The sequence below is a fragment of the Paenibacillus tianjinensis genome, assembly GCF_017086365.1.
GTDB lineage: Bacteria > Bacillota > Bacilli > Paenibacillales > Paenibacillaceae > Paenibacillus_AQ > Paenibacillus_AQ tianjinensis.
This window is the reverse complement of sequence record NZ_CP070969.1, coordinates 692,059-749,729: the sequence shown is the minus strand read 5'-3', so window position 1 is coordinate 749,729 and position 57,671 is coordinate 692,059. Positions and strand designations below refer to the sequence as shown.

Sequence of the window (57,671 nt, the reverse complement as noted above, 5' to 3'; positions counted from 1 at the left end):
GAGCTTGAAGCCGGGTGGAGCGATCTGGAGAGCCTGATGGACGGACAGCCGGATTCCCGTCCGGCCCTGGCCACCAGCCGTGACGATATCGCCATCCTGGCGTATACCTCCGGCACAACCGGCAATCCGAAAGCTGTAGTACACACCCATGGCTGGGGTTATGCCCACCTGCGGATCGTTTCACCTCAATGGCTGGACATCCGCAAATCGGATATCGTATGGGCTACAGCGGCTCCGGGCTGGCAAAAATGGATCTGGAGCCCGTTCCTGACGGTTCTCGGCAACGGTGCCACAGGATTTGTGTATAATGGTTCTTTTCATCCTGACCGTTATCTGCAGCTGCTACAGGATCAAGGCATCCAGGTATTATGCTGTACGCCTACAGAATACCGCCTGATGGCCAAGACAGAAGGACTGTCCCGGTATGACCTGTCCAAGCTGCGCTGCGCCGTATCCGCCGGTGAACCGCTCAACCTGGAAGTCATCAACACCTTCCAGCATCATTTCGATATTACGATCCGCGACGGCTACGGGCAAACAGAAAGCACGCTGATCATTGCTGCGCTGAAAGACGATCCGATCCGGATCGGCTCTATGGGCAAATCGATTGCCCCCGGCATCGCGGAGATCATTGATGATCAGGGGAATCCGGTTCCGCCGGGTGTAGTAGGCGATATCGCCGTGCACCTAAGCATGCCTGCCCTGTTCCAGAATTATTACAAAGACCCGGAACGTAAGGCCAATGCCTCGCACGGGGAGTATTTCGTTACCGGGGACCGGGCGCGCAAGGATGAGGACGGTTATTTCTGGTTCGAAGGCCGGGGTGACGATATCATCATCAGCTCAGGCTACACCATCGGCCCGTTTGAAGTGGAAGAAGCGCTGATGAAGCATGATCTCGTCAAGGAATGTGCCGTTGTAGCCAGTCCAGATGAGATCCGCGGGTCTATCGTCAAAGCCTTTGTCGTGCTGAAGGACGGCAAGGAAGGTTCTTCCGAGCTGATTAAGGAGCTGCAAAGTCATGTCAAAGAGATGACTGCTCCTTACAAATACCCGCGCAAGATCGAATTCATCCATGATCTGCCGAAGACTGCATCCGGTAAAATACGCCGTGTAGAGCTGCGTGAGCAGGAAAAACGCGCTTCGCAGGAATAGTTTCGGCAGCAAAAAGCCCCCATTCTCCGCTTCGCCGTGGAGAATGGGGGCTTTGACGTATCTCGTGCTTTTTCCGATAGACTCCGCTTGTTATCAACGGAACGGACGGCTGTTCCCGCTTCCGGTAATCCGCATACCCGCACCGCGCCAGGCCAAGGGCAGCCGCAGCAGCAGGAACACAAAGACAAGGCCAAGAATAAACGTCACAGCCAAACTCCCTTCCATCCCGAACGTACCGCCGGTCAGCCATGCAGCACCGGTTAACTGCACCGTGTATAGACCATGCGGGATGTTACCGCTGACCGCCACTCCAAATATGTAACCCTGGAACAGATTCCAGGAGATATGCAGGGCCATCGCCGAATAAAGCTTGCCTGTACGGATAGTCATTACAGAAAAAATCAGGGCAATAAGTATGATGTTCAAGGCGCTAATCCAGGTGTAGCCGGGATTACCCATATGGGCCAGCGAGAATAACACAGACGTAATGCCTACCGCCAAGAACACGCCGATACGCCTGGATAGCAGATGCTGGATGTAGCCTCTGAACAGGATCTCTTCACCGATTCCTGCCAGAAATGAGGTAATGATCAGATCAACGACATCCACTTGTCCCCAGTTAGGATGAAGCCATCCTCTCTGAAGGTCCGCGATTCCAAGCGCCCATAGCAGCAGTAAAGTACAGGAGATCAGCAGTGCTCCGCCGGCAAAGCCGGCAAAGAAGTCCTTTCTGTCAGGATTTGGAAGCCCGATAGAGCCTAAAGGCCGCCTATGCAGGACTCGCACTGTGAAGCATACTACAATCAGCATATAGAGCCCGTTCGCTTTGAGCAGCCGCACCCAGCCGCCTTGATCAAACAACTGCCTGGAATCGATCCGCAAGGAAAGACCGAAGGAAACCACTAGCGTAACTGCCAGGATAGCCGCAGCCACAAGCAGGATCTCCCATCCCGCTCTCAGCTCGCGGTTACTGTTTTTAAATATGAATCGCAATTCAACCTCACCCTTCCCGGTTTATCTGTCTGTTAGACTGCTAAACCGGGAACACCCCTGCAAGGATTTTACAATTTATTCCGACCAATACTTCGCACCCGGATTCAGCTCCGCACCGATCTCGCCTTCTTTGACCAGGTCGCAATCCAAGTAACCTTCCTCATCGAGGAAATAGGCTTCCTGCCTATAGAATTCACACAGTGTTTCCAGGAACTTCTCAGGCGAATCGTACATCACAACCAAATCGCCATAGTCATGCAGCAGATCACAGATTACTTCATTTCCCTCGTCTGACCGGTAGAGGCAAATGAAATCACTGCCATAGTTCGTCAGGAGCGGAAAAATCTGTCCTCCGCCGGAATAGCCCTTCTCTTCCAGAATGCCCGCCAGAACCTGCACTTCCTGCTCAACCTCAGCGATATGAATGAGGCGGTATCCCGGGATGAACTCAATCAGGCTCGGCTCCTCCTCCTCACTGCTGGTTCCTGCAACATGGCTGTAGATCACTTTCAGAAGATCCGGGGCATCCGGTATTAAATCGGTAATTGCCACGCTTCCCGTAGTGCTGTTCCCCAGGCTGGCTGTATAGTTAGGACGTAATCCGGCGGAAAGCTCAAGATACGTCTGAAATTGCGCAGAAAGCGGGTGTACATATGAATGGGTATACATGTTGTCATCCTTTGCTTGATTAAATTAGGAAAGCGGACCCATCAGAACTTGTCCAGTCCCTGTCGATCCGCTTCTCTTGGAAAAACTATTTAGTCGCTGAAATCCACTGCTTCTCCAGCCATTTGTCGAAATCTTCGCCCTTCTCGCCTTCGTAAGCATCGTAGACATCAATCCGCATCTTCTTCAGCTTCTCCTTGAACTCTTCATAGGAATGATCACGCGGAAGGCTCTTCTTGATACGAAGCACGATCTTGGAGATCCCTCTGAACAGCTCGGCCTTGTTCTTGGACGGAACTTTTACATCTTGGCCGAATGCACTCAGCTTCTTGTACGCGGCTTCTTGTACGGTATATACAGGATCACTGATCATCAGACGGTTCAGGATATCAATGACTTGTTTGTGGTTCCAGTTACCCAGCTCTTCGACAGCCGCAAGACGCGCTCTCCAGTCCGCAGATCGGCCTGCAGCCTTCTTCAGCTCCTCATAATTCTCTGGCAGCTCTTGATTCAGTTCTTCATTATTCAAACGATACAATCCCCTTCTTGGTTAAATCTGCTGGTAGTGCAATTCTACCGTTTGCGCTCCCTGATTTCAATCTTTTGTCCAAATTTAATACACCTTGAAAAAACATCCGAGCTTCTTGAAGTATCACTGTAATCTCCTTTCGCTCTTTGGAATTTCATAAAATTGAGCCGTCCTGCTCAAACAAAAAACTGCAAGTTCTCAGCAACAAAATCCCGGAACGAACGTGGTGCCCGGCCTGTCAGCTGCTGAAATTCGGTAGTCACTGCTTCAGCCGTCCCCATGCGGGTCATCAGGTAAAGCGCCACCGTTACGTTGACATATGCCTTGTCCAGCCCGCGCTCCCTGATATAATACCTGCGGTATTTCAACAATCCCGGTCTGGCGTAGGTGATCCTGCGGCCGGTAAACTCGCTTAGTATCTCAGCCGCCTGATAATAGTTCAAAGACTCCGCTCCCGTTAGGGTGTGAGCCGTGTTTGCGTACCTTTCGGGCTCGCGGAGCAGTACCGCTGCGGCAAATCCAATATCCGCTGCATCAATAAAGCTTGTCCGGCTCTTCCCGGCTGGAATAAAGATTTGGTTCTGCCTCCTGATCTCCTCGGCGTGAATACCGGATAGATTCTGCATGAAAAACCCTGGCCGGATGTGGGCAAATGGTATTCCTGCAGCCTCCAGATATTTTTCAATCTTGTGGTGAGGAGGAATCGGATTCTTCTCAATCCCCATCAGTGAGAGGAAAGCAGCCAGCCGGATCCCGCGGGCCTTCAACGCATCAATAAACGGATACAAATCCTCCGGCTTGCCCAAATGGGGCGGACGCATCAAGAACACTCTGTCCACCTCTTCAAGGACCTGTTCAAAGGAGCTGCTATCGGTAAAATCCAAATACACACACTTCGCCCGAGTACTAAATTTCTCGCGCAGCCTGTGGACATCTGTCCCTGCTGCCACAATCTGTTCACCCATTCTGCTTAATTCTTCTATTACATGAGCTCCTACATTTCCTGAAGCGCCGGTAACCAAAATGCTCATGAACGGCCGCCCTCCACACTTAATATTTCAGTAGCCTGCTGCATTAACTGTATAAACTGTCCGAAATCCTCACTGCCCATCTTCTCTTCAAGCCGTTCCAGATTGCGGAAATACTCGGCTGAGGTAGACTTCACCAGTTCTGCGCCAAGGACGGTAAGTGAAATGGTGTAGCTTCTGCCGTCTGTAGCCGACGAGGTTTTGCAGAGATACCCTTGACGAACCAGGGAGTTAATCATAGCCGTGACAGATGGCTTAGATACTCTAAAAAAATTACTTACCATCAGCGGGGTCACAAGACCTTCCTGCTTCTCCGTATATATAAGGACCCCCATCTCACTGGATCTTACAGGTATATCCTTCTTGGTATTCATCTGCAGCCGGCAAAATAAGCCTACGATATCTGCGCTTCTGCTAATATGTTCCTTCATGGTCTCCCCCCTCAATATAGTTAGTCTGATTAACTATATTCTCACATGCCTGTCCGCTTCTGTCAATCCATGCCAAACACCCCCAGACCGGAGTCCGGGGGCAATCCTTAAACGCAATGTTCTCTATTCGGTATACCAGCGCGGAATGTACCTATGAAAAGCATCATAGTCCTGAAACGCCTGCCTGCCCCGGGCCAGCATCCCCTGAATCTCGTCCATGCCAAAGGGGATTGCCCATTTAATCGAAAAAAGCGAGCTGTATGCCACATACAATGCCTGTCTCCGCCAGAAGGCCTCCGGTGGTGATCCTGCAAAATAACCGTCCAGCTTGCCCTTGGCAAAGGGGATACTCAGCTCCCGGTCAAAGAACTGGACTTTGTAGAACTCCTCTGCATAATCACCGGTGTCCCAGCGGTTGAAATCAATAACGCCGATCCCGCCCTCGGGGGTATAAATAAGATTACCAACGTGGAAATCACCATGGTGCCAGACTTTCTCCACATTATGAATAAGGCTGATATTCTCTTTCACATAATGAATGGCCTGTTCATCACCGTCCAGATGATATGGACAATCCTCATATTCCTTGATCCGCCTCAGCATCTTGGTCTGCATGCTCATTTCCCAGCCGGACAAGTCGTTGCTGCATGGGATACTATGTATCTTCTTAAGAATTCGGCCAGCCTCTATCCCGAGCTTATACTGTTCCTCCGGCGCAAGTACGGTTAGACGGTCCTCCAGCGGAACTCCCTCCACCCAAGTCAACAGCATATACACTTGCTCTTCCCGGCCTGCCGCACTGCAAGTCCCGAAACCAAGAGCCTGCGACATCGGAAAATCCAGTTCATTAAACCGCTTGATGAGCGCAAATTCATCCTGCTTACGGGCAAAGCTTTTCCCGGCCGACAACCGGAGCAGTAACTTGTTATCTTCCTTATCCTCTATGTAATACTTTTGGTCATCCGACCAGCCCTTGAGTACAGGCTCAATCATCCGCCATGTTTCTGCTCCCGGTATTCCTTCGATGCGGGTATCTGTCATGATTTTCACCCTCCATATCCAACTCAATGATTAAGTCCTTATGCGATAAGCGGCGGAAAACCGGCCCGGCTCCATAACCACAGCGGGGTATGTACATCAATCGGCGCCAGACCCGAACCTCTAAGCGCTGTCTCCCATGCTTCAGCTACATAATGTCTGTCTTCGGCGGTACCGTTCAGCACGCCTTCAGAGCAAATTCCCAGCTTCACACTGGCCTGCAAAATATGCGTATCTGGAGCAATCGTAATCAGCTCACGCGACTTCCAGACAATCCCCGCATAGCTCTCCATCACATACAGCCAGTAATTGAAAATTTTCGGACCGGACAGATAGGGAAATTCAGATTTGCGTGTATGCTGCATTATATTTTTCAGGATTGCAATGTCGGACTGTGCTGCTTTGATCATCCCGGCTACATCGCCATTCGCGGAGGAGTGGACAATTCCCCCGGCGACCCGCTGCCAAATCTGCGGATGCCGGTTAGGCTGTAGGGCTACACGATGCAGCAGCAGCGCTGTCTGCAGGGCAACCGGATCACTTAGAGAAGCGGCGTGCGGATCAAAAACCCACCGGGTATTCTCATCTATATAAGCTTTGGCCACCGACTGCCAGAGAGCATAGGCATTCCTCTGATAATTAAGCGACATCGCCATTGTCAGCACATTCGGCAGCTCAGCAGCCGGAACAACCCCAAGCAGCGCATCCTCCGGCATAACTTCCCCGCCCAGAAGCCCGTCAGCATACATGTGCAGCAATATCCGGATTTGTTCAAGAAATAGTTCAGTTCGCATATTCCCTCCGGGTAAAAAAAATGAAGTTCCAGTTTGGACCATTATATCCCATCGTCTATCATTTTTTCTAACTATTACTATATTGAAATTGACAACATTCTGCTGCCGATGTTACGCTCTGTGTGCATTCGTTCTTTGAATAGAACATACCTGCTCCATTCGCATCTAAATTCAAGTAAGGAGAGTCCCTATGACTGACCGGTATACCCTTGATAAAGGGAGCTTATCTAAGGAAATATTGCTTCTTCTTGCCTTTTTAACAACCGATTCTATTGATGAGCTGGCACAGCGCAGCCCGGAGCGGTTCGCGGAGATCAACTGGGAGCAGTTTGTCCTGCTTACCCTGCATCACCGGGTGTATCCTTTCATATATCCCAAGCTTAGCCGGATGCAAAATGAACTTGTTCCTGCGCGGGTCAGCGAACGTTTACAGCGGGAATACCGCAGAAATACGGTCCAGATGCTTCAGCTCAGCGGAGAAATGGGGCGTATCGGCGGAGAGCTTGCCAAGTCGGGGATACGGTCCCTTTTTCTAAAAGGCCCCGTGCTGGCGGAGGATCTGTATGGCGACATATCGCTGCGCACCTCGCGTGATCTTGATTTCCTGGTACCGATGAAGCAGCTTCACGAGGCAGAAGCACTGCTGCTCCGCCTGGGGTATGTGAAGGAGGAAGACTTCGAAAGTATCCTGGGCGACTGGAAGTGGCGGGAGCATCATACAACCTTCAATCATGAAGACAGCAAAATCAAAGTTGAGGTACACTGGAGATTAAGTCCCGGTCCATCCACAGAGCCGAATTTCGAGGAGCTATGGCAGCATGCGCGGACAAGCAAGCTAATGGGCCCGGATGTGCATTATTTGGGCAGGGAGGATTTGTTCCTGTTCCTGGCGGCGCACGGTTCGCGGCATGGCTGGTCACGGCTGAGATGGCTGCTTGATATCAGACAGCTGCTGCTTCAGCAGCCAGACTGCGCGGTGCTGGCCAAGCTGCTTAAACGGTACAACTATGAAGCTGCCGCCGGGCAGACGCTGATCCTTGCCAGCGATTTGCTGGACACGCCGGTTGACTCCAGGCTGTCTGCTCTGGCGGACAAACCGAAGGCCCGCCGTCTGGCACAGCTTGCGTTATTCTATGTATCCCGGATGGTCAATCTGCACAATCCGCCGCTTGCGCCGGAAGTGAAGCGGCATTTCAGGTATTATCAGCCGGCGATCCTGACGCCGTGGCATCAGTTCCTGTACGTAGCTGGCTTCTTATATCCGTATGCGGCGGATGCCAAAACGCTTCCGCTCCCGAAGCCGCTGCATGTACTCTACTTCCCGCTTCGCCCTTTCCTGTGGGCTTGGCGGAAGGTAACCGGCCGGGGGGAATCCTGATAGTTACTGCCGTAGAATCGATTAGGCGCATTCAATAATAGCAGATCTCTGAGAGATGAAACAATAGATATATAAATGATAGATTCGTGCTTCGTTCCAGCGCTTAATTAGCGTACGATCGGCGGAATAACTGTATTTCGTACAACTACAATTCAAGATTTCCGGGCAAAACAGGATTTAGCTGCACTTCGTACATCTAATCTGTAAGCATTCGGCAGAATATCAGCAATCCGGCATTTCCAATTGTACAATGTGCAACTAAACTCAAAAAGAGTTACAAAAGCAAGAAAATAACTGCACGAAATACACTTAGCGCGGATGCAGGCAGGGAAGCCTGTGCATGTCCAGCTTGAATAGCACGTTTAGCGAAGTACTTACGCATCACGCTTGAGCAGCCGACAAGCAGAGAATTTGAGTAGCACGATATAACTAAACAAACGCACCCGATCCCCACTGCTCGTGGAGACCGGGTGCGTTTTAAGTTGTGTTAGTGTTACATCGCCTCTTCCTGGCTGCTGAGCAGCCGGCTGAACATGCCGCCTTTGTCGGAGGCCAGTCCGCCGAAAACCCCCTGCTGAATTACGCGGCCCTGGTCGATAACCAGAATCTGATCCGCACCACGGATCGTGGACAAGCGGTGGGCGATGACGATCAGCGTGACGGAGTGCTTCAGCCGGTCGAGCGCCTCCTGAATCCGCTTCTCGTTCTCGGTATCGAGTGCACTTGTCGCCTCATCCAGTACCAGGATGGACGGCTTGCGGATAATCGCCCGCGCCAGCACCAGCCGCTGCCGCTCGCCGCCGGATAAGCGGATGCCCCGGTCGCCGATCAGCGTGTCCAGCCCCTGCGGCAGCCTGCGGACAAAGTCGACCGAAGAGGCAAACTCCAGCGCTTCCCACAGCTCTTCCTCGCTGGCATCCGGTTTGATCATCGTCAGATTATCCCGGATTGTGGCATTATACAGGAACGGGTCCTGCGCCACATAACCGATCGAGCGGCGGTAAGACAGCCGCCGTTCTCCCGTAATCGGCTTGCCGTCGGCCAGAATGTCGCCCGACTCAGACTGCATCAGTCCCATGAGCAGATCAACGAGCGTGCTTTTTCCTGCGCCTGAGCGTCCGACAATGGCCGTCATCCGGTTAGCCGGAATCGTGACATTGACCCCCTGCAGCGAATAGTGCGGCTCCTGCGGCTGATAACGGAAATAGACATCTCTCGCTTCCAGGCTCTGCTTCAAGGTAATAGCCTTAACCGGCACTCCGGTTCCATCTGGAGTACCTTGTTCGGCAGCCTGCAGACATTCCTCCTCCAGCTGCTTCAATTGCTTGAAGGAAGGCAGCACGGAGGCGAGCTGTTCCATCAGCGACTGCAGCGTGGCAAAGGTCGGCCACAGCCGGGCAAATACAAGAATGACCAGCAGCAGATTCGGCCCTTCCGCGTGCAGAAAGCGGAAAGAAACGAAAATGAACACTGCAATCAGCAGTGTGGAGGACATTTTGTAGAGCAATTGGGAGTTTGAACGCAGACGTGTATAATCCAGCTGTTCGTTCTTCACCTCACCGGTAAATTCATGCAGCCAGTCCAGCCGGGACTGCTCCAGATTGTTGCTCTTGATATCCTTGATTCCGTTCAGCTGGTCGGAAATTCCGGCCAGATACATTTGGCCGAGCAGGGAACTGCGGCTGCCCAGCTTCTTGGCCTTGCGGATAAATCTGCGGGAGAATAAGGAAAGCAGCACCGCACAGACCAGTACAGCGAGGGTCATCTTCGGAGACAGCCAGAAGGCAAAAGCGATCTGTACCATAGTGAACAGCAGCGAGGTAAGAAACTGCAGGAAGCAGCTGATACCGGCAAGCACCCGCGCCATCTCCGTAGTCATGATATTGATCAGGTCTGAGGTGCGTTTCTTCAGGAAAAAGGACCACTCTGCCCGCAGCAGAGCACTATAAACTTCATATCGCAGCTGCCGGCTGTAGCTCTGCTGAATCTCCACGTTGCGGACTGCAACAAACCGTGAAATTAAATTCTGGCAGAGTACGATAAGGACGTATGCGCCGAGCACCAGCCCAAGTGCTGATGTCTGCGGCAGCTCCGATATGAACCCGAGCACAGGAAGATTGTACACAGCTCCTGTTCCGCCCAGCTGCAGCCCCGCCATGCCCAGCATCGGCACAAGCAGCAGAATTGCCGAGCTCTCCAGCAGGCCGCTGATCACCATGCCCAGCAGATTCAGATACAGCTTCACTCCGGACAAGCGCTGAAGCTGCCGGATATAATAGATTATTGCTTGCATGAGCACACCTCGATTACTCGGCTTGTATCACCTTCGCGAACTTCTCCACCACAACAAAACCCTTCATCACATCGTCACCGGAGACGTAATAAGACCCGCTGCGCAGCCAGGCATGAGCAATCATCCGGCCCTGCTTGTCTTTGGCGACACCCATGTACAGTGTGCTGTCAATTCCGCGTTTTTCAAGCATTTTGAGGCCTGCAACCGCCCTGACCATGCAGGTGCTTTTCCAGGGAGTCACTTTGCTCCCTACCCGGATGGCCCGGGTAATCTGGCGGATCTTCGGCGCATCGGCGGCCTTGGACACCTCAGCAGTTTCCTGCGACTGAGCCCCGAGCTGAGGCGCCGTTTTATCGAACGGGAACAGCAGCCGGATTCTCGCCAGGAACAGACGCCATAAGGCTTCCGGAAGCAGCGCTACAACGGCCCGGTCATTAAGCAACAGACGAAACCGCCGCATTGCTGTCATGACCCGCTGTCAATGGCAACCAGATCCTCAGCCAGCAGGCTTTGCACGAATTCGAATACGTCCTGTTCTGCTGTCTCTGCCGGAACATCGAACGTTTCCTGAATAACCTGCACAATCCGGTTAATGGAGACCGGCTCATCCAGAGCAGACCAGATTTCTCCGCCGACCTCACCCAGATTGTAATATTTGCCGTTCTTCACATTCAGCATGACCTTCTCGCCGTCCATATCGCTGGCGATATTGCCCGGACGCTTAACGAGCACTGTTTGAAGCGACAACACATCTGCTGTATTCATCGTTTATCTCTCCTCCATTTGTGGCTTAATCGTTTCAAAAATCAGCGAGGTCTGCTGAGGAGCACTAAAGCCCTGTTTCGGCCGGGTCAGCCGGTACATCGGCAGCCGGTTCACGAAGGATGCCAGCATGCCGAAATGCCATTCCCGGATCCCGATCCGGTCGACAATCGCCTTCTGGTAGGTATGATTGAATAATGTATGGAAACGCTCCATCCCATTGATGGGCTGCACGGTTACGGGGCCTTCCTCTTCAGACACCGCCAGTTCAAACACACCGGCAAGCGGCAGCGGCTCTGTCTGGAAGCGGTCATGCACCGGAACAGCAAACTTGGTTTCTCTTTCAAAAAGCGGACGGTAGAGGGACGAATTCATTCCCATATAGTCCAGGCTTTGCTGCCACAGCTTCTGCTGCGGATAACCTGGAACTGCAAGCGGCTGCCCTTCTTGCACCATAACGGGAATAACGTCGTCGCTGACCAGCAGATGTCCCTGATCCATCAAATACGAGGCGAGTGTCGATTTGCCCGCTCCTGAACGTCCAACAAGCGCATAAGCTTTGTTATCGAGTACTAACGCGCTGCCATGCAGCGGGAGAATCTTTTTCTGCATCAGCAGGACACCCATGCAGCTCCCCAGGATATACAGCCGGACACAGTCCATATCTGCTCCAGCCGCAGGCGATACCGTAATCCTAATCCCGTCCTGAATTGAAAAAATAGCCGTATCCTTCGCTTCGAACATCACCTCGCTGCCCAGCACACCAAGACTTGGAGTCACCTTGGGAATCGCCTGCCAGCGCTCCGCAAGATCGCCGCGAATCACAACCACGCTGCCGATCAATCCCGGCTCATCTGTAAGGGGAAGCTCCGGCAAGGGGAATTCACTGAATATTTGCAGGCCGAAGGCTTTATAAGCCAGGCCTTGAACGGTACTCGCCATCAGATTCCCTCCCTAAGCCAATTTGTCACCCGGAATAGTCCGGATGATGGAAATAGCCCTGATCCCCCTCCAGCAAGCACAGGGGGATGAGGGCCGCGCGAACCACAAAATTTTAGGAATAATGTACGATCTCATCCGGATCATCTTGGAAGGAGTCGGCAATAGCTATTCCGGGTCCAGCCATAGTCATCTTCACGTCGAGCACTTCCAAAGCAGGCTTGCTGTATTCCTTTTTCATGTTTGTCACCCCCTTTCAGGCGATCTTCATTAAGACAGACGCTTCAAGAAACGGTAAAAGACAAGTCCGCGTGTCAAAAGGCGAAAATCCGCATTAAAGATCAAGCTTGGTGCGGGCTCACTACCCAGCCGGTCCAAACATCCGGCGAGCCCGGCACTATTCAAATAGGCAGCTGCGCGGGCATCCTGAGTCATTTCCCGGAGCTCGCTCAGAAAGGCGCCCCACTGCGGAATCATCCGGTGGATACCATCCGCCCCCTGCACTCCGCGCCGCTTCCGGTTCAGCCTGACGTTATCCGGCAACCGGCCCGCCATCGCACGGCGGATCAGCGAGCGGTCTACCCCGTTCTGAACGTACTGTTCTTCCGGAACAGACAGGCAGAAACGGATGACTCGCAGATCATTCGTTGGATCCCGGTCCCATATCCGGTATTTCAGCGACAGCTTAGTGGCGACGGTTCCGTTAACATTCCAGATATGCGGCTGTTCGAAATGTTTCCTTCGGATATCATAGACAGTCGGCGAAGAAGCGCCCACGGGCCCATTGAACTCCCGGAGCCGTTCATGCACTTCCGTCCGCTTGGCGAAGCCGGGATCAATCAGCTCAGGCACCGTCTCCTGCTGGCGGGGCAGCAGTCTGCCTAGTGAAGGGAAAGCTTTTTTGCCGACAATCTGCAGCACCTTCCGGCGGTTCGCCTCCATGGACTGGGTATAGCCCTTGTTCTCACGATAAAAGGTAAGCCACCGGAATTCACGGATCAGCTTGGCCTGGTAATCCAGAGCGGGTCCCCAGGAAATACTCCAGTTCCCTCTTTGTCCGCTGAGCAGCACGCCAATGTCCTTCTGCTGTGCCTGCTCATAGATTCCCTTCAGCCAGTAGGAATTTTCGATAAATTTATACGGCATCTCCATGATATCCAGCCACTCATCAATCTCACTGTACGGGCTGCGTTCGGGAAAGTTCAGCAGACTGGGCTGAATGTTTCCTACATAATCGATCGTCTCCTGAATGTAGGGACGTTCATCAGCAACCCTTTTCCCGAGATTGAATCCGGCAAAGCCGTCTACAGGATAAGAACTGAACGTATAGAGCGGCTGGCCGCGGTGCCGGAGTTCTTCAGCTGCGAAGCTGACGACAGAGCCGGAATCCAGTCCGCCGCTTAAGTTAGCCCCTGCTGCCAGGTGGGTGCGAAGCCGGTCCTTCACTGCCCGTCCGAAGACTTCACGGAAAGCCTCTTCATATTCCCCATTGGAGCTAAGACGCAATTCCGGAGGCGCTAGCAGTGTGCAATAACGGGAGAAGGTAATGTTCCCTCCGGTTATGGAGATAGAATGTGAAGGAGGGAGCTGTTCGATCGACCGGTACACTGTCGAGAAGCAGTCCGTAGCATCTACTCTATTCGGAATCGCCAAAAATTCAGAAACCCATTGTTCGCTTAGTTCATTCCCCACACCCGCCAGCGACAGCAGCGGATGAATAACTGTGCAGAAAGTAAAGCTGCTCTGGGATCTGTGGAAATAAAGCGTCCGGTTGCCGGAGAAATCCCTTGCCCCAAACAGTTTATGCTGCCGCTCATCCCAGATCATAAATGCAAAATCACCCACCAGATATACCGGTGCCTGCTCCCCCCACTTCTCATAAGCCAGCAGGATCAGCAGACTATCGGGTATAGATTCCCTGTCTGGGGCGGGTACGCGCAGTGTATTTAATAATTCACTTCTATTATCAATGATCGCATCAGCTGTAATGGCCAGTTTCCGCTCGGGATCATAGTAAGGCAGTTGCTCATTTATAGATTGTGGTGTAATCCACTGTGACCGGCATCCGAGAAAAACACTCTTACTCTGCCAGCCCCTGGCATCGTCAGCCGGGTAACGGTTAAGCTGCTTCATCAAATCCGGTCCCTGCTCAGGGTCCAAATTATGCTGCTGTAGATGGTAGATACCGGCGATTGCACTCATAGGAAGGCCTCCACCTGTTGGTTCTTTATAAAGAACATTTCTTACTATATAAGATAACGCGCTTGCTGCTGAATGTGAATTACACCAAGGAGTAAATTTCGTTATCCTTTAGCGTATTGACCTGAGTGCACTTATGTGGTATACAGACAGGCCGAAATAGTCGTACAGATTTTTCTTCATGTACAGTCGTGTATTTTACATGATATGTTATTGTTAATATTTTTTAGGAGGCTGATTCTATGGAAAATGCTGTTGCCCATCCTATTCTGTTATCTTTTCCGGAAAGCTTCGAAAGTGAACGGCTCCTGATAAGGGCGCCCTTATGGGGAGACGGGGCTGCTGTGAATACAGCGGTACTGGAAAGCCTTGATGAACTGCGTCCCTGGATGCCTTGGGCCAGGCTGCTCCCTACGCCTGAACAAGCCGAAGCCATTATTAGAAAATCCCGACTGGAGTTCCTGGAGCGTAAAGACCTTAGACTCCTCCTGTTACACAAAACCTCCGGGGAACTCATAGGCAGCAGCGGCCTGCACCGGATTGACTGGCAGACACGGAAATTCGAAATCGGCTATTGGGTGCGTACCTCTTACAGCAGACAGGGCTATATCACGGAGGCGGTCCATGCGATTACGAACTACGCCGTTCAAGAGCTGCGGGCGAACCGGATTGAAATCCGTTGCGACACACGCAATACGCCTAGCGCACGGGTTGCCGAACGTTCCGGCTTTACACTGGAAGGTATTCTGCGAAATGACAAATGTGATGTGGATGGCAAGCTGCGGGATACCATGATTTTTGCCAAGGTGCGGGGCGTGGAGTATTAATGCAGTACTTATGATGTGGCGTATTAATGCAGCACTTATAATAGAAGGAAAAATTCAGACAGAATCCCCGGGAGGTTAATTATGAGCTATAAAGGGCTATGATTTTACGGCCCATATCCTATTTATTGCTTCGATGATCGGGGTCCAATATGCTTATGACATAATATTTTCGTAAATTTACTTCAAAAGTAAATTTTACAAAAATTTTACTTTTAATAGTTTTAAAAAAATGTTATTATCACGTTTGTTATTTGCATTACATGGTAATTAAAAATCTGGTAAAGAATTCATTATTTCCCATCCGTAGGATTAAAATAAAAAGTATGATCTGAACAAGATATCCTCTTCTCGCCCCTTGCTTTAGCCATACATCGAATTATTCACACGTTTCCTCAGGAGGAAGACTCTTAATCACACAGTTGAGATGTATATAATGTCTTATTTTTCATTTGTTAGTGGATATATTAACTCCTTGCCAATTGTTCCCTTCGAATTGAATATAAGTCAACTAAACCAGGCATTTGGTATTTTGGGGCTGGATTGGATTAGTAAAAGTTTCAGGGGAGTACGATACTCCCCGTAAGAAGAGGGAGATTTATGCGAGAAATATTGGGAAGAAAACTTAAACGAGATATTGTGTCCCCTAACGGCTTGACGATCATACCCGCTGAAACCATTCTAACTGAACAACATCTTCACCTTATTGCCAACCACAAAGCGGACCGTCAATCGATTTTCCTTTATCCGGACAAGATGGAACAAAGGAAAAACCAAGTTAATGAAATTGTAAAACAGTCCGAAGAGTTGTTCCATTCCATCAAATATACTTCAGAAATTCCTGTGAAGGATCTTACTACAAAGCTAGTTCCTCAATTACGTGAATTTGTGAATAATACTAACGTTTATGAGTTACTTGAAACGTTAAAATATCAGGATGACTATACTTATCGTCACAATATCGCCGTAGGAGCTATCGCTACCCTTATTGGAAATTGGCTGAAGCTGGATGAGGATGAGCTTTCTTCGCTTACCTTAGCCGGGACAATGCATGATGTTGGGAAACTGAACATCCCGAGCGAGATACTCAATAAACCAGGTAAGCTGACTGTGGAAGAGTTTGACCTCATTAAAAGCCATACCATCATTGGATATGACCTGTTAAAGGAGAGTTTTGGCCAAAATAGTAATGTTTCACTTGTGGCTTTGCAGCATCATGAAAAAGGAAATGGGAAGGGCTATCCCTATGGAATCCGGAAAAATAAAATTCATTATCACAGCAAAATTGTTATGGTAGCGGATGTGTACCACGCAATGTCCTCAAAGCGGTCCTACCATGAAGTAATGCCCTTTTATGAAGTAATAAACCACATGCGAGCAAGTGCCTACGGTGAAATGGATCCCAAAATTTTATCTGTATTTCATACCAATATGATCAGACGCCTGATAGGACAACAGGTTGAACTCCTGGATGGGACCATGTGTAAGGTTGTCTATGTGTATCCTTATGAGCAAGATGCTATTTTTCAGCTGGAGAATGGAACTTTTCTCGATTCCAGCAAAGATCATCAAATCCATATTAAAGAAGTATTTATTTGAACATTTATCAAGGGACATCAGACGGCGGATCCCCTTGTTTTTGTTCTTGGCAGCTCAGAGCGTCATAAACTGACCGAAGCGGGCCAGAAATTCTTCCTGTCTTTTGTAATCCGGCATAACACTCCCGAGCCGCCGCCAAAAGGACCGGTCATGATTCATATGCAGAAGATGGCACAGCTCATGAATAATTACATAATCAATAACCTCGGGCGGCGCCATCGCCAGACGGTAATTGAAGGTCAGCTTCTTATCGCTGCTGCAGCTCCCCCACTTGGTCCGGGATTCTACGATCTCGAACGACTTCGGTTTTACTTTCAGCTGGTTCTGATACTGGGGCATCCGCTCGTTTACTATTTTCTTCAGGCTGTTAAAATAGAACTTCTTCAGCTCCGCCTTCAGTGCCTCGGCATCCCGCTCACCGGTTGTAATCAGTTCATGCAGCGGGAACTCCTTACCGAGGTACAGAAAGCTGCCCTCCTCCTGATATTCCTTCGCCTTCGGTACCTGCCGGGCCGCAGCCTGTTCGCGCAGCTTCTCCGTAATCCATCCGCTGTGCCCCTGTACTGCACTTAGAATAACTTCTTCAGTTGTTCCCTTCGGAGCCTTCACGGTGATCCGGCCTGCTCCATCGATTTGCAGAGAAATTTTTTTGCGTTTACTGTATTGGACACTAAGGGTGAAAGTTTGATCTTCGAGTTGAATCTGCATGGCCACCATCTTTTTCATGTAAATTGGGAAACAAGCTATTCGGACTAACTATAGCATGAATCTTGGTGTATAGCCCGCGTTACACAGCAAAACAGACCGCTCATGTCTCAAGCTGTGGTCTGCCGATATTGTTTGTTCAAAGAAGACTTACACTTAGATAATCGTGACTATTGCAATATCCTTTCCCGCCCAAAGATTAAAGCGATAACCTGTCTCAAGCAATTCCCAAGGTGCTTCGTCAACTATGAATGCCACATCGGCATATGTATCCCATGTACCCTCAATATGTCTTGTTATCCTTACTAGCACAGTCCATGTATCACCATAAAGTATCTTATCCTTGATTTCACCATAGTGTACAACTATATCACGCATCCACTCGTTCACCGGAAACTTACTGGGGTCTTTTTTCCAACTTATATGAGCTTTAATGAACCTTTTGTCCACGTTAGCTATCCTCCTTCCTCGCAGCTTATTTCGGGGCCATTCCAAATGCTTCACATACCCGCTGGATAAAAACCCGGCTAGTTCCAAGACCGACGCTGCCTACCCTTCAGTTCTAATCCTTAATTTTATGAACCTTCGTTCAGCACGATTACGCCGGTTGTGCTGTACTCCGGAATATTCAAAGACACATTAATCTGGAACTCCACATCGATTTCCTCTTCACGGAATCCGAATGTATAGGTAACTACGTAAGGAGTCTCGATGTACAACAGGGTGAGCTGGAGGGTGTGCCGATCCTGCCAGGCCGCCGAAGTAACTACCTCTTGCCGGTGCAGAGACAGATCTTTGTAGAAAACATCCTGCGCGTGCAGCATTTCTGTAAAACTGAACGGCAGCACATTATCCCGCTCATCCCCATAGCTCAGCTGAACCGTCAGCCGATTTTCCTGTATCTCCAATACGATCTCCCTCAGCCCATGAGGATTGTCAGCCAGGCGGTAACCTTTGCGGCCACAATAAAAAGCCGGGCTTGGAACGGGCTGAACCGGTGGAAGAGGATAAGTCCAAGCGGCTAATTTGTTTTGCAGTTCAAGTGTATCTGCATGGTTATAAGCTTCCTCGCGGTCTAACCGGTCAATAATATATTCATAGATGAAATCTAGCAGTGTCTGCAGCTGCTGCATGCTCCCGAACGCGGCCGTTGCCGCTATGACAATTTGTTCCCGGGGAGCGACCAGACAGAGCTGGCCAAAAGAACCGTCCCCTCTGTAGCAGCCCCTGCGGCACAGGTGAAACTGATATCCGTATCCCTGGGCGGAATCGGTACGGTCTTTCGGGGCAGACAGGCGGTTATCGCTCTGTTCCGAGGTAGCTAAGGCGAGATAACGCTCAGATACGATTCTTTTTCCGGCGTACTCTCCTTTATTCAGCAGCATCTGGCCGAATTTGGCGATACTTTCGGTAGACAGGCTCAGGCCCATTCCTCCAGCCGTAATCCCCAACGGACAGGTTTCCCACACAGGTCTTGGGATCTCCAAAGGTTCAAACAAGCGCGGCTGCAAAAAATCAACCAGACTCTGGCCGGAAACCTGCTCAATAATCGCGGACAGCATATAAGTGCAGTGGGTACTGTATACATAATGACTTCCCGGCTCATGCGGAACCTCCTGCGCCAGAAAAGCCCGCACCCAGTCTTCTTCCTGCGCCACAGCGCCGTAAATATTATCGTGATGGCCTGCGTTCATCGACAGCAGATGGTGTACCGTCATCCGGGCCAGATTGGGTGAAATGTTCCCTGGAAGTTTCGCCGGAAAGAAGGATATGACGGTGTCCGCAAGCGTCAAAAGCCCTTCGTCAATGGCAATCCCAACTGCTATAGAGGTGATACTTTTGCTCAGAGAATACAGCAGCTGCGGCTGATCCAGACGATAAGGAGCCCGGGCAAATGCTGACGTAACCACCCCGTCCTGCAGCAGTATGAAGGTGTTGACGGCGAGAGCCGACTGTTCGATTTGCGAGAAGAAGTCCAGCAGTGTACGGCAAGATAGGCCGTGATCTTCGGGTAATCCTTTTAACAATTGCTGGTTGTGCATCCGGAGCTTACTGACTGCAGAATCCCACAGCTCAACTTTTCGTTCTCCGGGTAACCGGTATGTATCATACTTCAAGGCATAGGGATTAATTTCTACGGTTTTCCCTGCCTCTGCTTCCCTCTGTGCAAAGTAAGTGAGCGTATCCACAGGATTGGACACGAAGTCCTTCAGTAACAGGTTTCGCAGTCGATCCATCAAGTGCTGCTCATCTGCGACCTGTAATTTCAAAGCACCTCCGGTTCCCCTGACTTGCGATTCGTAATCGCCGCAATGATCAATGACCTCCCAGCCCGGCCATTCAGACTGAATCCGGGTTTGAGCTGCCGCAAAATCTTTGGCATGCCAGATCTCGATCCTTTTTTGCGTAACGTCAATATGAAAGCCTGCAGCCGGAAAATCCTCCGTCCATTCGCTTAGCGCTAAACTTCGGTAACCATATGACTTATTTATGCGGTTAATGAACGCGGGACCGCTCAACAGATAAGCTGCAAGCTCTCCGGCCAAAGGGAATAACAGCAGGTCATCATCGGCAAATTTCACACTTGCAACCAGGTCAACCCATTCCCTTGGTGATGAGGGAGCCAGAGTCATATCACCGGTATATGCTTCACGTTCCGCTAACAGTGCTTCTTGGGGATAGCCTACATAGGATGCAAGATCAACTATGCCTTCATAGGCCCAGGTGATCTCCCACCCCTGCCAGATACTTCCCATAAGCCTTAAAAAGAGGGTTCGCAGGGGGATATCCAGGAGAATATCTTCGCCGCCGTAAAATACCAGCTTCCTCTTCTCCAAATCTATTACTGCGCCGCCTTCCGCCCACACCTCATTCAGCCATCCCGGTCCGGATTCCACCGCCCGGGTCTGCCTTTCTATGAATGACAGAGCATACTCCGGCCCCCAGAATAAATCAGCCGGCAAAGTATTCGCACACCAGTGACTATAATACAACTCATAAGCCTGTTCTCTGACTATAATCAGATTCGCTCTTTGTCCCATGCCAGACTTCCCCTTCCGCTAAGCAAACAGCGCGTACCGGTTAGGAACCGGCACGCGCCAACTTCATTGCTGGTTATATTTAGTTTATCATCACGGGACAATTCCAGCTATTCCCTTAAGGCGTCGGCATGCCGCCGTTCGCATTCAGCGTTTCGCCGCTGATATAGCTGGATTCCTGACTGGCCAGGAACACGTAGGCCGGAGCCATTTCGGCCGGCTGGCCGGGACGGCTGAGCGGCGTTTTGGCGCCGAAGTCCTTCAGCGCCTCTACCGGCTGGCCGCCGCTCACCTGCAGCGGAGTCCATACCGGTCCGGGAGCCACCACATTCACGCGGATCCCCTTTTCGGCAACCTGCTGGGCAAGCGATTTACTGAAGGTGTTAATCGCTGCCTTTGTCGTTGCATAATCCAGCAGGATCGGTGCAGGCGTATAGGCCTGGATGGAGGATGTATTGATAATGGTGCTGCCCGGCTTCATATGCTTAATAGCCGCCTTGCAGAGCCAGAACAGCGAATATACATTGGTCTTGAAGGTGGCATCGAATTGCTCTGTCGTCAGATCAGCGATATCCGGCACAAATTGCTGCATGCCCGCGATATTCGCCAGAATATCGATCCCGCCGAGCTGCTCCACAGCGGCAGCAATCAGCTGTTCGCAGTACTGCTCGTCTTTGAGATCGCCCGGCATGGCAACCGCCTTACGTCCAGCTTCCTCCACAAGCTTCACTACTTCCCGTGCATCAGCCTCTTCCTCCGGCATATAAGCCAGAAGCACATCGGCCCCTTCACGGGCAAAAGCTATCGCCACCGCGCGGCCAATCCCGCTGTCTGCTCCAGTGACCACCGCTTTACGTCCGGTAAGCCGCCCGCTGCCGCGATAGGTCTCCGCACCATCATCCGGCTTCGGATGCATCGCGGTTTCCAGTCCTGGGGCTGGCTGCTGCTGCTGATATTCCGGTGTTGCTTTGGGATATTGGGTCGCAGGATCCTGAATCTTATATTGATCGCTCATTGTGCATTCCTCCTCTGTGATTTCCACCTTGGTAATGACTATGGGTCAATTAATATTAGAAACGCTTTGACTCTCTTTATGTAACCATAATCCCGCTTGCTAAACATAAAGCTGGGCCACCCCTTTACGAAGGGACGACCCAGTTGTGCTTAAAAGTCTTCAGCTAAAATGATCCTGTTTCCTAAATGATTTATGTATACAGCTACTTGCTGACGCAGTTTCTGCCCTTCTTCTTTGCCCGGTATAAGGCGGTATCCGCCGCTTTCATGACTGCATCCGGGGTTTTGCTCTTCTCGTTCTTTTGGGCAATCCCGATGCTGATCGTGATATAGATTTGTTTGCCTGCTCCCCCGCTGCGCGATTTTGATTTGCGTTTAGCCTTCCCTTTGCCCCGGCTCTGCGCCCTTACTGTGAACCCGCGCTTGGCGACCTTCTCTCTTAGCTGTTCCAGATGCGGCATAGCCTCCTGGATGCTTTTGCCCGGGAACAAAATGGTGAACTCCTCCCCGCCATAGCGGAAGGCTCTGCCTCCCCCGGTCACGTCCTTAACAATCGAAGCCACCAGCTTCAGCACCTCGTCTCCAGTATCGTGGCCATAGGTATCATTGAATTTTTTGAAATGGTCAATGTCCAGCATGGCAATCGCATAGTTCATCCCCAGCTTCAGCATGTCCTGCTTCAATGCCCGTCTGGAAGGCAGGCCGGTAAGCTCATCGGAGAAAGCCATGGCATATGAATCTTGAATAATCGAGGTAATCAGAATGATGCCTGACATTGTCCACAGCAAGGCGTAGGCGACTGGATCATGATCTAGGCACAGTACGTAGAGCATCCCCAGCAGCACCGCCATAAAAGCAACATCCTGCGAAGACCTGTAGGACATTTGCCGGATCAGCAGCCGGATAAAGGTGATTATGAAGATCATCAGGGACAGCTGGGACAAAGGCGTCAGCCCCTGCAAGTTCACAGGAAGCAGCTCCAGCTGCAGCTGCTCCAGCAGACCGCGCCTCTCCGGGAGCATCGCCCAGACGGCTGCCGCCGCTTCTGCCGCAATCAACCCCAGCCGGATCCATCCCCATAAGCTGAATATTCCCCGTTCCTTGAAGAAGGAAAAGATCAGAATATTCACCGGCAGCAGCACACACAGGATAACGTACAGATCAGGTAGCGCCATGGCTGCGCCCGTTCCCGGAAGCTCCGGTAAATACTGCAGCGAAGCAGCAGCCAGCGTAAAAATAACTATCAGGAAAAATTCCCGGCTGCGGTTAAATTTCCAGGCGAGGACACCCCCGGTCAGAAAAACGGCGTAGGGTGCCAGCTTCAGCAACTCCAGCTGCGGAACGGACAAGGTCTGCACGTTCTTATAAGCCAGATAAGTAAGTACCATTAACAATAAGGGCAATACGATCATGGAAGCTGCTTTGATTAACTTGTTCAAGGTGGTTTAAATCCTCCGTGTCGGTGTCCGCTATCCGTTATCCCTTCACAGGAATCGTATAAAACATCCGGGACCCATTGCTGTTAGTGTACCAGATAACCTTGCCGCCGCTGACCACCGGATTGCATTCAGACAGTGCAAAATATTTGATACTCTGAATATCCCCGGCAGCTTTGCCGTTTCCATCGATAAACACATATTTCACATCACCGGGATGATTTTCTTTATCGAACTCCTGCCACAGCACCATCATTCGGTCATCCGCTATCGGAACAAGCTTAGGAATGGACGCTATCCGGTCCGTGCCCACATATTTAGCCAGTGTAATCGTATGAACGGAGGCTCTGTTCAAGCTGCTTTTTGGCAACACACTCAGAATGACATCCCGCTGATCCGTCTCCAGACCCACCATCTCATAAGAGGTATACTCGCTGACCAACGAATGGTCAATTGAATTCATAGCGGTAATATAGCTGCTTGAGGACATCTCAAACCCGCCAATGGAAACCCCGGTTGTATTCGCTCCGATTCTACCCGGGATATTGAACAAATCCACCTCGCTGTAACTCTTTCCGTCTCCTTTATGCAGAACAACCGAACGGGGATAAGCATCCCCATGATCCACAAGTACCTGTGCACCCCCGTCAAACAGCACGTATTGATCAAAAGAGTGGCTCACATGATTTTTCTGGAAGCGTCCCAGATCATTGGTTACGGTCATGCTAGAGGTATTTACGATAATTGTAAGCTGGGATTGATGATTCAATTTGTCCTCTGTGGTGTATCTTTTACGCGAGGTATGGAACACCAGAGTATCCCCTGACTCGGACATTCTTCCGGACCCAGCTTCAAAAGGTATTATGGTGTAGCTCTGACCGCCCGTAATAGAGACACTGCTGATTCTGTTGAAGCTTTTATCGTATTTAACAATACGGATTACTTCTTTGCTGTCGTTCTCTTCCCGGTTCTCTTGTCCATACGCAATATAATTATATTGCTCACCGCTATAAAAGCCGCCGAACAGCGGAAGCTCATAGGGAATCTTTTGCGTTGCAGTTCGTTCATAGTTTGCATTGTACGTGTCAATCGTGACCTCTTTGCCCGCCTCTACGACACTTACCGTCCCGTCTGAGTTACTGACAAGGTACGACGACACTGTACTTTTCCATCTTGGAAAGTAAGCAGACTCGGCATTATTCACCGCTTCCCCGGATGCTTGGGTACGATACGCATTGTCCGGTGTTCTGGAGAACATCACCAGCCGGTTCAACTGACTGTCATACTCCAGCTCGAAGGGGATTTTGCCGGCCAAATCTCTTAATTGAAAGTAATTGCTCCCCTCAATATTGTAGGCCTTAATAGACTGCAGCACCCCGTCGATCATTACCTTGGAGGTGGACAGCGTGGCAGGATAAGCTCGGCTCCGGCTGAAATACATACTGTCTTCCGTCCCTTGAGGCGTATACGCCCTGCCTGTTACGATTTCGATGGCCTTATTCTCCTGATTCCAGGTAATATCGAACTGGCTCGGGGTTCCCGAGAAATTCCGGGCCAGATCCCGCAGATTGAAATAATTGCTGCCCGCGATATTGAAGCCGTTAGAGCTCTTTTCTTCCCCGTTAAAATAGGTACTGCTCCCGATCACCGTGGCCTTCACCGTGTTACTTGCATAGGTAGCGGTGCCAAAGGCCGGTGTTACCATTAACAGCACCAGCAACAAACCAATAATCCTTTTCATTGATGTTTCCCCCATTAAATGCGATATGTATAGCAAAATTAACGTGCGCCTGTTATTACTTATCGGCAATTGTGCTTCGCGGGTTGAGTTATAAACGTACGCTTCGGGGCAGGAAAAGTCCCCTATCTAACTTGGTAGATAGAGGTGTGTAATCAATCACCTGCCAAAACTTCGTTTTGGAACAATAAGGCTCGTTCAGAAGCCGGCAAGTGCCGCCTCAATTAAACCGCTTAACTCCCCTACACCATCAGTATCCTCACCTAAATACACAAAATGTACCTGAACCGTAACCCCGTCCTTGCTTCTATATATGATTGGATCTTTTATCTCCGCTACCTCTGATGTCCAAGGATATACAAGAATTACAGTTTGAGCAGAGTATTTCTTATGATAGGCATAGGCCTGATACATGTCAGATTGCGAAATTCCATGATTCCCATCCGGTGTAAGCTTCTTCCACTTGGTATCCAGGACAACCGTACCCTGAGCACAGGTAACTACGATATCCGGTTTTAGCATGAAGCGCTGCCCGGGCTCATCAAAAAGATGGTACAGCCGGTGTTGCGTCATCAGCGAATACTTGGGGTGAGCCAGCTTTTTCTTCAATTGTCCGGCAAGATAGCTTTCAAAAACCTTTTCCATAGAAAACAATAGAGCATATGCTACCCCGTTTCCTATAAACGGCGTAAAGCTATTTCTGTACAGAAACACTCTGCACCACTGCAGAACTATTGCATATTCACTCATATTCCGATCATCTGTGACTTTGGCAAAGTCCTGGCTGTAATCTGCCGAGAACTCTACAGACTCAAATGCAGTGGACAGGGTGTACAGATCCTTCTGTAGTTTTCTGCTGGAGCAGACCTTCTGCAGAACTCTGATCGTTGATTTAATCAATCTGTTCTCCGGTCGATCTGCACTGAATACATCATATTCGATGTAAAAGCGCTCCTTATGCACCGCATTTAGCCGGATATGTTCAGCAAATTTGAGTTTGCCTTTATAGAAATACTCGTTGTCCTCGTGTCCGGTATACGCGGACTTCAATCCCCGTTTGACCAGAATATAGGCTTCTTCAACGAACATCCGGATGAAAATATCCAGAATGCTGTATTTCTCCTGGTTCAGACTGGAGAAATTAAAATGCTTAAAAGGTATCCGTAGGAGTGATTTCAGCATTTTCAGGAAAACCTGTTTGGTTTCCCTCTCAGAGCTCTCCGCATTCCGTGAATATAGTTTAGGCAGGATCTCAATCTGTACCCCACTATTCATGGTGATCACACCTACATAGTTACGGGCGCTGATAACTTTGCCGATCCCTCTTTTGCTCGTTACCACCATCAGCTCCAATGGATCCGTATCTGACACCTGTCGATTGGACAACACAAACTGCTCCAGACAGTCAAAAACAGGTTCAGGCATATAATGAAGGTTCGGGAGCTTCACATCCTGATTTTTAGTGAATGAATCATATTCCTTAATGGTATATTTCGTCCGGTTTATCATGAGCTGCGACTGTATATTTTGCGGTAGGCTTGGGCATTTTCAAACGCTTCTTCATTAAGCACGTAGGCTGCTTCGTCATCAAACTCAAAATCGTTCATATTCCCAAACAGCTCCGTTATATCCGTCTTTTTGGCCAGAATAAACTGTTCACTCTCAGGTTTGTTATTGTCACCAAGTACGAGCCGGATCTTGTCATAGTCTTCATAAAAGTACTCCTGCAGCAGCGGGATAATCGTATTGCGGAAAATGTGAGCCAGATCATCCAGAGCAGAGTGATTGTTTAATGACATAAAGTAAGCATGCCCGATCATATGCTCCCTGTCATATAGTACCTCGATACGACGATTCATCATTTCCAGCATGGCCGACAACTCAATGACCTCATTACCAACCTGTATACTATCAAGCACTTCCGGACACGGCATCATTTCCGCAAAATGAAAACGGCGGCGCAGCGCAGTGTCCAGCCTGGCAATCGAACGGTCAGCAGTGTTCATTGTGGCAAGCAGATAGACATTGCCCGGAACACCGAACACTTCTTGTGAGTAAGGCAGCCTCAGTCTGATTTCTTCTGCTTGTCCAATACGTTTGGACGGCTCAATCAGCGTAATTAACTCCCCGAGAATTTTCGAGATATTGCCGCGGTTGATTTCATCGATAATAAACACGTAATTGTTTGCATTCTCCTGAATTGCTGTACTATGAACATTGCTATTCGCTTTTAGCATGACCAGTACATCCGCAAGCGTGATTCTGTTCAGCCTGTATACTGAGCCCAGTGTCATAACCTTATTTCCATTGAGCGCATAAATATCCTCCCGGATATCTTTGGCAAGCCATTTTACATTGCGGGAACGTTTGTAATCCTCCATTTGATTGAGCCATTCATATTCACCTGTAACGACACCGATGGCATCAATAGTTTTTTCATCATGGAGAATCAGGACAATATCACCGATCACCATCTCGCTCATGAACCGGGACAGGATCGTCGCTCCGCCATATTCTCTGAAGTCCGTCTCATCTGTAATCCGTTCTCCGTAAGAGTCCCACCCGATCCGGATTCTATCATTATCAAAGCAATCCTGTTTCACATCACTTTGGCCCGAACCGCCGAGTGAGACCTTCCATATGACTGGTTCATTACGAATTCCGTACGTATTACTGTCCTGAATAACTGGAGTCTGCGCTTTTTCACAGAATTGTTTAAACACTCCCGGCTTTATCTCGTACGCAACATTATCGCCAATATGACCTGTCTCGTCACCCTGCTGAAGCTTCGGCTTAATCCCTTCAATAAACTCCTCATAGCCATAGGATTGATGGAATGTTGTGAACTCAATAAGTCCCTTTTCTTTGTAAGAACGGTAGCGTTCCTGGATTACTTCATAACCTCTGGTTCTTACTTCATACATAATGTTATGTAAGGGCTTGTTCTCAATGATTGCGACTGCATATGTGACCGTATTGTAGGTTTTGCCTGTACCTGGAGGGCCATATAAAATAATATTTTTATCAAGGAGTGCGGTAGGCAGTCCAGCAGCAGCTGTAAATTTTATAGGCGTGCTCGTTATCGAATAGTTCAAAGTACTTCCATCGGCATCACCAACTGATTCATTCCCCTTTTCCTGTTCACGCAAGAAATCCTCATAGTACTCAAGAGCATATTGAAAAGCTTTGTTGCCAGCCTTGATGTTAATCTCTTCGAAATTCTCCGCCCTTTCCATACGCTGTCTAATCTCATGAAAGTAATTAGCTGAAGTGATCCCGTAAACATCTGTATTCTCCAATTCAATTCCTGAAAGTCTGGCAGGTGCGGTCGATAATGATGAGGCGTACGAATTCACTGTATTATCGGAATATAGTTCCCCATTTGATTTTCTTTTCTGCTTTAACCAGTAGATGTATTTTTGCTTGTTAAGCTTGGATAAATCACTCATTAGGTTAGCTCCTATACAATAAGATAGAGTCGCTTTGTTCTTCCAGATATCCGAATGATAGTTCACCTTGAAGACCATTATAGTATATAATTTTGGATCAAAATACCATTGTTTCATATTATCACTTCACTTGAGATGTCTCACGCGGGCTCAGTTTCCTTTATCTCAAACAAAAAAAGCCGCGGCAAATATCCGCAGCTTTCCTTCAATGCTTACCGTTCTATGCTTTTCGGACGAACTCCGATTTCAGCTTCATTGCGCCAAAGCCGTCAATTTTGCAGTCGATGTCATGATCGCCTTCAACCAGCCGGATGTTCTTCACCTTTGTGCCGATCTTCAGCACCGAGGAGCTTCCCTTGACCTTCAAATCCTTAATGATGGTTACAGCATCTCCGTCGCTCAGGACATTGCCGTTGGCATCCTTCACAACCTTAAGGTCTTCACTGTTCCCGTTCTCTGCACCGGCAGTCCACTCATGCCCGCATTCCGGACAGACCAGCTGCGCTCCATCCTCATAAGTGTATACTGAGCTGCATTGCGGACAATTCGGCAATTCATTCATTATTCATTTCTCCATTCGTACTTAAGTTCCTTGCTGCGGCTTCCGGCAGCCCTCTTATTCTAGCATATCCGTAATGTCTGAATATATAAATTTTCAAATATACCGACTTCCATTTTTTTTGGATGCATGCTGGTTAATTATAGTAGAATATCTATGTGAGACTATACCTGGCTTATGAGAGGAGCACTATATGAACGCACAGTTTGAAGCACGGCTTGAATTATTCGCCCAGAATACGCAGGCCGTAAAGAAGGCTTTTGCCTGGAAAAGCGGACAGATCAACCGTTTGGCCGCCCTGCTGTACACAGCAGAGAATAAAACGGTGGATGTAGATGCCATCCGCAGGAGCAGTGACTTGATCAAGAGCACCACCGGCCCCTTTTCTACCTTCCGGGGTAACCTGTCCGTCTGTATCGCAGCAATGCTGTCGCTTTCAGGCGGCAAGGAAGCCCTGCTGGCAAACACACTTCATGTGTATGACCTGCTGAAGGGACTGAAATTCCGGGCCTCAGATTATCTTGTGGTAGCCGCCTACCAGATCGCCGCGCATACGACTCCGGATCAATATGAGCGGACGGCAGAGAGAGCACGGCATTTCTACGACAGCATGAAGGCGAACCACCGTTTTCTCACCGGACAGGACGACTATATCTTCTCTGCTATGCTAGCACTGTCAGATCTTGAGCCTGAACGCGGAACAGCCCGAATGGAACAGCTCTATGCTGAACTGAAACCGGAATTCCTGTCGGGCAACAGCGTGCAGGCGCTGACACAGGTACTGGTGCTTGGTGAAGATACTCCGGAGGCAGCCGCACGTGTCCTCGCCCTGCGGGATGCTTTCCGCAGCCGGAACATCCGGCTGGATAAGGAATACACCCTTTCGTCACTAGGTGTACTGTCGTTACTGCCTGCCGGCCACGAAACACTCGTGCAAAACATCTCTGACACCTATGAATCACTGCGGACCAAAAAGGGCTTCGGCAGCTGGTCTATTACTAAGCAGGAGCTGCTGCTGCTTTCGGCTGCACTGGTTGCCTATAAGCAGATCGACGAGTTGAAAAACGGTGTTTTAACGACGGCGCTTTCCACCAGCCTGACCAATATTGTTATCGCCCAGCAGACAGCTATTGCCGTAGCCGCCACGTCCTCAGCTGCTGCCGCCTCGTCCGCTTCCCATTAATCATTATTGCAGGTTTGCCTCATAACAAAGGACTGTGTCAACCCGGTCAAGGTTGACACAGTCCTATTAGCTTGTTCAATCGTCATCCCTGCAGAAACGGATTATGTTCAGCAATACCCGTTATGCGCTGGAATGTATCCTGCTTTACAGGCACACCGCCGCTGCGCTGAAGCAGCATCCATCTGAGAACCGCCAGCGCTTTATATATCTTAAGCTTTTCGGGCCCAATATTATATCGCTGTAAGTAGGCGGAACGAAACGTTGCTGCATACGGCGCTGAAGCATATACTCTCAGCAGTACAACGCTCCAGGCAAAATCATACCCTGGATCTCCTGCCTGCCCGTTCGTCCAATCTATGACCGTATAGCGTCCGTTCTTCTCTACAATGTTGTTCATATGGAAGTCGCCGTGTATTATGCTATCCTGTTTCATTTGGGCCCTCTGAATAAGGGGGATCAATAATCGGGAGATATCGGCGTACTCTTCTGCCCCCGGGAAAAAGTACTTCATAAAATCATTAAAAGGCAGATGTGTCCCCTGCAAGTCTTTTACTTTAACCTGATGCAGCTTCGCCAGCATATCCGCAAGCTTCCGCGCATTCACTTTTTTCACGGGCGTCCCGTCAAAGGTCGTTAACAGCACCTTATCCCCGTTAGCATCTATTCCCCAGCCCAGAGGCTCTGAGACGGCTATCCCCCGTTCAAACAGTTCCTTCAATAAATGATACTGGGCACCGATATCCGGTCTGGAGCTTTTGTTCCAGAGTTTCAGCACGAAGCTTTCCTGCCCGGACACGATCTTCATCACCTCAGCTTCAAACCCGTGAGCCATGGCCTGCGTGACAAGCGGCTCCTGTTCTTTCAGCAGCTTTTCAAGCAGACTGCTTCTCCCGGTCCAGTCAATATTGCTTAGGATGCTTGCCATTTATGACTCCTTCCATATTTAGCGTTTATATATTTCCCGGAAGGTTAATCAATCGCATACCCCAGGGTCAGCCTGAATCCGTCCAGCTCGTAGCCGATTTGAGTATAGAGCCGGATGGCTTTTTTATTGGTCCCATGGGTGCCCAGGGTGGCGATGGTTTTGCCCTGATCTTTCAGGTATTGCAGCGCGGTATAAACGAGGTTCCGGGCAATCCCTTGTTTCTGCCATTCCGGGATGACGAATACATTTTCCGTTGCACTATGACCTTCAGCAATTCTCCAGGTTGAGGTGTTGCCCAGGAACCGATCCCCGCTAAACGCGCAGAAGTTCGTCATTTCCTCTGCCCCCTGCATCCAGGCCAGCTGGTTCATGCTCCAGGTTACACCGTCGAAGGAGGCGAGCTCTGCCTGATGATATTGTTCCCGGGCTTCGTTGTTATCCAGCATATAGGGGCGTATCTGCACCCCCTCAGGCAAAGGATACTGCGGAATCTCCCGGCTCAGGTCATATTTGAATACGACAATGGTATCGTAAACCGTAAACCCGCGTTTCAGGTAATAGCTTAGCTCCGGGAGGTCATCCGTATCCGTATATTGGGCGATCACAATCCGCTTATCCGGATGCTGTGCCTTGATCTCTTGGGCGCGGACAATCATCGCATCCAGCAAGGCATCTTTGATCGCCTCATCCTCATCCTCATCAGCAAACCTGATTTCACTGATTAGATAGCGGACAAAGCCCGGGTCTTCGTCATGCCCTTCTGCATCAAATGTATCATGGGGCATGAGATGGGCAACGGCCACCACTTCCTCATCTTTTACAGCCAGGAACATATTTCTCTTATCCAGATCCCCGTGATACAGATAGAGCATTTTGAGCACAAAACCGAATTTCTCAAGCTTCTCTTCCTCTCCATCCCGCACATTTCGGATCACAAACTCTTTGATCAACAAACATCGTCTCCTATCTGCCATCCGGAATATTGCCGTACAGACAGTTCAATTGGTATTTTTACCATTTTAATACTGAATACGCTCTCTTAAATATGCAAGGGAAACTTTATTTATAAATATTCTCCACATGGTGTTCATGCGGAAACTTTGCGATTATGGTAATATGCCGGAATCCGCCGGGTTTTTCACTGGAAGTTATATGCCAGGCAGGTGCAAGCTTCCAGTTCAAGCGATTGTAACAAGAAATCTTCACAGCAGCGGGTGGCGGCCGCTTAATGTGTTATAATCACTTTGATTTATTCACTCTTCGCCAGCAAGAGTGTAAGAACACACAGAAACAGGTGATCAAATGTTCGAGCTTAAATGGCTGTGGCAGAACCTCAAGGGGAACCGGACGAGGTATATTGTGGCACTCTGCCTCTCGGTGGTAGGCTCAGCTCTTACGATCGTGAATCCGTACATCAGTCAGCGCATTGTCGATACGTTTATAGCCGGCGATAATGCAGTGCAGAATCTGACAGAGGAACGCGGGCTTCTGATTGCGCTTTGTCTGGGCATGATCGGCTTTTCCCTGCTGCGAACCGGTCTTGCTTATCTGACAACGATGCAGTACGAGCGTTCCTCGCAAAACATGATGTACAACATCCGTATTTATCTGTACAACAAGATTCAGGGACAGGACAGGGAGTATTACGACCATAACCGCACCGGTGACCTTATGACCAAGATGACAGGGGATCTGGACATGGTCCGGCACTCGATGGCATGGATTTTCAAAACAATCATCGAATCACTGACGATTTTTGCTGCTGCCGTCATCTATTTCTTCACGATTGATGCGGAGCTGACGCTGTGGATGCTGATTCTTTCGCCGCCGATTTTTATTGTGGCCTACATATTTGCGCGGCGCGTCCGCCCGATGTATATTGATCTGCGCGAGCGGCTGTCCCAGCTTAACACGACTACCCAGGAGAATATCTCCGGCAACCGGGTCGTCAAGGCGTTCGCCCGCGAGGAATTCGAAATTGAGAAATTCACAGACAAGAATGTGAACTATTCGGTAGCCAATAAGAAAGCCGCACTCGTCTGGCTTGATTATTTCCCTTACCTGGAGACCTTCGCTCAAGGCTTCAACGTTATTCTGATGATCGCCGGCGGACTTTATCTGATGGACGGCCGGATTACCTTTGGTGAATTCGCAGCCTTCTCCTCACTCATCTGGGCCATTTCGAACCCGATGCGCAATATCGGTATTATTATCAATGATATCCAGCGTTTTTTTGCCAGTCTATCCAAAATCGTCGATATTTACTATGCCCGGCCGGCGATTGCAAACGAGCACAATCCTGTTGATAAACGCCGTTATGAGGGCCGTATCGAGTTTCAGAATGTCAGCTTCAAATACGACAGTGCCGTCGTACTGGACGATGTCAGCTTCACGGTGGAGCCTGGTGAAACCGTAGCCATTATGGGCTCAACGGGTGCGGGCAAGACAACCATCGTCAATCTGATCCCCCGGTTCTACGATGTAACTTCGGGACGTGTACTCGTGGATGGCGTTGATGTGCGGGAACTGGAGCTTGATGAGCTGCGGGGCAATATCGGCATGGCTACCCAGGATGTGCTCCTATTCTCCGATACGATTGACGGAAACATCGCTTATGGTGATCCTGAGCTTCCGGAGGAAGAGGTGATGGATTACGCCCGGCTCGCAGCCGCCCATGAATTCATCACCAAAATGCCCGAAGGCTACGATACGGTTGTCGGGGAACGCGGTGTCGGCCTGTCTGGCGGGCAAAAGCAGCGTATCGCGCTGGCGCGGGCGATGGCCGTCCGCCGTCCGATCCTGATTCTGGACGATACGACCTCTGCGGTCGATCTGGAGACAGAGGAGCATATTCAGCGCAGTCTGCGCGAGCTGGAATACCCTTGCACGAAGATCATTATTGCACAGCGGGTATCCACAACCTGTGAAGCCGACCGTATCCTGATCCTGGACCGCGGCCGTCTGATCGAGGAAGGCACCCATGCCGAGCTTCTGGCGAAGCGGGGTTATTATTACGACGTGTTTATGCTGCAGAACGAGGGCATTGGAAGGCAGGTGAGCCAGCATGGCAAGGAATAAATTCGACGTCGACGAAAATCTGGAATCTCCATTTAATATCAAACACTTCCGGCGTGCAATGGTGTACATCAAACGGAAGCAGAAACCGATGATTATTGCGTTCATTCTCAGCGCCTTATCCGCCGCCATTTCGCTGTCGGCCCCGCTGATTATGCAGCATGTCGTGGATGTAACCATTCCGGCAAAAGCGAAGCTTGCGCTGGTCGGCTGGTCGGTGCTGATGCTGCTGACCATCGTGGTCAGCGTCATTCTGGCGACCATCCGTTCACGCATTATGACGAGCGTCGGGCAGGACATTATTTTTGACATCCGTACGGATTTGTTCAAGCATCTGCAGGAACTGCCCTTCAAATATTATGACGACCGCCCGCAGGGAAAAATCCTCATCCGGGTTGTCAACTACGTCAACTCGGTTTCCGATGTGCTGTCCAACGGTATTATCAACTTTATTCTGGAAATCGTGAATCTGGTGTTCATTGCCGCCTTCATGTTCGCCGTTGATGTCCGGCTCTCCTTCGTGACACTGGCCGGACTGCCTGTATTCCTCGGCATCATGCTGCTGATCAAAACCCGGCAGCGCCGGGCATGGCAAGCGGTATCCAATAAGAGCTCCAACCTGAATGCCTACCTGCAGGAGAGCATCAGCGGAATCGGTGTCACCCAGATGTTCTCACGGGAACAGCGCAATGAAGGCATCTTCACCCGTCTGGCCGGCAATTTCCGGACAGAGTGGATGCGGGCCTTGCGTTTTAACGCGCTGATTCCGTTCTCTGTCGACAATCTGGCAACGATCGTTACAACACTGATCTTTTTGGTAGGCCTGCTCACGCTGAGCCCGCAAGATGCCACCTTCGGCGTCATTCTCGCCATGAGCACCTACGCCGCCCGCTTCTGGCAGCCGATCCTGAATCTCTCGAACCTGTATAACAACTTCATAAATGCTGTCGCCTATCTGGAGCGTATCTTTGAAACGCTGGATGAACCGGTTACGGTAAGCGATATCCCCGGTGCGGAGGAACTGCTGCCTGTTCGGGGCCAGGTCACCTTCGACGACGTAACCTTTGCCTATGATCCTGGACTGAACATCCTGGAGAATATCTCCTTTAATGTTCAGGCAGGTGAGAGTGTCGCCCTTGTCGGACCGACCGGCGCGGGCAAAACAACGGTCGTCAACCTGATCTCCCGCTTCTATAATCTTACCGGCGGCAGCATCCTGATTGATGGCCAGGATATCTCGCAGGTCACCATGAAATCCCTGCGCAGCCAGATGGGAATTATGCTGCAGGACAGCTTTATCTTCTCCGGGACGATCCTGGACAATATCCGTTACGGCAAACTCGATGCAACCGAGGAAGAGGTTATTGCTGCGGCGAAGACGGTCTGTGCGGACGAATTCATCCGCGAGTTCGAACACGGGTATATGACGGAGGTGAATGAGCGCGGCTCCAAGCTCTCGCAAGGCCAACGGCAGCTCATCTCCTTCGCCAGAACGCTGCTGGCTGACCCGCGTATTCTGATTCTGGACGAAGCCACCTCCTCCATCGACGCCAAGACCGAGCGGCTGCTGCAGAAGGGCCTTAACGAACTGCTCAAGGGGCGCACCTCGTTCATTATCGCGCACCGCCTGTCTACCGTGAAAAACTGCGACCGCATTATGTATGTGTCGAACAAAGGTATCGCGGAAAGCGGCTCCCATGATGAGCTGATCGCAAGCCGCGGCCTTTACTACCGGCTCTATACGGCGCAGAAAATGGAAGCCTAAGGAGCACTGAAGCAATGTCGCCGGGTTGATTCAAGCGTTCGGCCCACCGGCGGCTTGAATCAACGGGATTTTTACCGTTCATTTCGCCAAATTGCCTGTCTGCGCCGGAATCAACGGGATTTTTACCGTTGATTCCGTCAAATTACCCGTCTGCGCCGGAATCAACGGGATTTTTACCGTTCATTTCGCCCAGCTGGACGAGCGCAGCGAGAACAAAATTAACCAAAAGCCAGGCACAGCCCCAAGGGAGCTGCGCCTGGCTTTTGCTTCTTTTTGGCCATTTCCGTATACCGGGTGCTGCCGTTTCCTACCTGAACCTTATAGTTATCCCGGTTATTAAGGCTTTCCTGGCCGGTAATATTTCCCCACTATTTTGAGGCTTATTGTTCAATTCCGCCCGAGTGGCCCTCCACCGCCGTTCGTCCCCTGCCCACCGTTTCTTCTCGAGCCACCGTTCATGCCGGGAAACCCGCCGCCATCCATGCCCCGGCCTCCCTTGAAGCCCTGTCCCCCGTTCCCCCTAGAGCCGGAATCGGTACTTGATATCTTCTGGGCAGTGATGGCATCACAGGAGACGAGCACCATCGAGCAGCTTAGCACGGCTATAATCAAAGCAAGATATCGTTTGGTCCGCATCGCCCTATCTCCTTTCCCCCTTTCCCCCTTTCCCCCTTTCCGGGTGAAAATAATTCATCTAGTGAAATATCGTTTCAACATATATTCGTATATGTCTTTGAAGCCCATGTAGGACAACACAAGCAGCATCGGGTACACCGGATATATATACCGGGACTTGATTTCCCACAGGAGATAGAAGCCGATAAATCCAAGAACCACTAGAATAACAGGGTCTTCCTCAAACCTTCCGGCTCTAATTCCGCCAACCAGACGGATGAGGATACCGCCGTACATCAGGAAGTTCAGGACATATAGCAGCCACAGCAGTCCGCTCCGGTAATTGGAATCACCCTTAAACAAATCTGTAGCAGCATTCGTGTAACTGTAGCTATCCATAACAGCCCCAATCATTCTTCCGCTGTTGCCGGAGGATCCGTCATTTCCAAGCCCGTACCGTTCCACCTGATAAGTGCCTTCCGTCCAGGTCCAGATGATTTTCTTGTAATACATGTTCACTAAATCGCCCAGGCTCGCCCCAGAGAGCTTATTGCTGATTTCCTCTTTAAACAGCTCCGTACTTTCAGCTTTATTATAGTTGGCATCCTGCTGATAGATCCTATAGCTCTCCCGGTTGTCCCAGAAGCCGAACGTCTCCAGATTGATTCCCATATTCAGCCACATATAGACGGGCGCAGAGTTTGCATTAACCGGTTCATCAACGACATTCGCCGCCTGCAACACTGCATTCTGAGTCCAGCCGGGAACATTAAATACAATAGCCGTGACGAATAACGCGGTTACGCCCTTCTTCACCCCTATCGTACGTATGCTGAACAGCAGACTAAGGAGGATCGTAATCAGAAAAATAACGCCGATACTCCGGAAGTAGTTCCCTACGGCCAGCAGAATTGCTGCGAAGATAATATCCTTGAGCGATCTTTTTTTGATAAATTTCACGGCACAATATACAGCGCTCGTCAGAAAGGCCGTTGCGATCACATCGTTATAGATGAAATTGCTCATCAATAAGGAGGGAATATAGGTTGCGGCAAAAACTAAGATCCCATAGTCCTGTTCTTTGGATTTGTAATTGAGTTCTTTGTACAGCAGATAGATCATTAGCGTTGTAACGAGTGTAAACAGAATATTGAATATTTTGAGGGTCAGGTAATTGTCCGGGAAGGCAAACAGCAGCATTTTCAAGTACAAGACGGTCGAGAAATTAAACGGAAACATATGCAGATAACCGCTCGTGTCAAAGGATGAATAATCCCCCCGGTACAGCATATCGAGCGCCAGTGACAGCACTGTCTGTGAATCATCCGTCGGCAGGCGGGGGAACAGGAAGATGATCGCGAGCTGAACAGTAAAGGAACATAGCAGTACAACTGGAATGACGACTTTTCTGCTGAATTTGTTAAGCTTCAGACTTATTTTATACAGCGCAACGCTTAGTGCCAGCACTACCGCAATGACCAGAATAAAGAGCCCCAGCTCCTGCTTCTCCAGCACCGGCGTATCTCCGTATACGAAATAGCTATACTTCGCCCTGATAAAAAAGCAGGACACCATAAACAGTCCCATGAATAACGCGAGTATGACATACATTGATTTTTGAATTCTCCGTACCATGAAATACCTCCTCTAGCACAATCAAAAACCCTTAAACTATCCATCCTTCAGTTTAATAAACGTATTATAGTTACCCAACCTGAAGATTAAATGAATGTCCGCATGAACTAGACATACAGCTGTCACAGCCATATGTTATAACTAAATCAAGATCAGGAGGGAGTGCGTGTTATGGCAAGCTATGAATACACATCCAAACAGAATTTAGTGGAAACCATTCATACCCATTACCTGTTGCTGGACGCTGAATTTGCAGAAATCAATGACAGTCACAAAGATTTGCGGATACCCGAAGTGGATCGGACACCTGCCGAGATGATCGCCTATCAGCTGGGCTGGCTTCATTTGGTGATGGGCTGGGACAAGGCGGAGCTTGAAGGGCGTGCTGTATGTATGCCATCTCCGCTCTATAAATGGAACCAGCTTGGAGGTCTGTACCAATCCTTTTACTCAGAGTATGCCGTATATTCACTAGCTGAGCTCCGGGAATTATTCCGGCAGGCGGAACAGCAGTGGCTGGCTTGGATCGGCACGTTAACCGAAGAAGAATTATTTACCCAAGGCATCCGCGGGTGGACAGGCAGCAAGGACAACTGGCCGATGGCCCGCTGGATTCACATCAATTCGGCTGCGCCGTTTAAGAGCTTCCGGGCAAAAATCAGAAAGTGGAAAAAGCACCTGTATTCCAAGGATGATATGGTAGAATATTGAAAACGGATAATATTGGAGCTGGTTAAGTGTTTACGGAAAGCGACTATGCAATCATTGCGCAGGAAGCGTTGAAGAAATACGATTTGGGGATCACTGAGCTGGATTTACCTGGTCATGTGAATCTGCTCGAGCGCTATTTCATTTGGACTATTCTAAAGAAACTTTGCCTTCCTCTCTGTAAATCCGCCGGAGCAGGAAGATTTGTCCCGCACCATCCCCTATGTCATCGAACACTATTGTCAAAAGTATCTTAAAGAGGAGTCTTTCTTGCTGAACTAACATTTGATTCAGGAGAATACCCAAGGGAGCTGAAGAACAATGATCGTGACCCCTACGCTGCACTTTTACGGACAATGTGAAGAAGCCATCGGCTTGTACCAAAAGGCTTTTAACCTAAAAACCAGTTACATACTGCATTACTCTGATGCAGATCCGCGCGACTGGAACGTCAGCTTAACTCCAGAACAGCAAGCGTATGTATACCACTCAGAGGGTTATATCGGCAGTCAGCGTTTCATGCTTGCAGATGAAATCGGGCTGGATGCATCAAAGAGCACCTCTCTTTTCCTTACCGTGACTTTTGAAACTGCGGATCAGGTAAAACAGGCATACCAGGTTCTAACGGACGGCGGCAGCGTCATTCATCCCTTGCGCAGCACAACCTACAGTTCATGTATGGCTTCAGTCGTTGATAAGTTTGGCTTCCGCTGGGGACTGATGACGGAGCAGACGGAGAGATAGGTTGAAGATGAATTTCTCCCTGCGCTAAAAGTCTCAGAGATATGAATAATGTAGCTCATAACACAATTATCTGAAAACTTGTTTACGTTATTGTCTTTGGATGAGTCAGACCACACGGTTCAAATCTACAAGCCCAATGTAAACATGATTCTAACAGATAAGAATGGAGGAATCTTTGGTAAGGTAAAAATACCCGGGCGTATTGTCTTTTATACTCTATTACAGGTGGACAATTTAATAACAGAAAATTAAAATACATAAGAGTACTTTTGGTTCAAATCGGCCGAATACTGCAACTTACTTTCCACCGTACAATCGAGTAGGAGGGGGCGGCGAGCCCCCGTCCTCTCACACCACCGTACATGCGGGTCCGCATACGGCGGTTCCAAAAGGTTAACAAAGCTCCAAGTAACGTGAAAGCAAACTTTTCAGCCCTTTCCCTTCCCAGTAGGAAGTGGGAAGGGCATTATTTGTGTTCCGGGACATTTCCCATGCGCCTCGCCGTGAGTTTGCCATTGTGAAACAGGCCCACTCGGGCACCCCAAGCGCCCGGAGTTCGCGGATTCGTGTGCGCACTCGTTTCCATTGTTTCCACAGGCACATTCGCAGCCTCCTCCGAATCCATTGGTCCAGCGTTTGGAGGTGTTTCTTCGCCGACGCCAGATGGAAATAGCCAAGCCACCCCATCACATACCGGTTCACTTGGCGAATTCGCTCTTCCATGGAAATGGACCACGTTCGATTCGTTAGTTCACGGATTCTTTCCTTGAATCGCGAGATTGTTTTCGGAGCTAATCGAATCGTTGCCTGCTTCTGACTCAGGAAACTGAAACCTAAGAACTTTCGGTGCCACGGTCTTGCTACCGCACTTTTATCCCGGTTCACTTTCAGTTTCAGCTTTCCTTCTACAAATCGGCTAACCGATTCCATGACCCGTTCGCCCGCTCGTTTACTCGCCACAAAGATATTACAGTCGTCCGCATAGCGTACAAAACGCAGCCCGCGTCCGGCCAATTCCTTATCCAGATCGTCCAGTAGAATGTTTGCCAAAAGCGGACTGAGCGGACCGCCTTGGGGCGTTCCTTCCCGGCTACGTTCCAGCTTTCCGTTCACCATAACTCCGGCGTTCAGATACGCACGAATCAGGATCAGTACTCTTTTGTCTGTCACTTTCCGCGCCACTCTTGCCATCAGCATGTCGTGGTTTATCCGGTCAAAGAATTTCTCCAGATCGAGGTCTATGACCCACCGGAGGCCACTTTGGATATATCTTTGCGCTTGTTTCACGGCGTCATGTGCACTTTTCCCCGGTCGAAAGCCATAGCTATACCAGGAGAACTCTGCGTCAAAGATCGGGTTCATGACTTGTAGAAGCGCCTGCTGGAGAAAACGGTCCATAACGGTTGGGATGCCTAGTAGCCTTACACCGCCTCCGGGTTTGGGGATTTCCACCCGTTTGACTGACGCAGGTCTGTAAGCCCCCGCTAGAAGTTCGGCTTTCACCGATTCCCAATGTGTTTTCAAATAAGCTTGTAGATTCGCTACCGTTACATTGTCCACACCGGGCGCTCCTCCGTTTTGTACCACTCGTTTATACGCGAGCCGAAGGTTGTCTCCTTCGAGCATTCGCTCCAGCAAGTTGCTCTCTGCTTCGCGAGAGGAAGGGGCGATTTGTGCCGACGAAGAACTCGGCGCTCCGGCATACCCTGGCGGCTTCACCGCTTCTCTTTGCCGTAAGCTCTCTTGCGAGATATTCTGCTGTCTTTGCACTTCATGCGAACGCATCGGTTTCCTCTCTCCTTTCGGTTCAGCCCTTCCGTAAACGCTGCAGCAGTTTACGTACTATGGCCTCTGCTGACTCCTGCCGGTTCAGCGCAGCCTCTCGGCTACGGTTACAAGTTTTTTTTTTCCTTGCCCCTCCGGCAGGCCTCCCCAGATAAGAACGTCATCTTTCCGCCCGCACCTGCCCAAGTTTACGGCTGCAGCCCTTGGCAGCTTTGGATTTTGTCATGTATGGGTGACTCATCCGGCTGCAACCGCCTCAAATTGGATTCGTGTACCTCAGGTCGTGCTTTTGCCTCCGGCTTCCTTCAGATTCCGCCTCATGGTGGACACCCTTGCCCTTGGCTAACGGTAGGCGCTTGCCAGCCCCCGCTCGGGACTTTCACCCTAGAGATGACGCCCATGCTGGGCGTACCACAAAAACGGGGCTGTCCCAAAAGCCATGAAATGGCTGCTTGGGATAGCCCCTGTTTTTTTAAGTAGGATCAACGTGAGCACTTGGGTGGACGCTCCGCGAACGGACCGTTGTTCCAATCGCTGTGCTCTCCAGATTTTTTTCATTCCCCTTAGCGGTGAAAATCCGGAGACCAAGGCGACCGCTGCCGCTTTTCCACAATCGTTCCGTCCTCTCCGCTGTTTAAGCGGGAAATGGATCTACAATCTTTAAAAATCGCACAAAAAAGAAACCATCCTTTGGTAAAATGGAGTTACCACACAACCATTTCAAAGGAGAGGTTTCTTTTGTACATTCAATATACCATGGACCAACTTTGCTTGCCAATGGATCTGGAAGAAGATATTCCCGAAAACCACCTCGTTCGTGTCGTTAACGCAGCCGTCAATCGGCTAGACGACACCATCTTTGACGCTGCCTATCCCGGTGGCGGCCGTGACAGCTACCACCCTAAAATGCTCACCAAAGTCATTATCTATGCGTATACGCAGCGCATTTATTCCTCCCGGCAAATCGCCAAAGCGGTCCGAGAAAACATTCCCTTCATGTGGCTAGCGGGACGACAACGCCCGGATTTCCGCACGCTCAACCGCTTTCGTTCTCAGCGGATGAAGGACGTCCTAGAAATGGTATTTACCGCCGTGCTTCAGTTTCTGGCGGACGAGAAATACATCTCCTTCGAGCATTATTTTGTAGATGGCACAAAAATAGAGGCAAATGCGAATCGCTATACCTTCGTGTGGGGTAAAGCCGTTAGTAAGCATAAAGCCAAGCTGCAAGAAAAGGTACATGCATTGTTTGCCGACATTGAGGCTGTAGAGAAACAAGAAGAACAGGAACACCGCGGCCAGGATCTGAGCGAACTTGGCGAGTCCGCCGAGATCGACAGTGAGAAACTTGAACAAATGACCCAGTCGTTAGAGTCGCAACTGCTGAAGAAGCCCAAGAACAAGCCATTGAAAAAAGCGGTTCGGAGGCTCCGTAAGGATCTGTTTCCGAGACTGCTGAAATATGAGCAATACCAAAACCTGCTCGGGGACCGAAACAGCTTTAGTAAGACGGACCCGGATGCCACCTTCATGCGGATGAAGGAAGATCACATGCGAAACGGTCAACTCAAACCCGGCTACAATGTACAGATCGGCACCGAAAACCAGTTTATTTTGGCGTACAGTCTACACCAAAGACCGACGGATACGCGTTGTTTACAGCCGCACTTAGAAAAGGTGCGGCAGATCCTAGGGAGACTTCCGAGGGCGGTGATCGCGGATGCCGGCTACGGCAGTGAAGAAAATTATGCCTATTTGGAAAACGAACACGTGAAGGCCGTGGTCAAATACGGCAGCTACCACAAAGAAAAGAGCAAAGCGTGGAAAGAGAATATCGGAAAGATTGAGAACTGGACGTACGACGAAGCCGTAGATACATGGACATGCCCCGCCGGACAAACGCTGCATTTTCGCAAAGAAAGCAAGGAAACGTTAGAGAGTGGATATGAAATCCGAAAACGTCATTACCGTAGCCAGAGCTGCGTGGGCTGTCCACTGAAGGAAAGATGTACGAAAGCCGAAGGAAATCGGGAAGTGGTTGTCAGTCTGGAACGACTGCGGTACCAGAAACAAGCTCGGGCAATTTTGCAAAGCGAGGAAGGCTTCACTTTGGCCGTACGTCGAATGACAGAACCAGAAAGTGTATTTGGACAACTAAAGAACAACCGGGGTTTCCGGCGGTTTCTGCTTCGCGGCATGGAAAAAGTGACGCTTGAAGTCGGATGGCTTTCCCTTGCCCACAATCTACTGAAGCAAGCTGCAAACGACCAAAAACGCAGAGCAGCGATCCTCCAATAACAGGAGAATCGCTTCATTGTTGACATTTTTCGGTTTTGAATAATGAAAAGGGTCTGTCTCTACTCGAAAAAATCTACTTATGGGACAGTCCCTTTTCTTCAAACCTACTCCATTACCGTCCAAATATCTAACGCAAGTGAACGAAGCTCAACGTTTGGATGATTTCTATATAGTCTCAATAGGCGGGTACATTCAAGGCTCCACAACAACTCGCCCCCAGCAACTTCAAGCAAGGATAGTCCAAGCCATTGAGCTTCGTAACTGCCTTGAGACCATAACACCTCTACAATTTCTAGTATCGCCCCCGGAGTCCAATACCCCCTGCTGTCTTTCAGATTTTGGGCAATCTGCTTACAGGCAATGTCCAAAAGACGCCGCTGATTGGAGACGCAATCCACGAGGATAGTCAAGTAAGCCACGGATTCCATTACATCATTCCAATCAATGGAAGCTACATATAATTTCATTACAGGCTGCTTCAATGTCTCATCCGGTGCCAGACAGTCAATTATCCCTTTATATAATGGCACAAGGTTTACGCGTGTGTTCTTCGGCAGTGCCGCCAGTTTGTCTGCAAATTTCAATAGGCGTTGGCGGTGGGGCAAATCTTTTTTGGCATTGGCATTCCAATCGTCACTTATAGTGACACTGGCCAAGTGCTTGAACACACCTATTACCAGCTCATTGACTACACCATCACGGCATATTTCGGTTAACGTGTTCATTGCAGTATTCCATCTTGAGCTATCTGCCAAATCCACAATAACCTTCGCAGTGGCCTGCGCGATGACCCCTTCATTTCCGTTGGACCAGCGGATCATACTGTTCAGGGCAAGCCTTCCGGTATCCGGGTCGGAATGGCCTGCAATCTTAATAATTAATTCCAGATATCTTGATCTATAGTCTGCGGGAAGCTCATTCGGCTGTTGAAATAATATACTTTTCGCAATATCACTCTGTGAGGAAGAAGCCATTCTGCTTAAAATCTCCCAGGCGCGTTCATCATCTAACAATTGTCTCGCTGCGTGCCCTATGGCAATGATTACGTCCTTATGCGCATTTGGTTTTTCGATCTCATTCATCAATACCGGTATGCTGTCACTGCTTCTATAAGCACCGAGTAGCCGGATCGCTTCCTTTCTGACAGTGATTTTCAGCTTGTCGCGGTCTAACAGTTCTTTAAGCACGGAAGCCAATACGACCGGATTCACTCTGCGGATGCATCTGGGAATGGAGTACATGGCCACACGGGCTCTGTCTCCATCCAAATTCGCCATTAGAACAAGAAGTGCCTTTTCGGGCTCCTCTAATAATGAATGTGCGTAAAGAGCCGCTTCCACTATAGCTATGTTCTCATCTTCCAAAAACTCAGCCAGCTTATCCGTGTTGAGTTCAGGCATTGCTGCCATTACCTTTATCGCTGTAGAGCGCTCCTGTAAACTCCGTTTGGCATCAGAAGCAACTCTTTCAATGAGAGACCGGAAGGACTCTTGCTGACGCGGCAGCCACCTGCCAAACCCATCCGCAGCCGGCACCATATAAATGGTTTTCCCTGTTAAAAACTTGCCTTTAATAGCAGTTCCCGAAATAAACGGATCCAGCCATTCCTGGCGTTTAAGATGTATATGCCGGAACACTTCATATATAGTGATAAACGATTTGTCTAGGGTTAATAGTTCTCTTACTCTTTCATCCCTTGTTGCAGGAGAGGCAAGCCAATATCTTGTCGCTCGTGCTGAGGTAGCCGCTGTTTTCGCCTTTACCGCTTCCTTTAGCAAGCTCTGAAGCTTTGAGATGCCATAACCCCTTTTGCCAAAAGAGTTCGCCAAGCTGAACAGCAGATTGTATTCTTCTCTGCGATTGGACGCCGCCGCCAGCGGATAAATCTCTTCAAACAAACGTTCTTCTATCCCCCGGGGGAAATTGTCCTGTAGGGATGGCAGGGTAAGCTGCCCGCTGTGCTTGGCTAACTTTACGATCGTGCTTAAAGCAAACTTAAAGATCCCGCTTCCGGGATGCCCTGCATTAAACCGCATGATTACACATGCTAATGCCTGAGTTGCAGACCTTGTAGCATACGAAGTATCTCTTGCCTCCACGACACTATCAACCAGAACCGTAAGCCCTTCTACATTCTCATCCGTAAACATAGACGCAGGTGTACCAGCCAGCTCAGTCATTACCGCACACCGTACCGGATCCTGATCATTTTTGATGCGTCCCAGAAAGACCAGAGTCTCATTCATACCCTCTCTTGATAACGCAGTGCTCTTAATCAGCTGAACGAGTGCCATTGCACGTTCGTCTGCATTAGATGCATATGCGGCTTGTTCCAGGGGCTCTCTGGAATGATGAATCGAACGGTAAGCTGTAATCCTAATCGTGTTTTCCCGGCTATCACAAATTTCACGCAGACCCAGCATCCGGGTGGCTTCCTGATCGCGAACAACATGCGGCAGCTGCTGCAGTAACCGTTCCGGAAAAATACGCTCTTGACGCTTATCCTCTTCATATACCGCCTCGAAAATCACTTTACGGCTTGAAGGAGCGATACTGTCCAGTAATTTCGCCAGATGGACGGGAGTATCTGCAAGTAATTTGGCTATTTCTATCCACTGAGCGATAGAAAAGTATTTTTTTCTATTTAATATGCCTTCCGGCACCCCATGAGAAAGCAGACCGCTTCGTGACTCCTGCCGGGTTAGCAGCCTGTATACGGCATCGGGATTTACGCGGACTAAAATGCCCAGATGTTTCTTCAGTTCAGGATGGATGACCCCCATGGGTCCATGATTCATAGCACATTCGAGCACCAAATCCGGCTTTGCCTTGCATAAAGCTTCGATTGCAGAAGCAAACCTCCACCAGACAGATCCCTTTTCCCTGGGGGGTGTACCTTCTAGAGTCGTTCTGAAATACGCTGCAACCACATCCAGATGACGGCTGGCCAACTTACCCCAATTTCCAACAGCATATCCAATATCGGTAAGCCATTTACTGACTGTTTCCTGATGACATGCTGGCAGTAAAATGGAGGCCTCCGCCGCCCCCCACCGGGCAAAGACAACAGGCAGCAGCCGCTCCGCCAATTCCTGACGGTTAACAAATGAAATATTGCGCAGCAATTTACGGCGTCCCTCCTGTGATAAATCCGGGAGTTCACGTTCAATCTCAATATTTGAAGCCACTTTGGCTAGAAGACCAGCAGCCTGATGTCGAATAGTAGCCTTAGGATGCTTTAATGCTGACACAATGATGTTGGCATTCTGTGTGGCAATAGCGCCAATAATGGCAAGCTGAGCCTCGTAGACTCCCCCCTTCAGTAATGAAGCGAGCAATTCCGGGTACTCGGCTGATTTCATATGATTACGGCCCAGCATGGCCACCGTACGGATTCTGTCTGAATGTCCCAGTGAATCTAATTCTTTGAGTAAACTCTTTTTATCTAATAGATCTTTTTTGAACATCATAAGTCCCCGCCTTCACCAGTTCTAATTTATCCAATCAGCTTTTATTCTCCATCTGCCAATCCATCCCCTTTAAAAAATCTATGTCCTATGTACAAATTGAAGCCTACATGTACAATTTGTGCATTTGCCGGGGATTCTTTGATATTTAAGGGGACAAGAGCAGAAGGCGAATTGCTTAGCACCTGGGCAGGGTTATCACATTACTCACTGCGGAGCACACGGAACCCCTGATCAGGACCTACGCCGCTGCCCTCAAACTTGCCCCGGAAAGAGGATTCGTTATTATTGACGCCTCCAATCCAGCCCCCGCCCTTTACAACCCGGTAAGAACCTTCCGTACTATCCGAGTCACCGTACCAGTTCCAGCACCATTCCCTTACGTTGCCTGACATATCGTAAAGCCCCAGCTCATTGGGCTTCTTGATCCCCGCAGAGTGGGTTGCATTATTGTTGTTTTCAATGATGGGCCAGTTCCATTCTCCAGATAAATATTGATCCCCGGCATTTCTCCAATACCAGGCAACTTCATCGGCATTGTTGCTTCCGCTGTAGGTGTAGCTCTTGCTCAACTGGCCTCCGCCTGCAGCATATTCCCACTCCGCTTCTGTCGGCAGCCGGTAACCATTCACTCCCTCGTTGATCTTTACTGTCCACTTTATATTATCGTTACTGCTCTTATTCTCCGGATCTTGTGCAGCCTTGTTAATATTGTAGTAAGGTTCCAGACCTTCTTGTATACTCCGGCGGTTACAGTACTCCACAGCGTCATACCAGCTTACCATTTCTACCGGCAGATTACTGCCTTGGAAGTAGGAAGGGTTACTCCCCATGACTTCAATCCACTCTTGCTGTGTTACCTCATATGGGCTGATATAAAAATCCGCCAGTATTACATTTTTCCCATAGTAATTGGACTTGGTGTTTATAAAGCTCCCGCCCTGGACGAATACCAGGTTATCCTTGGATTCAGGCTTTTCGTTCTGATCAGGCTCGGCCTGCGAACAAGCGGTGACAACGCCAATGACGGCTATGATAAAGAAAATCAATAATTTTCTCATGGATAGTTCTCCTTTAAGCGAATTGGAAAAGGTAAAAAATATTAGGCCCCCGGCTGTAAGGCCGGCAGGCCCTGGTCAAATCAATGAAACTGTCTGCTGCCCTGTTGACAGCTGAACGGTTACCACACGGTTACGTTAGAACTGCCGCTGCTTTGATACCCCTCGGTCGCCAGCACCTGGTAAGACCAGCTGCTGCCCAAATTCATCCCATAATTCTTCCATGCATTCACGTGGTTGCTAAAAGTGATGGCAACGTTGCTTCCGGTCGCTCTCTTCGACTGCCGTACACTCCAGAACTGAGTGAAGGTAGCCGTTCCATCAATGGAAGGTGCATTGGTTCGTGTGGCTGTATAAATATCGTATGTGCCCCCATCACTGGTCACGGTCCCTTTATAGGTTCCGGTAGGTCTGTAAGTACCCCAGCTATCCACAACGTAGTATTCGATCAGTGAGTTTCTTGTCCATCCATAGAGTGTCAAATATCCATTCCCGGACGGCGCCCAGACGCCTGCATTATAGTTGATGGTTCTAGTCGGTGATCCGGTAGTCCAGCCTTTACCAACAACAAAATTCCCGGTATTGGACCAGTTCACACTGTAGTTTCCGCCAGATCCGTTAGTAGCATTTACTGTCCCGCCGCCATCGGTCCAATTCTGCCAATAGTCTGTCGCTGCATTTGAGGTTGCTGCAAATAAGCTAAAACTCATTGAAGCTGCAAATAAGGCCGTTAACAATTTCTTATTAAACTTAAACATACCCTTACCTCCTAAAGTGTTTTGTTGTTGGTTACTGCTTACCTTACACTACTTACCGGCTGGTCCGGCTGATTCAACCTAGTGCTCCTAACTTATCGCCTTAACTTCCAAAAACTTGATTTCACCTCCTTTCCGAGTAAATTATAATTCGCAAGCGCTTACAATGAAGTTAGCAAATTAAAGATTCATTCCCAATTTTTATAGAAGTTGTCCATCTAATTGGATAAATCCCAAAATAAAAAACCGTCCTGTGAAAGGACGGCTCTGCATAAGAGCAGCAACCCGGAATGCTGGCAAATCTCTATTTATCGCTGGACAATCTATGAGAAGACTGACCGCCATTGCCCGTTTTTTGTATAAACACATAGGTACTCTCACTCGACAACTCATCAGCATAACTGAATTCCAGTCCGGTGAAGCCCTTAATCTCCTCCACATGCCGGATTTGCCGCTCAGCCATGAAGCGTACCATCTCACCTCTGGCCATCTTGGCGAAAGTCGCTTTTTCAACTACCTTACCGCCGATTTCCTGCCCGAACACACAAGTAACCATCCGGACATCCTTGCCCAGATAAGGGGAGATACATTTGCTATATTCCTTGGAGGCTAAATTCAGGATATACTTACTCTCCGAGACAAGCTGGTCCGCCAGTCTTCTGTTCCAAAATCCATAGAGCGAACTGAATCCGGGCCCGGCCAGCTTGGCCTGCATTTCTAGGCGGTAGGGAACCACCCCGTCAAACGGCCGGAGCATCCCATAGAACCCGGACAATATCCGCAAATGCTCCTGCAGGTACTCCAGCTCCTCCATTTGCAGCACGCCCGGTGCCATGTATTGATATTGAATGCCTTCGTAGGATAAAAGGGCCGGCGTCAGGTTCCGGGTTAAATCCATATCCCGAATTCGCTCAAGATTCAGCGTGGCGATTGCATCATTGCATTTCCATATGGCTTTTAGTTCCTCGTAGCTCAGTTGTTTTAAAGCGGCCAGCAGAGTCTCCGATTCGCTTAGAAATTGCGGCGTCTGGCGCTCCGTAAAGATATCTGTGTCTGTCTTCATCTTTTTGGCAGGCGAAATAATGATTCTCATGATACTCCCTTTTCTAGTCCCCTCGGGGATAATAAATGTCTCCTTATCCTATCATATTTTCACGCTCACCGGCTTCCATTCATCATTACCAGCGGAGAGTTGCTCGACGCAAAAAGCCCAAGCACCGGGCATTCAGCCGCAGGCTTGAGCTTGTCAAAGGTTATTTTAAAGTAGTAATCACCGTATCAAAAGGAGCCAGCTCCAGCGTCTGCAGGCCGTACTCCGTCTCAACGGAGGTCTTCTGCGGCTCAGCGCTGTTGTTAATCACAACCAGAGTCTTGCTCTCCGGATAGTAGGCGCACTCTGTGTAGAGGTTATCCGTGATGTACTTGTTGTCCTGCAGTTCATTGCCCGCATAGCGGATCAGGTTCAGCAGCAGTCTGGTATTCTCCAGATTGAATTCGAACGAAGGAAAGTAGATCCCCTTGCCTTTGCCGAAGGTATTCGTGGACAGTGTAATTCTGCCGCCGGATTGCTGCACTACGGAGGCCGCTCCATCGGTAAGATAGATCCCCTGCTTGGCTTCAATGCTTGCCCCTTCAGGCAGCAGACCCAGCTCATCCTTAGCTTCAAAAGCCCATCTGCCATGAACGACTCTGGCGCCGGTATCTTCATCCACACCAAGAACATGGGCCATTCTGAAGTAGGTATCGTAACCTTCCACCGCCGAAGGCTGGTTAACCCCGATGAACGTGCCGCCTTCGTATACCCATTTGGTCAGAAGGTCTACTACTTTGCTGTCCTCCCAGTGCCTACCGCCGCTCCAGGCTGAACCTGCCGCACCGGCATTGATCACTACATCAACTTTCTGCAGGACTCCTTGACGGATATCCTCAAAATCAATAAACTGCACTTCCACCGGTGATCCGGATAAAGCTTCATTGATATGAATCAGGTCATGCATGAACGTCTCATGGAAATGGCCGGACAGCGTCCACGATCTCAGCTTGCCCCAGCTGTGCAGAACCGCTACCTTGGTCTTGATCAGATATGGCTTACCTTGCTGATGCAGCTCTTTAATCTCCCTGAACTCATCGGCAATCTTCTCGATGTAGTCACAGAAATCCGGGTAAGGCTCAACCAGATGCAGGTAGCCCCCGAGGCCGATCCGGTCAATCGGCTCCCGCAGCAGCGCACGCCGGATGTTGATCCAGTATTTTTTGGCATCCAGGGTAGGGTCTCCGCCCTCCATAAAGGTAGGCGCACCGCCCAGGCCCACCGGGAACAAGTAAGGATGCAGCCGGATCTCATGCGTGTCCACTTTTACCCCTGAACACATCCGTGCTTCATACCCTGAGAATACGCATTTGATCATCCCGTCGAAGCCAAACTCCCCGAACCGGTCATTATAAGGCTCCATGCCCACCCAGCTGTCATCATAAAAAACATACGCCAGCTTGCCGTGCTTATGTACAATGTCAATGAGCTGCTTGCTGAACCCGATCACAAAGTCATTTATAAAAGCCATCCAGTCGAGCTTGCGCTGCTCCGCCGGAATATGACTGACGCGGTATTTACCGCCGTTTACGAAGTCCTCAGCCGTCAGCGGATAGCCCGCCTTTTTGGCGAACAAATCAAGCGCTCTGGCACTCACCGTAAAATCATAGGAACCCCAGTCCGAGAACAGATGGCGGTTGCGTTCACTGCTGCCCCAGATCCAGGCGAAATTATAGAATAACGAGGTAAAGCGGACTACAGTGGTTTCCTTATGCTCCCCGCACCAATACTCCATCCATTCCAGGATATACGCCTGCGTCTCCGGGTACATGGGATCAATCTGCATCAGATGCTCTTTGTCCCAGTTATTCGTGGTGTGGTTGTACATGGAGATCTCTTCCCAAATCCGGTAAGCCATGAAGCTAACCGTGTATTTATGCCAAGGCACAATTCCGGTCAGGACCACATTCCCCGATTCGCGGTCATAATTCCACTGTTCTCTAGGAACTTCTTCCCCGGTTGTCCGGTCGATAACCTGCCAGTATTTGAACGCTTCCTTGGAATCATTGACTCTGAACTGTTCCGTGAAGAAATCTTCCATCAGATAGACGGATAAGTAATCCTGTACCGCTACCTTCGGATTGGTGATCAGGAAGCACTGCTGCAGCTTATCCAGATTCTGCGATGCCCACTCATTGTGATCTCTGATGATACAGATCGTAGAATAGATCCCGTATCCGGCATGAATAATCTCATCGGACAACTTCGTGCCGTCACTGTCACGGATCACATCGGCACCCCAGCGTTCCGCCAGTTCCAGGGTCAATGCCTCATAACCGGATTCACCCGGCAGGGTAAAAGCTCCCTTAGTCGGTTTGGCCAACTTGTTCCCCTCCTATTTAATCATGTCGGACAGAAAAGCTAGCGCTAAGCCTTGTCCCCAGCCCTGAATCCAGTCTTTCGGAATGTTGCGGTAGCCTTCACGGTCCTTCATCACGGCAGTTCCGCCCGACACACCCAGCACCCGTCCGTCTTCGCTGATATTCTTCAGGATGCCCCCCAGCGCTTTTTGCACATATTTGGTATGCAGCGGATTGCCGTTATTGATCATCGCTGCGGCAATTCCGCAGGAGGCAGAAACCTCTTCATAAGATTCCTCGTCATCCAGCACGGTCCGCCACAGGCCGTTCTCTGTCTGCACCAGCTTCAGCGCCGCCAGCTGATCTCGCAGCGAACACTCCACATCCATACACTGCGGATACAGATACCAGTCCTTCAGCAGCGGTTTGACCTGTGACATGGTATAAGCGCCCCAGGCATTGGCCCTGCCCCAGTACAATCCGGACATGTGATCCTGCTTCACATTGTTGTAGCCGTGGAACCAGAAGCCTGTACCAGGATCCTGCAGATATTTGATATGCCAGTAATACTGATTGAGGGCATCCTGGATCATCGCCTGATCATTCAATTTGCTTCCGACGCGCAGCAGGAAAAAGGCCGCCATAAACAGCGTATCCGCCCAAGCCTGCTCCGGAAAATCATTCGCCACAGATACGGTATGCTGAAGCACATGGTCTCCGAACCTCAGCGCATGATTCTGGAGATAATCCACCTTGCTCATCACGATATCCCAATATTTCTGGTTGCCGGTCTCTTCGTACAGCATGATCATCACATGACCCATGGCACAAGTGTTGACCGTCCAGTCCGGTAATCCAAGCTCAATATATTCATCTGCCCACTGGATAAGCATATTCAGGTAATCTTTATTCCCTGTGGTCTTATAGGCTCTGGAAACTCCATAATAAGCCACTCCGCAAGGCCAGTCCCACGTTAAGTCCATAGCCAATGTTTTGCGGGTGACCTTGTCAATGACCTGTAAAATCTGTTCTCTGTCATAATCCAATTGAAGCATCCTTATTCCCCTCTCGTCCGCACGCCCCCAAAGGCGATTGAGAGCCGTCCGTCTTATTGTAAACGCTTTATAGTTTCTATTGTAAGCAGTATAATGGTATACATCTAGGCACATTCGCAGCAAAACTGCGCAATTTCGACTATTTATTGTTGAGGGCTGTATAGATTGACTTAAGGTTTTAGTGTAAAGGCTCAGTCGCAACTACAGAGAATGTTTGGACTTCCGGCCGCTGTTGTCTTCAGATTTCTTGATTTGTACCGCTACTAGCGGTTGAAATCCGAAGACAAAGGCGGACGCTACGCTCCTACAGTTCCAAAATTCCCCTCCGTCACTCCTTTACCTTATCTCAAGTTTAAGTACAATCTATATAATTGGAATTTTACCTACCGTTCACTTATAATCAACTCAAATTCTCGTCATGGGAACAGGAGCATCTGAATATGCCCAGAAAAAAGAAGCCCGTCATCGAGTACCGCCACTACAGCCTGCCGATTAACTTCCCCGTCCTGCTGTTAAGCGGGGAGCGCTGGAGGATTTCCGACATCAAAAGCGAGCATCTGCATTTCCATAACCACTTGGAGATTGGCATTTGTTATTCAGACGGCGGCATTATGGAGATCAAAGGGGAAGCCGTCCCTTTTAAAGCCGGAGATGTCACGGTTCTTCCCAGATATCTTCCCCATACCACTTACAGCTCGCACGGTACCGCCAGTCTGTGGTCTTATCTTTTTTTCTCGCCGGAGGAGCTGTTTCAACCTTCCCTCAAAAGCGCCTACAACAGCTTCGAGCCGAACCTGTGGCGGATTCAGGGGAAAAACTGTATTTTGAACAAAGATCAGTATCCCAAGCTCCATTATCTCGCCACCTCGGTCGTAGAGGAGCTGAAGCAGCAGCAGCCATACTATCAGGAAAGTGCCTACGGCCTATTGCTGTCTCTCTATATAGAGCTCCTTAGAATCCATTCCACCAATGAAGCGCTGACTGAACAAGAGCAAGAGACAGAGCATAGTCTTAAAGGGGATTTTGTCATTTCTCCGGCGCTGGAGTATATCACCAAAAACTATATGGCCCCCATCACCATCGATTATCTGGCCGAGCTATGCCATTTAAGCACCACCCATTTCCGCAGAAAATTCCATGAAATCATGGGTACGGCACCTCTCGATTTCCTGAGCAGCACCCGGATTGAGGAAGCGTGCAAGCAGCTCAAGAGCACAGACGCTTCCATCCTTTCGATTTCCGAGCAGGCAGGCTTTCATTCCATCTCCAGCTTCAACCGCAGCTTCTCCCGGCTTATGGGGACATCGCCCAAAGAATGGCGCAAAGGAGCACAATCCGAAGCACAATCGGCGAAGGCGTCAATTTTGGAGTTTACGGGATGGGTGTGAGGCGCAAAAAGAAATAGACCGCCCTGGTCAAAGGAGACGGTCTATTGCTGCCTAAACCCTATTTCAAGCCTCCGCCCTTAAAAGCGGCTGTTGCAAACGGAGAGTTGTGTTAGCGCACGGCTCTCTTTGCATTGTACGCTGTTTCTGAGTCGGTTAACTACAAAATTTCCGTACTAAGCGTAAAGCCCTCGATCACAACGTCCTCGTCCACCTCGATCATGATGCAGCGTTTCCCCTGATAATTCACCTGCTTCAAATACCGCAGATCCTGTGGGCTGACGGAAATGGTTGCCACCTTGGTCTCGATCTTAATCGACTTGGTCGTAAATTTCGGAATCACGCTGCTTGCCTTCATTTCATAGTTCCGGTCATCAATGATCGTTTCGAAGGCCAGCTCCACTTTTTCTGCCGTCACGTTCTCTACGCCGCTCACCTTCAGGACGCGTTCCACATCCTTGAAATCCAGCGTAGGCGGCTCTTCCTCCCCTGCGGCATCCTCGATGACCTGCTGAATCTGCTCATATACCTGGGCAATGGTCGTCGTATCGAGCTGTTCGCCTGCCAATTCCTTCACGATATCCTCGAAATAGGCTCTCTCTTCCAGGGCAGTTACAGAAGTTTCTGCATTCAAGACCTGCTCAATAAAGTGCGGGTCCGGAAAATTAGATTTTCCCGTGCAATATAGAATGCGGTTCACATCCGAATAGTTGTCCGTCACACTCGGATAAAAGAACCCCTGCTCCGGCGAGCTGAGCTTCACAATGGGATCGACGATAACATTATACTTGAACTCCCGCTCCACATAATCGAACATGAGGTTTTTACGCTGCTGTTCCGTAGAATTCACGCTGCACAGGATAAACTGATGCGCGAAGGTCTCGTTCTTCTCACTCTCTTCCGCTTCATCATTTCTGGCCTTAGTCGGCCGGTGATATTGCCCGCGGACAAAGGTAATGACTGTATCCTTTTCATATTTGGTATCGGCCAGCATCTTGTCCACCAGCATCAGCATCAGGTCCTGCCATTCCTCCGGATCACCTGTCACCAGGCCTTGGTGAAGCATGACCTTTGTCGGTTCCTCGGCTTCCTCCTGAAACTTCAGCTCAAACAGCTTATGGTCAAGCTCGCCGGTCAGCAATTTTTTGAAGTTGCCCATATAGAGCTCCTGCTTCTCTCTGTCCACCATACCAAACGGCAGGCGCTCCCAATGATAAACCTCGCTGCTGTCCTTCATAATATAAACGTTAAGGATATCGTATAGGTTCAGCAAATCATGATCCAGCTTAAACTGCTTGCGTATGTGTGCTACTTCTTTTTTATTCATAATGGGTTCGGGGCTCCTTAGATAAGTTGTGACTTTAACTAGTATAAAGGATCGGGGCGGATTTTTCTAAGGATCTTGCAGTAAAAAAAACCCGTGGCAGATCGCCACGGGTGATCACTAGGGAGTTCAGAGGAGCCGGGCTCTCAATCTGAATCTTCCAAGAGTTTGTCTATTTCAGCGGCTGCACGATCTAATCCATCCCTAACGGACAGGTCACCCAGAAATATTTTGTGCAGGTAAAAGCTGTACACTTCTTCAATTTTGCTCCAGTTCTTCACAGCCGGCCTCAAAAAGGTATCATCCATTGCTTCGACATAGGGATAAAGATATGAATCTTTATTCACACTCAGAGCTTTTATCGCCTCCCTGTTAGCCGGGATTAACCCGGCCTGTGCCATAATCAGCTGTGCTTCCTTGCCCGTCATCCATTTCATAAAAGCCCATGCCTCCGCAGGGTGTTTACTGCCTTTCATAATGACTAAATTTTCGCCGCCAATAATCGAAGACGGGCCATTCCCCTTTGGAAACGGTACAGGTAAGGTCTGCTTAAGAGCATGTTTGATATCCGAATCTTTCAACAACCTGTAGAACCACGGTGCTTCATCCGTTAAAATCATGTTTCCGCTCCGAACTTCCCTCCAGTTATCGCCGTTAAGGGGCACCGAGGAAAGATGAATCAGGTCTTCCTTATATAGACTGGCCAGCTTTTCCACTGCACGTATGGAACCTTTGCTGTTCAAATATCCGGAAGCCCTGGTGAAATTCTCATCCATAAATGAGCCTCCAAGGCTGAAAAGGTATGGAAGTGTATCCCAAGCTTCCAATCCCCCCAGTCCAATCGTGAAGTGATGCTCAAGAGCAAGCTCTAGAACTTCATCCATGGTGCGTGGAGGTTCTGAATATCCCGCCCGCTCCAGAAGCTCCCGGTTAAAGATGGCCGACTTGGTGTATAAATTGAGCGGCAGAGAATAGTACTGATTCTTATACAATCCAACGCTCATGGCCTTACGATGAAACACATTGTGAAGAAGTTCGAAGTCTGGGAACCCGGTTAACGGTTCAAGGAGCCCCAGATGTGAAAACTCTGGCACCCAAGCGATGTCCATTCGTACCACATCCGGACCACGGTTGGAGGAGGCCCGCGCAATAAGACTGTACTTTAATTCATTATTGTTGGCTAAGTTAATGTAATCGACCCGAATGTCCGGGTTCTTGCGTTCAAAATCCGGAATCAATTCCTGCACTAACAGCCGGGTTTCTGCATCGTTGTAGGTATGCCAGAAGGTAATAACCGTTTTATCATTTTCGTGGAGCGTTTGAACATGATTCGGATCCGAGATCACGGACGGACTCCCGCACCCGGCCGTTAACGCTAGAGTCAGTAAAAAGGATATCCACCGGATGCCCATCTGTAATCCTCCTCCCTTAATCGGTGTGCGAGAACAGTCATTTCATGTTTTCCCTATATTCTACCGGAGTAAGTCCTGTTATTTTTTTGAACACCTTGCTGAAATATTTTACATCTTTAAATCCCGCGGCTCCGGCCACATCGTAAATCCGATTGTCATTTTGCGCAAGCAGCCGCTTCGCTTCCCGAATCCGCAGCTCGATCAGGTAATCGATAAAGTTCATGTCGGTTTGTTTTTTGAATAAAAGGCTGAAGTAACTTTTGCTGAGATGAACGGTATCCGCTACGCATTGGAGCGTCAAGTTCTCGGTATAATGAGCAGCTATATATTCCAGCGCCTTAGTAATCAGCTGCCCGCCGTAACCGTTGCCGGACAATTTAGGAACAAAGGACTTCCCCATCTCCTCGAGCTCACAAATCATGAATGACGCCAGTTGTTCCAATGTCTCTGTCTTGCGAAGCATTTCGTACCGTTCAGAGAGCAGGGGTCCTGCGTCAGCATTTGACTGATAAGCACCTGCAAGGA

Annotated in this window: 47 protein-coding genes (2 of these 47 only partly in view); 11 read left to right on the top strand and 36 right to left on the bottom strand. The window is 49.6% G+C overall.

The window, feature by feature from the left end; translation table 11 throughout:
• Nucleotides 1-1,155, top strand: partial view of an acetate--CoA ligase gene (locus tag JRJ22_RS03205; protein ID WP_206104957.1) — the 3' portion only. Its footprint begins 387 nt before the window's first position; the window shows 1,155 of its 1,542 coding nt (coding positions 388-1,542); its start codon lies beyond the left edge, outside the window; its stop codon occupies nt 1,153-1,155.
• Nucleotides 1,156-1,248: 93 nt separating this feature from the next.
• Here JRJ22_RS03205 and JRJ22_RS03200 read toward each other — a convergent pair whose 3' ends face one another.
• The 7 genes from JRJ22_RS03200 to JRJ22_RS03170 form a co-directional block, all read right to left on the bottom strand.
• Nucleotides 1,249-2,148, bottom strand: coding sequence for a CPBP family intramembrane glutamic endopeptidase (locus tag JRJ22_RS03200; RefSeq protein WP_206103212.1), 900 nt, complete (start codon nt 2,146-2,148; stop codon nt 1,249-1,251).
• 75 nt (nt 2,149-2,223) lie between these two features.
• On the bottom strand, nt 2,224-2,817 hold the full coding sequence (locus JRJ22_RS03195; RefSeq protein WP_206103211.1) for a hypothetical protein: 594 nt from the start codon (nt 2,815-2,817) through the stop codon (nt 2,224-2,226).
• 85 nt (nt 2,818-2,902) lie between these two features.
• Nucleotides 2,903-3,343, bottom strand: a complete 441-nt coding sequence (locus JRJ22_RS03190) for a HEAT repeat domain-containing protein (RefSeq protein WP_206103210.1) — start codon at nt 3,341-3,343, stop codon at nt 2,903-2,905.
• 176 nt (nt 3,344-3,519) lie between these two features.
• Entirely contained in the window at nt 3,520-4,374 is an 855-nt protein-coding gene (locus tag JRJ22_RS03185) for an SDR family oxidoreductase (RefSeq protein WP_206103209.1), read from the bottom strand.
• Nucleotides 4,371-4,802: a MarR family winged helix-turn-helix transcriptional regulator gene (locus JRJ22_RS03180; protein WP_206103208.1), complete on the bottom strand. Its 432-nt coding sequence runs from the start codon at nt 4,800-4,802 to the stop codon at nt 4,371-4,373. Before JRJ22_RS03180 ends, JRJ22_RS03185 begins: the two co-directional genes overlap by 4 nt.
• Before the next feature lie 123 nt (nt 4,803-4,925).
• Nucleotides 4,926-5,843 (bottom strand): aminoglycoside phosphotransferase family protein, encoded by a 918-nt coding sequence (locus tag JRJ22_RS03175; RefSeq protein ID WP_206103207.1) that lies wholly within the window; start codon nt 5,841-5,843, stop codon nt 4,926-4,928.
• Nucleotides 5,844-5,881: 38 nt separating this feature from the next.
• Entirely contained in the window at nt 5,882-6,634 is a 753-nt protein-coding gene (locus tag JRJ22_RS03170) for a hypothetical protein (protein ID WP_206103206.1), read from the bottom strand.
• Nucleotides 6,635-6,824: 190 nt separating this feature from the next.
• Between JRJ22_RS03170 and JRJ22_RS03165 the strand changes: the two genes are divergently transcribed.
• Nucleotides 6,825-8,012, top strand: a complete 1,188-nt coding sequence (locus JRJ22_RS03165) for a nucleotidyltransferase domain-containing protein (RefSeq protein ID WP_206103205.1) — start codon at nt 6,825-6,827, stop codon at nt 8,010-8,012.
• Nucleotides 8,013-8,505: 493 nt separating this feature from the next.
• Here JRJ22_RS03165 and JRJ22_RS03160 read toward each other — a convergent pair whose 3' ends face one another.
• The 6 genes from JRJ22_RS03160 to JRJ22_RS03135 all read right to left on the bottom strand — a co-directional run bounded on the left by JRJ22_RS03160 (nt 8,506) and on the right by JRJ22_RS03135 (nt 14,208).
• Entirely contained in the window at nt 8,506-10,305 is a 1,800-nt protein-coding gene (locus JRJ22_RS03160) for an ABC transporter ATP-binding protein (RefSeq protein WP_206103204.1), read from the bottom strand.
• Nucleotides 10,306-10,318: 13 nt separating this feature from the next.
• Complete coding sequence (locus tag JRJ22_RS03155) at nt 10,319-10,774, bottom strand: lasso peptide biosynthesis B2 protein (protein WP_206103203.1); 456 nt, start codon at nt 10,772-10,774, stop codon at nt 10,319-10,321.
• Nucleotides 10,771-11,070, bottom strand: a complete 300-nt coding sequence (locus JRJ22_RS03150; RefSeq protein ID WP_206103202.1) for a lasso peptide biosynthesis PqqD family chaperone — start codon at nt 11,068-11,070, stop codon at nt 10,771-10,773. The genes JRJ22_RS03155 and JRJ22_RS03150 overlap by 4 nt, the downstream gene beginning before the upstream one ends.
• Nucleotides 11,071-11,073: 3 nt before the next feature.
• Complete coding sequence (locus JRJ22_RS03145) at nt 11,074-12,009, bottom strand: aldolase (RefSeq protein WP_206103201.1); 936 nt, start codon at nt 12,007-12,009, stop codon at nt 11,074-11,076.
• Nucleotides 12,010-12,121: 112 nt separating this feature from the next.
• Nucleotides 12,122-12,247, bottom strand: coding sequence for a paeninodin family lasso peptide (locus tag JRJ22_RS03140; RefSeq protein ID WP_206103200.1), 126 nt, complete (start codon nt 12,245-12,247; stop codon nt 12,122-12,124).
• Between the two features lie 29 nt (nt 12,248-12,276).
• Nucleotides 12,277-14,208 carry an asparagine synthase-related protein gene (locus JRJ22_RS03135; RefSeq protein ID WP_206103199.1) on the bottom strand — a complete coding sequence of 644 codons (1,932 nt, stop codon included), beginning with the start codon at nt 14,206-14,208 and terminating at the stop codon, nt 12,277-12,279.
• 239 nt (nt 14,209-14,447) lie between these two features.
• On the opposite strand from JRJ22_RS03135, the gene JRJ22_RS03130 reads away from it, so the two are divergent.
• Together JRJ22_RS03130 and JRJ22_RS03125 are read left to right on the top strand one after the other, a co-directional pair.
• Entirely contained in the window at nt 14,448-15,032 is a 585-nt protein-coding gene (locus tag JRJ22_RS03130; RefSeq protein WP_206103198.1) for a GNAT family N-acetyltransferase, read from the top strand.
• A 597-nt stretch (nt 15,033-15,629) separates the two neighbouring features.
• A complete protein-coding gene (locus JRJ22_RS03125; RefSeq protein ID WP_206103197.1) occupies nt 15,630-16,628 on the top strand; it encodes an HD-GYP domain-containing protein in 999 nt (332 codons plus the stop codon).
• Nucleotides 16,629-16,682: 54 nt separating this feature from the next.
• Here JRJ22_RS03125 and JRJ22_RS03120 read toward each other — a convergent pair whose 3' ends face one another.
• From JRJ22_RS03120 to JRJ22_RS03080, 9 genes are all read right to left on the bottom strand, one after another.
• Nucleotides 16,683-17,336 carry a M48 family metallopeptidase gene (locus tag JRJ22_RS03120; RefSeq protein ID WP_206104956.1) on the bottom strand — a complete coding sequence of 218 codons (654 nt, stop codon included), beginning with the start codon at nt 17,334-17,336 and terminating at the stop codon, nt 16,683-16,685.
• A 153-nt stretch (nt 17,337-17,489) separates the two neighbouring features.
• Entirely contained in the window at nt 17,490-17,783 is a 294-nt protein-coding gene (locus JRJ22_RS03115; RefSeq protein ID WP_206103196.1) for a hypothetical protein, read from the bottom strand.
• Nucleotides 17,784-17,908: 125 nt separating this feature from the next.
• Complete coding sequence (locus JRJ22_RS29100) at nt 17,909-20,374, bottom strand: serine hydrolase domain-containing protein (RefSeq protein ID WP_232381016.1); 2,466 nt, start codon at nt 20,372-20,374, stop codon at nt 17,909-17,911.
• 115 nt (nt 20,375-20,489) lie between these two features.
• Entirely contained in the window at nt 20,490-21,386 is an 897-nt protein-coding gene (locus JRJ22_RS03105; protein ID WP_206103195.1) for an SDR family oxidoreductase, read from the bottom strand.
• Nucleotides 21,387-21,588: 202 nt separating this feature from the next.
• Entirely contained in the window at nt 21,589-22,824 is a 1,236-nt protein-coding gene (locus tag JRJ22_RS03100) for a GGDEF domain-containing protein (RefSeq protein WP_206103194.1), read from the bottom strand.
• Between the two features lie 37 nt (nt 22,825-22,861).
• Nucleotides 22,862-24,562, bottom strand: a complete 1,701-nt coding sequence (locus tag JRJ22_RS03095) for a hypothetical protein (RefSeq protein ID WP_206103193.1) — start codon at nt 24,560-24,562, stop codon at nt 22,862-22,864.
• A 195-nt stretch (nt 24,563-24,757) separates the two neighbouring features.
• Entirely contained in the window at nt 24,758-26,068 is a 1,311-nt protein-coding gene (locus JRJ22_RS03090; RefSeq protein ID WP_206103192.1) for an McrC family protein, read from the bottom strand.
• Nucleotides 26,065-28,008, bottom strand: coding sequence for an AAA family ATPase (locus JRJ22_RS03085; RefSeq protein ID WP_206103191.1), 1,944 nt, complete (start codon nt 28,006-28,008; stop codon nt 26,065-26,067). Before JRJ22_RS03085 ends, JRJ22_RS03090 begins: the two co-directional genes overlap by 4 nt.
• Nucleotides 28,009-28,228: 220 nt before the next feature.
• A complete protein-coding gene (locus JRJ22_RS03080) occupies nt 28,229-28,570 on the bottom strand; it encodes a zinc ribbon domain-containing protein YjdM (protein ID WP_206103190.1) in 342 nt (113 codons plus the stop codon).
• A 190-nt stretch (nt 28,571-28,760) separates the two neighbouring features.
• Between JRJ22_RS03080 and JRJ22_RS03075 the strand changes: the two genes are divergently transcribed.
• Nucleotides 28,761-29,750 carry a DUF4003 family protein gene (locus JRJ22_RS03075; RefSeq protein ID WP_206103189.1) on the top strand — a complete coding sequence of 330 codons (990 nt, stop codon included), beginning with the start codon at nt 28,761-28,763 and terminating at the stop codon, nt 29,748-29,750.
• A gap of 82 nt (nt 29,751-29,832) precedes the next feature.
• Here JRJ22_RS03075 and JRJ22_RS03070 read toward each other — a convergent pair whose 3' ends face one another.
• Together JRJ22_RS03070 and JRJ22_RS03065 are read right to left on the bottom strand one after the other, a co-directional pair.
• The gene (locus JRJ22_RS03070) at nt 29,833-30,675 is read right to left on the bottom strand and encodes an aminoglycoside phosphotransferase family protein (protein WP_206103188.1); all 843 of its coding nucleotides are present in this window, start codon (nt 30,673-30,675) and stop codon (nt 29,833-29,835) included.
• Nucleotides 30,676-30,719: 44 nt separating this feature from the next.
• Nucleotides 30,720-31,625 (bottom strand): GNAT family N-acetyltransferase, encoded by a 906-nt coding sequence (locus JRJ22_RS03065; RefSeq protein ID WP_206103187.1) that lies wholly within the window; start codon nt 31,623-31,625, stop codon nt 30,720-30,722.
• Nucleotides 31,626-31,977: 352 nt separating this feature from the next.
• Between JRJ22_RS03065 and JRJ22_RS03060 the strand changes: the two genes are divergently transcribed.
• A complete protein-coding gene (locus JRJ22_RS03060; RefSeq protein WP_206103186.1) occupies nt 31,978-33,753 on the top strand; it encodes an ABC transporter ATP-binding protein in 1,776 nt (591 codons plus the stop codon).
• On the top strand, nt 33,740-35,515 hold the full coding sequence (locus JRJ22_RS03055; RefSeq protein WP_206103185.1) for an ABC transporter ATP-binding protein: 1,776 nt from the start codon (nt 33,740-33,742) through the stop codon (nt 35,513-35,515). Before JRJ22_RS03060 ends, JRJ22_RS03055 begins: the two co-directional genes overlap by 14 nt.
• Before the next feature lie 387 nt (nt 35,516-35,902).
• On the opposite strand, the gene JRJ22_RS03050 is transcribed toward JRJ22_RS03055, so the two are convergent.
• Entirely contained in the window at nt 35,903-36,151 is a 249-nt protein-coding gene (locus JRJ22_RS03050) for a hypothetical protein (protein ID WP_206103184.1), read from the bottom strand.
• A 54-nt stretch (nt 36,152-36,205) separates the two neighbouring features.
• Nucleotides 36,206-37,765 (bottom strand): glycosyltransferase family 39 protein, encoded by a 1,560-nt coding sequence (locus tag JRJ22_RS03045; RefSeq protein ID WP_206103183.1) that lies wholly within the window; start codon nt 37,763-37,765, stop codon nt 36,206-36,208.
• Between the two features lie 171 nt (nt 37,766-37,936).
• Here JRJ22_RS03045 and JRJ22_RS03040 point away from each other — a divergent pair, with 171 nt between their 5' ends.
• Nucleotides 37,937-38,476 (top strand): ClbS/DfsB family four-helix bundle protein, encoded by a 540-nt coding sequence (locus JRJ22_RS03040; RefSeq protein ID WP_206103182.1) that lies wholly within the window; start codon nt 37,937-37,939, stop codon nt 38,474-38,476.
• 318 nt (nt 38,477-38,794) lie between these two features.
• Nucleotides 38,795-39,217 carry a VOC family protein gene (locus JRJ22_RS03035; RefSeq protein ID WP_206103181.1) on the top strand — a complete coding sequence of 141 codons (423 nt, stop codon included), beginning with the start codon at nt 38,795-38,797 and terminating at the stop codon, nt 39,215-39,217.
• Between the two features lie 393 nt (nt 39,218-39,610).
• Here the strand turns inward: JRJ22_RS03035 and ltrA are convergent, their stop codons facing one another.
• Nucleotides 39,611-41,002 (bottom strand): group II intron reverse transcriptase/maturase, encoded by a 1,392-nt coding sequence (ltrA, locus tag JRJ22_RS03030; RefSeq protein ID WP_206103180.1) that lies wholly within the window; start codon nt 41,000-41,002, stop codon nt 39,611-39,613.
• Between the two features lie 738 nt (nt 41,003-41,740).
• On the opposite strand from ltrA, the gene JRJ22_RS03025 reads away from it, so the two are divergent.
• Nucleotides 41,741-43,300 carry an IS1182 family transposase gene (locus JRJ22_RS03025; protein WP_206103179.1) on the top strand — a complete coding sequence of 520 codons (1,560 nt, stop codon included), beginning with the start codon at nt 41,741-41,743 and terminating at the stop codon, nt 43,298-43,300.
• A gap of 104 nt (nt 43,301-43,404) precedes the next feature.
• On the opposite strand, the gene JRJ22_RS03020 is transcribed toward JRJ22_RS03025, so the two are convergent.
• The 6 genes from JRJ22_RS03020 to JRJ22_RS02995 all read right to left on the bottom strand — a co-directional run bounded on the left by JRJ22_RS03020 (nt 43,405) and on the right by JRJ22_RS02995 (nt 53,025).
• Entirely contained in the window at nt 43,405-46,770 is a 3,366-nt protein-coding gene (locus tag JRJ22_RS03020; RefSeq protein WP_206103178.1) for a HEAT repeat domain-containing protein, read from the bottom strand.
• Between the two features lie 200 nt (nt 46,771-46,970).
• Nucleotides 46,971-47,828, bottom strand: coding sequence for a formylglycine-generating enzyme family protein (locus tag JRJ22_RS03015; RefSeq protein WP_206103177.1), 858 nt, complete (start codon nt 47,826-47,828; stop codon nt 46,971-46,973).
• Nucleotides 47,829-47,947: 119 nt separating this feature from the next.
• Entirely contained in the window at nt 47,948-48,583 is a 636-nt protein-coding gene (locus tag JRJ22_RS03010; RefSeq protein WP_206103176.1) for a glycoside hydrolase family 11 protein, read from the bottom strand.
• 301 nt (nt 48,584-48,884) lie between these two features.
• Entirely contained in the window at nt 48,885-49,673 is a 789-nt protein-coding gene (gene yaaA / locus JRJ22_RS03005; protein ID WP_206103175.1) for a peroxide stress protein YaaA, read from the bottom strand.
• Nucleotides 49,674-49,833: 160 nt separating this feature from the next.
• On the bottom strand, nt 49,834-51,993 hold the full coding sequence (gene gnpA / locus JRJ22_RS03000) for a 1,3-beta-galactosyl-N-acetylhexosamine phosphorylase (protein WP_206103174.1): 2,160 nt from the start codon (nt 51,991-51,993) through the stop codon (nt 49,834-49,836).
• A 12-nt stretch (nt 51,994-52,005) separates the two neighbouring features.
• A complete protein-coding gene (locus tag JRJ22_RS02995) occupies nt 52,006-53,025 on the bottom strand; it encodes a glycoside hydrolase family 88/105 protein (protein WP_206103173.1) in 1,020 nt (339 codons plus the stop codon).
• Nucleotides 53,026-53,465: 440 nt separating this feature from the next.
• Between JRJ22_RS02995 and JRJ22_RS02990 the strand changes: the two genes are divergently transcribed.
• Nucleotides 53,466-54,413 carry a helix-turn-helix domain-containing protein gene (locus JRJ22_RS02990; RefSeq protein WP_206103172.1) on the top strand — a complete coding sequence of 316 codons (948 nt, stop codon included), beginning with the start codon at nt 53,466-53,468 and terminating at the stop codon, nt 54,411-54,413.
• 157 nt (nt 54,414-54,570) lie between these two features.
• Here the strand turns inward: JRJ22_RS02990 and JRJ22_RS02985 are convergent, their stop codons facing one another.
• From JRJ22_RS02985 to JRJ22_RS02975, 3 genes are all read right to left on the bottom strand, one after another.
• Complete coding sequence (locus tag JRJ22_RS02985; RefSeq protein WP_206103171.1) at nt 54,571-55,737, bottom strand: DUF4317 domain-containing protein; 1,167 nt, start codon at nt 55,735-55,737, stop codon at nt 54,571-54,573.
• Between the two features lie 143 nt (nt 55,738-55,880).
• Complete coding sequence (locus JRJ22_RS02980) at nt 55,881-57,146, bottom strand: extracellular solute-binding protein (protein ID WP_206103170.1); 1,266 nt, start codon at nt 57,144-57,146, stop codon at nt 55,881-55,883.
• Nucleotides 57,147-57,183: 37 nt separating this feature from the next.
• Nucleotides 57,184-57,671: the final stretch of a response regulator transcription factor gene (locus tag JRJ22_RS02975; protein WP_206103169.1), read on the bottom strand. It continues 1,069 nt past the right edge of the window; 488 of the gene's 1,557 nt are visible here — the last part of the coding sequence; its start codon lies beyond the right edge, outside the window; the stop codon is at nt 57,184-57,186.

What these genes read in the sequence shown, in the direction of transcription:
- yaaA (WP_206103175.1), bottom strand. Translation starts at nt 49,673, where the DNA reads ATGAGAATCATTATTTCGCCTGCCAAAAAGATGAAGACAGACACAGAT.
- JRJ22_RS03160 (WP_206103204.1), bottom strand. Translation starts at nt 10,305, where the DNA reads ATGCAAGCAATAATCTATTATATCCGGCAGCTTCAGCGCTTGTCCGGA.
- JRJ22_RS03155 (WP_206103203.1), bottom strand. Translation starts at nt 10,774, where the DNA reads ATGACAGCAATGCGGCGGTTTCGTCTGTTGCTTAATGACCGGGCCGTT.
- JRJ22_RS03050 (WP_206103184.1), bottom strand. Translation starts at nt 36,151, where the DNA reads ATGCGGACCAAACGATATCTTGCTTTGATTATAGCCGTGCTAAGCTGC.
- JRJ22_RS03080 (WP_206103190.1), bottom strand. Translation starts at nt 28,570, where the DNA reads ATGAATGAATTGCCGAATTGTCCGCAATGCAGCTCAGTATACACTTAT.
- JRJ22_RS29100 (WP_232381016.1), bottom strand. Translation starts at nt 20,374, where the DNA reads ATGGGACAAAGAGCGAATCTGATTATAGTCAGAGAACAGGCTTATGAG.
- JRJ22_RS03035 (WP_206103181.1), top strand. Translation starts at nt 38,795, where the DNA reads ATGATCGTGACCCCTACGCTGCACTTTTACGGACAATGTGAAGAAGCC.
- JRJ22_RS03015 (WP_206103177.1), bottom strand. Translation starts at nt 47,828, where the DNA reads ATGAGAAAATTATTGATTTTCTTTATCATAGCCGTCATTGGCGTTGTC.
- JRJ22_RS03045 (WP_206103183.1), bottom strand. Translation starts at nt 37,765, where the DNA reads ATGGTACGGAGAATTCAAAAATCAATGTATGTCATACTCGCGTTATTC.
- JRJ22_RS02980 (WP_206103170.1), bottom strand. Translation starts at nt 57,146, where the DNA reads ATGGGCATCCGGTGGATATCCTTTTTACTGACTCTAGCGTTAACGGCC.
- JRJ22_RS03150 (WP_206103202.1), bottom strand. Translation starts at nt 11,070, where the DNA reads ATGAATACAGCAGATGTGTTGTCGCTTCAAACAGTGCTCGTTAAGCGT.
- JRJ22_RS03060 (WP_206103186.1), top strand. Translation starts at nt 31,978, where the DNA reads ATGTTCGAGCTTAAATGGCTGTGGCAGAACCTCAAGGGGAACCGGACG.
- JRJ22_RS03125 (WP_206103197.1), top strand. Translation starts at nt 15,630, where the DNA reads ATGCGAGAAATATTGGGAAGAAAACTTAAACGAGATATTGTGTCCCCT.
- JRJ22_RS03175 (WP_206103207.1), bottom strand. Translation starts at nt 5,843, where the DNA reads ATGACAGATACCCGCATCGAAGGAATACCGGGAGCAGAAACATGGCGG.
- JRJ22_RS03165 (WP_206103205.1), top strand. Translation starts at nt 6,825, where the DNA reads ATGACTGACCGGTATACCCTTGATAAAGGGAGCTTATCTAAGGAAATA.
- JRJ22_RS03095 (WP_206103193.1), bottom strand. Translation starts at nt 24,562, where the DNA reads ATGAAAAGGATTATTGGTTTGTTGCTGGTGCTGTTAATGGTAACACCG.
- JRJ22_RS02985 (WP_206103171.1), bottom strand. Translation starts at nt 55,737, where the DNA reads ATGAATAAAAAAGAAGTAGCACACATACGCAAGCAGTTTAAGCTGGAT.
- JRJ22_RS03085 (WP_206103191.1), bottom strand. Translation starts at nt 28,008, where the DNA reads ATGAGTGATTTATCCAAGCTTAACAAGCAAAAATACATCTACTGGTTA.
- JRJ22_RS03180 (WP_206103208.1), bottom strand. Translation starts at nt 4,802, where the DNA reads ATGAAGGAACATATTAGCAGAAGCGCAGATATCGTAGGCTTATTTTGC.
- JRJ22_RS03020 (WP_206103178.1), bottom strand. Translation starts at nt 46,770, where the DNA reads ATGATGTTCAAAAAAGATCTATTAGATAAAAAGAGTTTACTCAAAGAA.
- JRJ22_RS03195 (WP_206103211.1), bottom strand. Translation starts at nt 2,817, where the DNA reads ATGTATACCCATTCATATGTACACCCGCTTTCTGCGCAATTTCAGACG.
- JRJ22_RS03185 (WP_206103209.1), bottom strand. Translation starts at nt 4,374, where the DNA reads ATGAGCATTTTGGTTACCGGCGCTTCAGGAAATGTAGGAGCTCATGTA.
- JRJ22_RS03120 (WP_206104956.1), bottom strand. Translation starts at nt 17,336, where the DNA reads ATGCAGATTCAACTCGAAGATCAAACTTTCACCCTTAGTGTCCAATAC.
- JRJ22_RS02990 (WP_206103172.1), top strand. Translation starts at nt 53,466, where the DNA reads ATGCCCAGAAAAAAGAAGCCCGTCATCGAGTACCGCCACTACAGCCTG.
- JRJ22_RS02995 (WP_206103173.1), bottom strand. Translation starts at nt 53,025, where the DNA reads ATGCTTCAATTGGATTATGACAGAGAACAGATTTTACAGGTCATTGAC.
- JRJ22_RS03135 (WP_206103199.1), bottom strand. Translation starts at nt 14,208, where the DNA reads ATGAGTGCAATCGCCGGTATCTACCATCTACAGCAGCATAATTTGGAC.
- ltrA (WP_206103180.1), bottom strand. Translation starts at nt 41,002, where the DNA reads ATGCGTTCGCATGAAGTGCAAAGACAGCAGAATATCTCGCAAGAGAGC.
- JRJ22_RS03090 (WP_206103192.1), bottom strand. Translation starts at nt 26,068, where the DNA reads ATGATAAACCGGACGAAATATACCATTAAGGAATATGATTCATTCACT.
- JRJ22_RS03145 (WP_206103201.1), bottom strand. Translation starts at nt 12,009, where the DNA reads ATGGCGAGTACCGTTCAAGGCCTGGCTTATAAAGCCTTCGGCCTGCAA.
- JRJ22_RS03170 (WP_206103206.1), bottom strand. Translation starts at nt 6,634, where the DNA reads ATGCGAACTGAACTATTTCTTGAACAAATCCGGATATTGCTGCACATG.
- JRJ22_RS03140 (WP_206103200.1), bottom strand. Translation starts at nt 12,247, where the DNA reads ATGAAAAAGGAATACAGCAAGCCTGCTTTGGAAGTGCTCGACGTGAAG.
- JRJ22_RS03075 (WP_206103189.1), top strand. Translation starts at nt 28,761, where the DNA reads ATGAACGCACAGTTTGAAGCACGGCTTGAATTATTCGCCCAGAATACG.
- JRJ22_RS03070 (WP_206103188.1), bottom strand. Translation starts at nt 30,675, where the DNA reads ATGGCAAGCATCCTAAGCAATATTGACTGGACCGGGAGAAGCAGTCTG.
- JRJ22_RS03055 (WP_206103185.1), top strand. Translation starts at nt 33,740, where the DNA reads ATGGCAAGGAATAAATTCGACGTCGACGAAAATCTGGAATCTCCATTT.
- JRJ22_RS03010 (WP_206103176.1), bottom strand. Translation starts at nt 48,583, where the DNA reads ATGTTTAAGTTTAATAAGAAATTGTTAACGGCCTTATTTGCAGCTTCA.
- JRJ22_RS03040 (WP_206103182.1), top strand. Translation starts at nt 37,937, where the DNA reads ATGGCAAGCTATGAATACACATCCAAACAGAATTTAGTGGAAACCATT.
- JRJ22_RS03105 (WP_206103195.1), bottom strand. Translation starts at nt 21,386, where the DNA reads ATGAGCGATCAATATAAGATTCAGGATCCTGCGACCCAATATCCCAAA.
- JRJ22_RS03130 (WP_206103198.1), top strand. Translation starts at nt 14,448, where the DNA reads ATGGAAAATGCTGTTGCCCATCCTATTCTGTTATCTTTTCCGGAAAGC.